The organism is Pseudooceanicola batsensis HTCC2597 (assembly GCF_000152725.1).
Lineage (GTDB): Bacteria > Pseudomonadota > Alphaproteobacteria > Rhodobacterales > Rhodobacteraceae > Pseudooceanicola > Pseudooceanicola batsensis.
The window spans coordinates 3026123-3081762 of sequence record NZ_CH724131.1 but is presented as its reverse complement, the minus strand read 5'-3'; the positions used below and the strand labels follow the sequence as shown (position 1 = coordinate 3081762).

General features: G+C 65.7%; 54 protein-coding genes and 2 riboswitches (1 of these 56 cut by a window edge). Of the genes, 27 read left to right on the top strand and 27 right to left on the bottom strand.

Annotated elements, in window-relative coordinates:
- Positions 1 to 145: 145 nt before the first annotated feature.
- Complete coding sequence (locus tag OB2597_RS18710; protein ID WP_009807183.1) at positions 146 to 790, bottom strand: arylesterase; 645 nt, start codon at positions 788 to 790, stop codon at positions 146 to 148.
- Between the two features lie 67 nt (positions 791 to 857).
- Here OB2597_RS18710 and OB2597_RS18705 point away from each other — a divergent pair, with 67 nt between their 5' ends.
- Together OB2597_RS18705 and OB2597_RS18700 are read left to right on the top strand one after the other, a co-directional pair.
- Positions 858 to 1544 (top strand): ABC transporter ATP-binding protein, encoded by a 687-nt coding sequence (locus tag OB2597_RS18705; protein WP_009807182.1) that lies wholly within the window; start codon positions 858 to 860, stop codon positions 1542 to 1544.
- Entirely contained in the window at positions 1541 to 4084 is a 2544-nt protein-coding gene (locus OB2597_RS18700) for an ABC transporter permease (RefSeq protein WP_009807181.1), read from the top strand. Before OB2597_RS18705 ends, OB2597_RS18700 begins: the two co-directional genes overlap by 4 nt.
- 271 nt (positions 4085 to 4355) lie before the next feature.
- Here OB2597_RS18700 and gcvP read toward each other — a convergent pair whose 3' ends face one another.
- The 4 genes from gcvP to gcvT all read right to left on the bottom strand — a co-directional run bounded on the left by gcvP (position 4356) and on the right by gcvT (position 9369).
- A complete protein-coding gene (gcvP, locus tag OB2597_RS18690; RefSeq protein ID WP_009807180.1) occupies positions 4356 to 7196 on the bottom strand; it encodes an aminomethyl-transferring glycine dehydrogenase in 2841 nt (946 codons plus the stop codon).
- A complete protein-coding gene (locus OB2597_RS18685) occupies positions 7193 to 7657 on the bottom strand; it encodes an SRPBCC family protein (protein ID WP_009807179.1) in 465 nt (154 codons plus the stop codon). Before OB2597_RS18685 ends, gcvP begins: the two co-directional genes overlap by 4 nt.
- Before the next feature lie 222 nt (positions 7658 to 7879).
- Positions 7880 to 8239, bottom strand: a complete 360-nt coding sequence (gcvH, locus tag OB2597_RS18675) for a glycine cleavage system protein GcvH (RefSeq protein WP_009807177.1) — start codon at positions 8237 to 8239, stop codon at positions 7880 to 7882.
- Positions 8240 to 8256: 17 nt separating this feature from the next.
- A complete protein-coding gene (gcvT, locus tag OB2597_RS18670; RefSeq protein WP_009807176.1) occupies positions 8257 to 9369 on the bottom strand; it encodes a glycine cleavage system aminomethyltransferase GcvT in 1113 nt (370 codons plus the stop codon).
- Positions 9370 to 9499: 130 nt separating this feature from the next.
- Positions 9500 to 9589: riboswitch (glycine riboswitch) on the bottom strand.
- 492 nt (positions 9590 to 10081) lie between these two features.
- Here gcvT and OB2597_RS18665 point away from each other — a divergent pair.
- On the top strand, positions 10082 to 10651 hold the full coding sequence (locus OB2597_RS18665) for a gamma-glutamylcyclotransferase family protein (protein ID WP_009807175.1): 570 nt from the start codon (positions 10082 to 10084) through the stop codon (positions 10649 to 10651).
- A 229-nt stretch (positions 10652 to 10880) separates the two neighbouring features.
- Here the strand turns inward: OB2597_RS18665 and gltX are convergent, their stop codons facing one another.
- The 3 genes from gltX to trmB form a co-directional block, all read right to left on the bottom strand.
- Positions 10881 to 12206 carry a glutamate--tRNA ligase gene (gene gltX / locus OB2597_RS18660; protein WP_009807174.1) on the bottom strand — a complete coding sequence of 442 codons (1326 nt, stop codon included), beginning with the start codon at positions 12204 to 12206 and terminating at the stop codon, positions 10881 to 10883.
- 63 nt (positions 12207 to 12269) lie between these two features.
- The gene (locus OB2597_RS18655; RefSeq protein WP_009807173.1) at positions 12270 to 12698 is read right to left on the bottom strand and encodes a DUF1801 domain-containing protein; all 429 of its coding nucleotides are present in this window, start codon (positions 12696 to 12698) and stop codon (positions 12270 to 12272) included.
- Between the two features lie 34 nt (positions 12699 to 12732).
- Positions 12733 to 13443, bottom strand: coding sequence for a tRNA (guanosine(46)-N7)-methyltransferase TrmB (gene trmB, locus OB2597_RS18650; protein ID WP_009807172.1), 711 nt, complete (start codon positions 13441 to 13443; stop codon positions 12733 to 12735).
- Between the two features lie 395 nt (positions 13444 to 13838).
- Here trmB and OB2597_RS18645 point away from each other — a divergent pair, with 395 nt between their 5' ends.
- Positions 13839 to 14255 carry a DoxX family protein gene (locus OB2597_RS18645; protein WP_009807171.1) on the top strand — a complete coding sequence of 139 codons (417 nt, stop codon included), beginning with the start codon at positions 13839 to 13841 and terminating at the stop codon, positions 14253 to 14255.
- Positions 14256 to 14414: 159 nt separating this feature from the next.
- On the opposite strand, the gene metK is transcribed toward OB2597_RS18645, so the two are convergent.
- From metK to OB2597_RS18620, 5 genes are all read right to left on the bottom strand, one after another.
- Complete coding sequence (gene metK, locus OB2597_RS18640) at positions 14415 to 15596, bottom strand: methionine adenosyltransferase (protein ID WP_040609968.1); 1182 nt, start codon at positions 15594 to 15596, stop codon at positions 14415 to 14417.
- A gap of 6 nt (positions 15597 to 15602) precedes the next feature.
- Positions 15603 to 15652, bottom strand: a riboswitch (SAM-SAH riboswitch).
- A 39-nt stretch (positions 15653 to 15691) separates the two neighbouring features.
- Positions 15692 to 17218, bottom strand: a complete 1527-nt coding sequence (gene lnt, locus OB2597_RS18635; RefSeq protein ID WP_009807169.1) for an apolipoprotein N-acyltransferase — start codon at positions 17216 to 17218, stop codon at positions 15692 to 15694.
- Positions 17215 to 18168, bottom strand: a complete 954-nt coding sequence (locus OB2597_RS18630; RefSeq protein WP_040609444.1) for a hemolysin family protein — start codon at positions 18166 to 18168, stop codon at positions 17215 to 17217. The genes lnt and OB2597_RS18630 overlap by 4 nt, the downstream gene beginning before the upstream one ends.
- A 60-nt stretch (positions 18169 to 18228) precedes the next feature.
- The gene (gene ybeY / locus OB2597_RS18625) at positions 18229 to 18723 is read right to left on the bottom strand and encodes an rRNA maturation RNase YbeY (RefSeq protein ID WP_009807167.1); all 495 of its coding nucleotides are present in this window, start codon (positions 18721 to 18723) and stop codon (positions 18229 to 18231) included.
- Positions 18724 to 18769: 46 nt separating this feature from the next.
- Positions 18770 to 19006, bottom strand: coding sequence for a hypothetical protein (locus tag OB2597_RS18620; RefSeq protein ID WP_148234763.1), 237 nt, complete (start codon positions 19004 to 19006; stop codon positions 18770 to 18772).
- Between the two features lie 202 nt (positions 19007 to 19208).
- On the opposite strand from OB2597_RS18620, the gene OB2597_RS18615 reads away from it, so the two are divergent.
- On the top strand, positions 19209 to 19679 hold the full coding sequence (locus OB2597_RS18615; RefSeq protein ID WP_148234762.1) for a hypothetical protein: 471 nt from the start codon (positions 19209 to 19211) through the stop codon (positions 19677 to 19679).
- An 18-nt stretch (positions 19680 to 19697) separates the two neighbouring features.
- On the opposite strand, the gene OB2597_RS18610 is transcribed toward OB2597_RS18615, so the two are convergent.
- From OB2597_RS18610 to miaB, 4 genes are all read right to left on the bottom strand, one after another.
- Positions 19698 to 20714: a PhoH family protein gene (locus tag OB2597_RS18610; protein ID WP_009807164.1), complete on the bottom strand. Its 1017-nt coding sequence runs from the start codon at positions 20712 to 20714 to the stop codon at positions 19698 to 19700.
- Between the two features lie 121 nt (positions 20715 to 20835).
- Complete coding sequence (locus OB2597_RS18605; RefSeq protein WP_009807163.1) at positions 20836 to 21165, bottom strand: hypothetical protein; 330 nt, start codon at positions 21163 to 21165, stop codon at positions 20836 to 20838.
- A gap of 11 nt (positions 21166 to 21176) precedes the next feature.
- On the bottom strand, positions 21177 to 21752 hold the full coding sequence (locus tag OB2597_RS18600; protein WP_009807162.1) for an OmpA family protein: 576 nt from the start codon (positions 21750 to 21752) through the stop codon (positions 21177 to 21179).
- Positions 21753 to 21990: 238 nt separating this feature from the next.
- Positions 21991 to 23313, bottom strand: coding sequence for a tRNA (N6-isopentenyl adenosine(37)-C2)-methylthiotransferase MiaB (miaB, locus tag OB2597_RS18595; RefSeq protein WP_009807161.1), 1323 nt, complete (start codon positions 23311 to 23313; stop codon positions 21991 to 21993).
- A 119-nt stretch (positions 23314 to 23432) separates the two neighbouring features.
- Here miaB and OB2597_RS18590 point away from each other — a divergent pair, with 119 nt between their 5' ends.
- Positions 23433 to 24302: a hypothetical protein gene (locus OB2597_RS18590; protein WP_009807160.1), complete on the top strand. Its 870-nt coding sequence runs from the start codon at positions 23433 to 23435 to the stop codon at positions 24300 to 24302.
- A 1-nt stretch (position 24303) separates the two neighbouring features.
- Here OB2597_RS18590 and OB2597_RS18585 read toward each other — a convergent pair whose 3' ends face one another.
- The 4 genes from OB2597_RS18585 to fabA form a co-directional block, all read right to left on the bottom strand.
- Complete coding sequence (locus OB2597_RS18585; RefSeq protein WP_009807159.1) at positions 24304 to 24984, bottom strand: FAD-binding oxidoreductase; 681 nt, start codon at positions 24982 to 24984, stop codon at positions 24304 to 24306.
- Positions 24985 to 25122: 138 nt separating this feature from the next.
- A complete protein-coding gene (locus OB2597_RS18580) occupies positions 25123 to 25911 on the bottom strand; it encodes an enoyl-ACP reductase FabI (RefSeq protein WP_009807158.1) in 789 nt (262 codons plus the stop codon).
- A gap of 5 nt (positions 25912 to 25916) precedes the next feature.
- Positions 25917 to 27146 (bottom strand): beta-ketoacyl-ACP synthase I, encoded by a 1230-nt coding sequence (gene fabB, locus OB2597_RS18575; RefSeq protein ID WP_009807157.1) that lies wholly within the window; start codon positions 27144 to 27146, stop codon positions 25917 to 25919.
- Positions 27147 to 27171: 25 nt separating this feature from the next.
- Positions 27172 to 27681, bottom strand: a complete 510-nt coding sequence (fabA, locus tag OB2597_RS18570; RefSeq protein ID WP_009807156.1) for a bifunctional 3-hydroxydecanoyl-ACP dehydratase/trans-2-decenoyl-ACP isomerase — start codon at positions 27679 to 27681, stop codon at positions 27172 to 27174.
- Positions 27682 to 27881: 200 nt separating this feature from the next.
- On the opposite strand from fabA, the gene irr reads away from it, so the two are divergent.
- Positions 27882 to 28298, top strand: coding sequence for a Fur family transcriptional regulator Irr (gene irr, locus OB2597_RS18565; protein ID WP_009807155.1), 417 nt, complete (start codon positions 27882 to 27884; stop codon positions 28296 to 28298).
- Here the strand turns inward: irr and OB2597_RS18560 are convergent.
- A complete protein-coding gene (locus tag OB2597_RS18560; protein ID WP_009807154.1) occupies positions 28260 to 28889 on the bottom strand; it encodes a hypothetical protein in 630 nt (209 codons plus the stop codon). The genes irr and OB2597_RS18560 overlap by 39 nt on opposite strands.
- Positions 28890 to 29076: 187 nt before the next feature.
- Between OB2597_RS18560 and OB2597_RS18555 the strand changes: the two genes are divergently transcribed.
- The 13 genes from OB2597_RS18555 (at position 29077) to OB2597_RS18495 (ending at position 39855) form a co-directional block, all read left to right on the top strand.
- A complete protein-coding gene (locus OB2597_RS18555; protein WP_009807153.1) occupies positions 29077 to 29895 on the top strand; it encodes an alpha/beta fold hydrolase in 819 nt (272 codons plus the stop codon).
- A gap of 8 nt (positions 29896 to 29903) precedes the next feature.
- Positions 29904 to 30872, top strand: a complete 969-nt coding sequence (locus tag OB2597_RS18550) for a threonine ammonia-lyase (RefSeq protein WP_084658941.1) — start codon at positions 29904 to 29906, stop codon at positions 30870 to 30872.
- Positions 30872 to 31318 carry a MaoC family dehydratase gene (locus OB2597_RS18545; protein ID WP_009807151.1) on the top strand — a complete coding sequence of 149 codons (447 nt, stop codon included), beginning with the start codon at positions 30872 to 30874 and terminating at the stop codon, positions 31316 to 31318. The genes OB2597_RS18550 and OB2597_RS18545 overlap by 1 nt, the downstream gene beginning before the upstream one ends.
- Before the next feature lie 48 nt (positions 31319 to 31366).
- On the top strand, positions 31367 to 32536 hold the full coding sequence (pobA, locus tag OB2597_RS18540; protein ID WP_009807150.1) for a 4-hydroxybenzoate 3-monooxygenase: 1170 nt from the start codon (positions 31367 to 31369) through the stop codon (positions 32534 to 32536).
- The gene (gene pcaD / locus OB2597_RS18535) at positions 32536 to 33324 is read left to right on the top strand and encodes a 3-oxoadipate enol-lactonase (protein WP_009807149.1); all 789 of its coding nucleotides are present in this window, start codon (positions 32536 to 32538) and stop codon (positions 33322 to 33324) included. The genes pobA and pcaD overlap by 1 nt, the downstream gene beginning before the upstream one ends.
- On the top strand, positions 33317 to 33703 hold the full coding sequence (pcaC, locus tag OB2597_RS18530) for a 4-carboxymuconolactone decarboxylase (protein ID WP_009807148.1): 387 nt from the start codon (positions 33317 to 33319) through the stop codon (positions 33701 to 33703). Before pcaD ends, pcaC begins: the two co-directional genes overlap by 8 nt.
- Complete coding sequence (gene pcaH, locus OB2597_RS18525) at positions 33696 to 34433, top strand: protocatechuate 3,4-dioxygenase subunit beta (protein WP_009807147.1); 738 nt, start codon at positions 33696 to 33698, stop codon at positions 34431 to 34433. Before pcaC ends, pcaH begins: the two co-directional genes overlap by 8 nt.
- A 1-nt stretch (position 34434) precedes the next feature.
- Positions 34435 to 35034, top strand: a complete 600-nt coding sequence (pcaG, locus tag OB2597_RS18520; RefSeq protein WP_009807146.1) for a protocatechuate 3,4-dioxygenase subunit alpha — start codon at positions 34435 to 34437, stop codon at positions 35032 to 35034.
- On the top strand, positions 35035 to 35727 hold the full coding sequence (locus tag OB2597_RS18515; protein WP_009807145.1) for an alpha/beta fold hydrolase: 693 nt from the start codon (positions 35035 to 35037) through the stop codon (positions 35725 to 35727).
- On the top strand, positions 35727 to 37055 hold the full coding sequence (locus OB2597_RS18510; RefSeq protein ID WP_040609964.1) for a lyase family protein: 1329 nt from the start codon (positions 35727 to 35729) through the stop codon (positions 37053 to 37055). Before OB2597_RS18515 ends, OB2597_RS18510 begins: the two co-directional genes overlap by 1 nt.
- A gap of 96 nt (positions 37056 to 37151) precedes the next feature.
- Complete coding sequence (locus OB2597_RS18505) at positions 37152 to 38237, top strand: Zn-dependent alcohol dehydrogenase (RefSeq protein WP_009807143.1); 1086 nt, start codon at positions 37152 to 37154, stop codon at positions 38235 to 38237.
- Between the two features lie 4 nt (positions 38238 to 38241).
- Entirely contained in the window at positions 38242 to 39465 is a 1224-nt protein-coding gene (locus OB2597_RS18500) for a mandelate racemase/muconate lactonizing enzyme family protein (RefSeq protein WP_009807142.1), read from the top strand.
- A gap of 102 nt (positions 39466 to 39567) precedes the next feature.
- Positions 39568 to 39855 carry an ArsR/SmtB family transcription factor gene (locus tag OB2597_RS18495; RefSeq protein ID WP_009807141.1) on the top strand — a complete coding sequence of 96 codons (288 nt, stop codon included), beginning with the start codon at positions 39568 to 39570 and terminating at the stop codon, positions 39853 to 39855.
- A gap of 60 nt (positions 39856 to 39915) precedes the next feature.
- Here the strand turns inward: OB2597_RS18495 and OB2597_RS18490 are convergent, their stop codons facing one another.
- Both OB2597_RS18490 and aroQ read right to left on the bottom strand, forming a co-directional pair.
- Entirely contained in the window at positions 39916 to 40683 is a 768-nt protein-coding gene (locus OB2597_RS18490) for an HpcH/HpaI aldolase family protein (protein ID WP_009807140.1), read from the bottom strand.
- Between the two features lie 3 nt (positions 40684 to 40686).
- On the bottom strand, positions 40687 to 41127 hold the full coding sequence (gene aroQ, locus OB2597_RS18485) for a type II 3-dehydroquinate dehydratase (protein WP_009807139.1): 441 nt from the start codon (positions 41125 to 41127) through the stop codon (positions 40687 to 40689).
- 159 nt (positions 41128 to 41286) lie between these two features.
- On the opposite strand from aroQ, the gene OB2597_RS18480 reads away from it, so the two are divergent.
- Positions 41287 to 42777, top strand: a complete 1491-nt coding sequence (locus tag OB2597_RS18480; RefSeq protein ID WP_009807138.1) for a class I adenylate-forming enzyme family protein — start codon at positions 41287 to 41289, stop codon at positions 42775 to 42777.
- Between the two features lie 9 nt (positions 42778 to 42786).
- Here the strand turns inward: OB2597_RS18480 and OB2597_RS18475 are convergent, their stop codons facing one another.
- The 3 genes from OB2597_RS18475 to OB2597_RS18465 all read right to left on the bottom strand — a co-directional run bounded on the left by OB2597_RS18475 (position 42787) and on the right by OB2597_RS18465 (position 46696).
- Positions 42787 to 43830 (bottom strand): dipeptidase, encoded by a 1044-nt coding sequence (locus OB2597_RS18475; protein WP_009807137.1) that lies wholly within the window; start codon positions 43828 to 43830, stop codon positions 42787 to 42789.
- On the bottom strand, positions 43827 to 45473 hold the full coding sequence (locus tag OB2597_RS18470; RefSeq protein WP_040609443.1) for a thiamine pyrophosphate-binding protein: 1647 nt from the start codon (positions 45471 to 45473) through the stop codon (positions 43827 to 43829). The genes OB2597_RS18475 and OB2597_RS18470 overlap by 4 nt, the downstream gene beginning before the upstream one ends.
- A gap of 128 nt (positions 45474 to 45601) precedes the next feature.
- Entirely contained in the window at positions 45602 to 46696 is a 1095-nt protein-coding gene (locus tag OB2597_RS18465) for a tyrosine-type recombinase/integrase (RefSeq protein ID WP_009807135.1), read from the bottom strand.
- 253 nt (positions 46697 to 46949) lie between these two features.
- Here OB2597_RS18465 and OB2597_RS18460 point away from each other — a divergent pair, with 253 nt between their 5' ends.
- From OB2597_RS18460 to OB2597_RS18435, 6 genes are all read left to right on the top strand, one after another.
- A complete protein-coding gene (locus OB2597_RS18460; protein ID WP_238529734.1) occupies positions 46950 to 47486 on the top strand; it encodes a helix-turn-helix domain-containing protein in 537 nt (178 codons plus the stop codon).
- Positions 47487 to 47490: 4 nt separating this feature from the next.
- Complete coding sequence (locus tag OB2597_RS21980) at positions 47491 to 47787, top strand: hypothetical protein (RefSeq protein WP_126138139.1); 297 nt, start codon at positions 47491 to 47493, stop codon at positions 47785 to 47787.
- Positions 47788 to 47791: 4 nt separating this feature from the next.
- Positions 47792 to 48691 carry an HNH endonuclease gene (locus OB2597_RS18455; RefSeq protein ID WP_009807133.1) on the top strand — a complete coding sequence of 300 codons (900 nt, stop codon included), beginning with the start codon at positions 47792 to 47794 and terminating at the stop codon, positions 48689 to 48691.
- Complete coding sequence (locus OB2597_RS18450; protein ID WP_009807132.1) at positions 48691 to 49473, top strand: DUF3800 domain-containing protein; 783 nt, start codon at positions 48691 to 48693, stop codon at positions 49471 to 49473. The genes OB2597_RS18455 and OB2597_RS18450 overlap by 1 nt, the downstream gene beginning before the upstream one ends.
- Before the next feature lie 141 nt (positions 49474 to 49614).
- Positions 49615 to 55311, top strand: a complete 5697-nt coding sequence (locus tag OB2597_RS21975) for an NACHT domain-containing protein (protein ID WP_040609963.1) — start codon at positions 49615 to 49617, stop codon at positions 55309 to 55311.
- A gap of 64 nt (positions 55312 to 55375) precedes the next feature.
- Positions 55376 to 55640, top strand: a protein-coding gene (locus tag OB2597_RS18435) for an IS3-like element ISOba2 family transposase (protein WP_238529670.1) whose coding sequence is annotated in 2 segments (ribosomal slippage) — positions 55376 to 55625 and positions 55625 to 55640 — 1161 coding nt in all; it runs 895 nt beyond the window's last position. Because the reading frame shifts where the segments join, the coding sequence is not laid out codon by codon here.

Genomic DNA, 55640 nt, shown 5'->3' with positions numbered 1-55640 from the left:
TCCGGCCAAAGAGTGCCGCGGGCCAGGCGCCGCGATGACGCGGGCGCGCTGTCGGCGTTCGACGGGCGGCGCGTGCGATCACGCACCCCACAGGTTCAGGACCGGCCGGAGCGTGCCTCGGTCCCGGCGGGCGCGGGGGGCGGCCTCAGCCCTCGGGGGCGTCGGCGGCGCCGGCCCGGCGGATCAGGTCCTCGACGCGGGGGCCGATGCGGTCGACGATCCGCGCCACGCCCTCGGCATTGGGGTGGATGCCGTCGGCCTGCATGTAGCGCAGGGCCGCGCCGGCGTCGTCGCCCTCTTCCCTCAGCGCGGCGAAGAAACCCGGCTCGTAGAGCGCGCCGGCCTCTTCGGCCAGTTCGGGGTGGATCGCGTCGAAGGCCGTCTTGTAGTCGCTGCCGTAGTTCGAGGCCGCCGCAATTCCGATCACCAGCATCTCGACCCCCTTCGCCCGCCCGGCCTCGAGTATGCCGCGCAGGTTGTGGCGGGTGTCGGCCGGGTCGAGGCCCCGCAGGATGTCGTTGCCGCCGAGGGTGACGATCATGGCGTCGATGTCGGGTGTCAGCGACCAGTCCACGCGGGCGAGGCCGCCGCGCGTCGTGTCGCCCGAGACGCCGCCGTTGACGATCCGCACGTCGTGACCGCGCGCGTCCAGCCAGGCCTGGAGTTGCGGCACGAAGCCCTCGGCCGCCGGCAGGCCGTAGCCCTGGGTCAGGCTGTCGCCCAAGGCGAGGATCTCGGTCGTGTCGGCCCGGGCGGGCGCGGCGAGCGCCAGCAGGCCGGCAAGCACCAAAGCCTTGCTCCAGAGCAGGGAACGCCCATATGACCCAGAGCGCCGCCGCAATGCAGAGACGACCGACATGACAGATGCGATCCTTTCCCTCGACGACGCCCGGCTGACGCTGGACGGCAATGCCGGACCCGTCGAGATCCTGCGGGGCATCACGCTGAACGTGGCGACGGGGGAAACGCTGGGGCTGATCGGTCCTTCGGGGTCGGGCAAGTCGTCGCTCCTCATGCTCATGGGCGGGCTGGAACGTGCCACCGGCGGGTCGATCCGCGCCCTCGGGCAGGATCTGACCGCGATGGACGAAGATGCGCTCGCCCGGTTCCGCAGGGATCATATGGGGGTGGTGTTCCAATCCTTCCACCTCATTCCGACGATGACCGCGCTGGAAAACGTCGCGACGCCGCTGGAACTGGCCGGCGTGGCGGATGCCTTCGATCGGGCGGCGGCCGAGCTCGAGACGGTCGGGCTGGCCGCGCGGGCGGATCACTATCCGGCACAGATGTCGGGCGGCGAGCAGCAGCGGGTGGCGTTGGCGCGGGCCTCGGCGCCGCGGCCCGACATCCTGCTGGCGGACGAGCCGACCGGCAATCTCGACGGGCCGAACGGCACCGCGATCATGGATCTGCTCTTCGGGCTGCGCGACCGCCACGGGGCGACGCTGGTGCTGGTGACCCACGCCCCCGACCTTGCGCGGCGCTGCGACCGGGTGATCCGGCTGCGCGACGGCGAACTCGACCTCGCCGAGGCCGCCGCGTGAGTTTTCGCCGCGACCTCGCCCAGGCGGGCCGTTTCGCCGCGCGCGAACTGCGGGGCGGGCTTTCGGGGTTCCGCATCCTGCTGGCCTGCCTCGCGCTCGGTGTGGCGGCGATCGCCGGGGTCGGCACGATCCGCGCCTCGATCGAGGCGGGGCTGACCGAAGAGGGCGCGGCGCTGCTGGGCGGCGATGCCGAGGTCAGTTTCACCTACCGCTTCGCCACGGAAGAGGAAAAGGGCTGGATGGGATCTGTGGCCTCGGCGGTCTCGGAGATCGCCGATTTCAGGTCGATGGCGACGGTGCCGGATGACGACGGCACGGTGGAGCGGGCGCTGACGCAGATCAAGGCGGTGGACGATGCCTATCCGCTGGTCGGGACGGTCGCGCTGTCGCCCGAGATGCCGCTGCCCGAGGCCCTGGATTGCGACCCCGCGCGGCCCTGCGTGGTGGCCGAGGCGCTGCTGACGGACCGGCTGGGGCTGGAACGGGGCGACATGCTCCGGCTCGGGTCAAAGGAGTTCGTGCTGGGCGCGGTGCTGGAGCGGGAGCCCGACAGCGCCACCGGCGGGTTCGGCTTCGGGCCCCGGATGATCGTGCGGCGGGCCGATCTCGAGGGGACCGGGCTGTTGCAGGCCGGGACGCTCTTCGACAGCCACTACCGGATGCTGCTGCCGGAGGACCGTCCGCTCGACGCGGTGAAGGCGGAGGCGTTGGAGCGGTTCGAGACCTCCGGCCTGCGCTGGCGGGATTCGCGGAACGGTGCGCCGGGGGTCCAGAGCTTCGTCGAGCGGCTGGGGGCCTTCCTCGTGCTCGTCGGGCTGTCGGGGCTGGCGGTCGGAGGCGTCGGCGTCTCGGCGGCGGTGCGCGCGCATCTGGCACGCAAGACCGCCGTGATCGCCACGCTGCGGACCGTGGGGGCGACACGGCGGGTGATCTTCCTGACCTATTTCCTGCAGATCGGCGCGCTGGCGGTGGCGGGGATCGCGGCGGGGCTGCTGCTGGGCGCGCTGGTGCCGCTGGCGCTGGCACCGGTGATCGCCGAACAGCTTCCGGTGCCGGCGCGGTTCGGCCTCTATCCCGCGACGCTGGTCGAGGCGGCGGTCTACGGCGCGCTGACCGCGCTGATCTTCACGCTCTGGCCGCTGGCCCGGACCGAACAGATCCGCGCGGCGACGCTCTTCCGCGATGCCCTTTCGGCGGGCGGCGACCTGCCCCGGCTGCCCTACCTGATCGCGATCATGGCGCTGCTGGGGCTGCTGGTGGGGATTGCGGCGCTCTTCAGCGGGACCTGGGTGCTGACGCTCTGGACCGCGGGCGGGATCGTCTTCGCGCTGGTGCTGCTGGCGCTGGCCGGGATCGGTATCCGCCGGCTCGCACGGCGGGCACAGGCGGGGGCCCGGGGGCGGGCGCCGCTGAGATGGGCGCTGGCCGCGATCGGCGGACCGCGGAGCGAGGCGCTGCCGGTGGTGCTGTCGCTGGGGCTGGGGCTGTCGGTGCTGGCGGCGGTCGGGCAGATCGACGGCAATCTGCGCGGTGCGATCACGCGGGATCTGCCCGAGCGCGCGCCGTCCTATTTCTTCGTCGACATCCAGAAGGACCAGATCGGCGGGTTCCTCGAGCGGGTCGAGGGCGATCCGGCGGTGAGCCGCGTGGACAGCGCGCCGATGCTGCGCGGGATCATCACCCGGATCAACGGGCGCCCGGCGCGCGAGGTGGCGGGCGATCACTGGGTGCTGCGCGGCGACAGGGGCGTGACCTATTCGGGCCCCCTGCCCGAGACCACGCGGATCACCGCCGGCGACTGGTGGGGCGAGGCCTACGACGGGCCGCCGCAGATCTCCTTTGCCGCAGAGGAGGCGGCAGAGATGGGACTGAAGATCGGCGACGAGATGACGATCAACATCCTCGGGCGCGACATGACCGGCACCGTGACCTCGTTCCGCGAGGTGGATTTCTCGACCGCGGGAATGGGCTTCATCACGGCGATGAACCCCTCGGCACTGGAGGGCGCACCGCATTCCTTCATCGCCACGGTCTATGCCGCGCCCGAGGCCGAGGCGGCGATCCTGCGCGACATCGGCCGCATGTATTCCAACGTGACCGCGATCCGGGTGCGGGACGCGATCGACCAGGTGGCGGCGCTGCTGGGTGGCATCGCCTCGGCCACGTCCTGGGGGGCGGGGGCAACCCTGCTGACCGGGTTCCTGGTGCTGATCGGCGCCGCGCTCTCGGGCGAGCGGGAGCGGGTCTACGAGGCGGCGCTGCTGAAGACGCTGGGCGCCTCGCGCGGGCGGATACTGCAGAGCCTCGCGCTGCGGTCGGCGCTGACGGGGGCGGGCGCCGGCACGGTGGCCCTGGTGGCGGGGATCGCCGGGGGCTGGGCGGTGTGCTTCTTCGTGCTGGAGACGCCGTTCGAGGTGATCTGGAGCAATGCCCTGGCCGTCGTGCTGGGCGGGCTGGCCGCGAACCTGCTGGCGGGCCTGGCCTTTGCCTGGCGACCGCTGGCGGCGCGGCCGGCGCGGGTGCTGCGGTCGGCGGACTGACGGGGCCGAGGGGCGTTCGGGAGGGGTGGCCCCCTCTCCTGCGACGCTGACCTGACCCGGGCCCTCTGCGCGGCATGGCGTGGCGACGGAGAGAAGACGGCGGGAGATCCCCGGGTCGAGCGCGAGGAAGTCGGGCACCCGGGGTCCAGGGGGCACCCCGAGATCCGGGGGGCGGCACAGGGGGCTGTCTGCCCCCTTCGCCCGGACCGCCGGGGCGGTCCGGGCTACCCCCGAGGATATTTTTCCGACCAAAGAAGCAGGGGCCGGGCGCCTATTCCGCCGCCACGGCATAGTCGCTCATCGGGGGGCAGGTGCAGGTCAGGTTGCGGTCGCCCCAGACGTTGTCGACGCGGTTGACGGGGGGCCAGTACTTGTCGACGCGGAAGGCGCCCGGGGGGAAGCAGCCCTGTTCGCGGGAATAGGCGCGGTCCCAGTCGCCGACGAGATCCTCGACCGTGTGGGGCGCATGGGCCAGCGGCGAGGCGGCGTGGTCGTGGCGGCCGCTCTCGATGTCCATGATCTCCTCGCGGATGGCGAGCATGGCGTCGCAGAAGCGGTCGAGTTCGGCCTTGGTCTCGGATTCCGTGGGTTCCACCATCAGCGTGCCGGAGATCGGCCAGCTCATCGTGGGGGCGTGGAAGCCGCAGTCCATCAGGCGCTTGGCGATGTCGTCGACGGTCACCCCGACCTCGGCGAAGGGCCGGGTGTCGAGGATGCATTCATGCGCGACATGGCCCAGAGGCCCCTTGTAGAGGATCGGATAGGCCTCTCTCAGCCGCGCGGCGATGTAGTTGGCGTTGAGGATGGCGACCCGGGTGGCCTGGGTCAGCCCCTCGCCGCCCATCATCAGGCAGTAGGCCCAGGAGATCGGCAGGATCGAGGGCGAGCCGAAGGGCGCCGCCGAGACCGCGCCGGTGCCGCCCTGGGCGGTGTGGCCGGGCAGGTGCGGGATCAGGTGCGCCTTGACCCCGATCGGACCCATGCCGGGGCCGCCGCCGCCATGGGGAATGCAGAAGGTCTTGTGCAGGTTGAGGTGGCTGACGTCGCCGCCGAGGTCGCCGGGACGCGAGAGGCCGACCATTGCGTTGAGGTTGGCGCCGTCGATATAGACCTGCCCGCCGTGCTGGTGGACGATCTTGCAGACCTCGGTCACGGTTTCCTCGAAGACGCCGTGGGTCGAGGGATAGGTGATCATGGCGGCGGCGAGCCGGCCGGCATGTTCCTGCGCCTTGGCCTCGAAATCCTGCAGGTCGATGTCGCCGTTGGCGGCGGACTTGATCGGCACGACCTTCCATCCGACCATCTGGGCCGAGGCCGGATTGGTGCCATGCGCGGACATGGGGATCAGGCAGACGTCGCGGTCGCCCTCGCCGTTGGCGATGTGGAAGTTGCGGATCGTCAGCAGCCCCGCGTATTCCCCCTGCGCGCCGGAATTCGGCTGCATGGAAAAGGCGTTGTAGCCGGTGATGGCGCAGAGCTTGGCCGAGAGGTCGGCGATCAGGTGGGTGTAGCCCTCGGCCTGGTCGGCGGGCACGAAGGGGTGGAGCGAGCTGATTTCGTCCCAGCTGACCGGGATCATCTCGGCCGCGGCGTTGAGCTTCATCGTGCAGGAGCCGAGCGGGATCATCGCCCGGTCGAGCGCGAGGTCGCGGTCTGCGAGGCGGCGCATGTAGCGCATCATCTCGGTCTCGGCCCGGTTCATGTGGAAGATCTCGTGGGTGAGATAGGGGGTCTCGCGGACCAGTTTTTCCGGCAGGTCGTAGGTCGTGCTTTCGGGGACCGGGCCCGTGATGCCGAAGGCCCGCCAGACGGCGGCGATGGTGTCGGGGGTGGTCACTTCGTCGAGCGTGATGCCGATACGGGTGGTGCCGACGCGGCGCAGGTTCAGACCCTCTTCGACCGCGGATTTCAGGATCGCGCCCTGGAAGGGGCCGACCTCGACCGTGACGGTGTCGAAGACCTTCTTGGGGAAGACGTCGAAGCCGGCGTCGCGCAGGCCCCGGGCCATGGTGACGGTGCGGGCGTGGATGCCCTGGGCGATGGCCTTGAGCCCGGAGGGACCGTGGAAGACGGCGTACATCGAGGCCATGACCGCCAGCAGGGCCTGGGCGGTGCAGACGTTGGACGTCGCCTTTTCGCGGCGGATGTGCTGTTCGCGGGTCTGGAGCGACAGACGGTAGGCGCGGTTGCCGCGCGCGTCGATCGAGACCCCGACGATCCGGCCGGGCATCGACCGTTTCAGCGCGTCCTTGCAGGCCATGTAGGCGGCATGGGGGCCGCCGTAGCCCAGAGGCACGCCGAAACGCTGCGTGGAGCCGACGGCGATGTCGGCGCCCATGGCCCCCGGCTCCTTGAGCAGGCAGAGCGCCATGGGATCGGCGATGACGATGCCGATGGCCTTGGCGGCGTGCAGCGCCTCCATCTGGGGCGTGAAGTCGCGCAGGACGCCGTTGGTGCCGGGATACTGGAAGATCGCGCCGAAGACCTCGTCGGCCACGAGATCCGAGGGACGGCCCAGCACCACCTCGATCCCGAGAGGTTCGGCGCGGGTGCGGATCACGTCGATGTTCTGGGGGTGGCAGGCCTCGTCCACGAAGAACTTCATGCTCTTCGATTTCGAGGCACGCTGCGCCATGGTCATCGCCTCGGCGGCGGCGGTGGATTCGTCCAGCAGCGAGGCATTGGCGATGTCGAGCCCGGTGAGGTCGCAGACCATGGTCTGGTAATTCAGCAGCGCCTCGAGCCGGCCCTGGCTGATCTCGGGCTGGTAGGGGGTGTAGGCGGTGTACCAGGCGGGGTTTTCGAAGATGTTGCGCTTGATCGCGGGCGGCGTGATCGTGTTGTGATACCCCTGCCCGATCAGCGAGGTGAGGACGGTGTTGCGGCCCGCGACCTCGCGCATGTGCGAGAGCAGTTCGGATTCGGACAGGGGGGCGCCGAAATCGAGCGGCTCGGCCTGGCGGATCGCCCTGGGCACGGTCCGGTCGATCAGTTCGTCGAGGGAGTTGACGCCTATGGTGGCCAGCATTTCCTCCATCTCCTGCGGAGAGGGGCCGATGTGGCGGCGGTTGGCGAAATCATAGGCGTCGTAACCGGTCGGGGTGAAGGTCATGTCGTCTCCTTCGACGTCGGGGCAGCTGCAAAGAGGGCGGAGAGTTTGGCGAGGCCCTGCGAGGGGGCCACTGCGCGGGGGGCGGCGGGGGCGGCGAGTTTGCCCGCCGGCACACCGTGAGAGGCGACCCGGACACGGGTGCCGTGGGAATGAGGGCTGAAGCTCCGGTGCATCCGCAAGGGTCCGGCAAAGGCCGGGTTGGCGGCCGGAACGCGGATCGAGCGGGCGAGGCTTTCGGGCGGCGTTCCTTCGGCAAAGCGCCCCGCGACCTCGTCGCGGGCGGGGCCGGTGTTGCCGTCGCCGCCGGAAAGGAAACGCCGGACCATGCAGACGTCGCCGCCGGTGCGACGGTCGCGGGCGGCGACCTCTGCCCGCGCGCCGTCCGGAGCGCGCCGCCCGGACAGGCGCGCGGGTGCGGCGGGAACGATGCGCTCTGCCCTGTCGGTGCGGGGGCCGGTCATGGTCTCACCGCTCCGGCCGTTCGATCGGGTGCCGCACGGGATGGCGGGGCGTGAACCGGCGGGCGCCCACCCGGTGCGCGCCGGCGGGGCGCGCGCCGCAGTCATCCTCGGGCCTGACCCCAGGATCCCCCGACGGCCCCCGCGCCATGAAGGGTCGCGAGGCGGAGGCCCGGCCCATCGGGCCGGTTCGCGGGAAGGTGCCGATCGCTGTCATGGGTCCGGTCAGGAGATCAGGTCCTGGTATTCCTTCTCGGAGAGGTAGTCGTCCATCTGGGACGGCTCCGAGGGCTTGATCTTGAAGAACCAGGCGTCGCCCATGGGATCCTCGTTCACCTTGCCGGGATCCTCGACCAGCGCCTCGTTCACCTCGGTGATCTCGCCGTCGAGCGGCGCGAGGATGTCCGACGCCGCCTTGACCGATTCGATCACGACGCATTCGTCGTCCTTCGAGACCTCGGTGCCGACCTCGGGCAGTTCGACGAAGACGATGTCGCCCAGCTGTTCGGCGGCGTGTTCGGTGATGCCGACCACGATCTCGTCGCCGTCGGGCCGCAGCCATTCGTGTTCTTCGGTGAATTTCATCGCGGTCTCCCTGATCCTTATCTCTTGAAATTCGCGGGGGTGAAGGGCAGCGGGGCGACCTCGACCGGCGCCCGCCTGCCCCGCAGCTCAGCGGAAATGATCGTGCCCTGCGCCGCCAAGTCAATGGGAAGATAGCCCATGGCGACCGGGGCCTGCACGGTCGGCCCGAAGGCGCCCGAGGTGATGGTGCCGACCGGATCGGTCGCGGCTTCACCGGCGAAGAGCGGCACGCCCTCGCGCATGGGGGCACGACCCTGCGGGCGGAGGCCGACGCGCTTGCGCTCCGCGCCCTCGGCCAGCTGTTTCAGGATGCGGTCGGCACCCGGAAAGCCGCCGGCGCGGTCGCCGCCGGCGCGCCGGACCTTCTGGATGGCCCATTGCAGGCCGGCCTCGACCGGGGTGGTCGTGGTGTCGATGTCGTGACCGTAAAGGCAGAGCCCCGCCTCGAGCCGCAGGCTGTCGCGGGCGCCGAGGCCGATGGGCAGGGTGTCGGGATGGTCGAGCAGGGCGCGGGCGAGGGTTTCGGCGCTGTCCGCGGGCACGGAGATCTCGTAGCCGTCCTCGCCGGTATAGCCGGAGCGCGAGACCCAGCATTCGGCACCGCAGAGGGCGACGGTGCGGACATCCATGAACCTCATGTCCGCCACTTCGGGGGCCAGCGCGGCCAGAACGGCCTGGGCCCGGGGACCCTGCAGGGCCAGCAGGGCGCGGTCGGTGACCTCCTCGACCTCGACGCCGGGCATGGCGGCCCGCATATGGGCGATGTCATCCGCCTTGCAGGCGGCGTTCACCACGGTGAAGAGGTGATCGCCCCGGTTCGAGAACATGAGGTCGTCGAGAATGCCGCCCGTGTCGTCGGTCAGCAGGCCATAGCGCTGGCGGCCCTCCTTCAGTCCGACCACGTCCACGGGCATCAGCGCCTCGAAGGCTCGGGCGGGGTTCTCGCCCCTGAGCAGCACCTGGCCCATGTGGGACACGTCGAACAGCCCCGCGGCCTCGCGGGTGTGGAGGTGTTCCTTCATCACGCCGGCCGTGTACTGCACGGGCATGGAATAGCCGGCGAAGGGCACCATCCTGGCGCCCAGTTCGACGTGCAGGTCGTTCAACGGCAGGCTTTGCAGGTCGTTCATCCCGGTCCTCGTCTGTTCCGGGAAACGCCCGGCACCGCTGGCGCGTCACGCGCCACGATGCCCCCTCTGTCCTTGCGCCTGAGATCGCTATCCCTTCGGCGGGCGCGGGTCCGCGCCACTCTCCAGAGTTCGATACCGGCAGGTCCCTTTTGGCCTGAGAGTTTCCGGGGCGGTTGCTCCTTCGGCACCGGCGCGCGGCCGGTTCTCCCTGTCCGATGTCTCTGGATTAGCCTGCCCGCGCCGGTCACGCAAGAGCCAGAGTGCGCACCGTTCGCGGGACGGGACGCGGGGGCCGCTGGCCGGCAAGAGCATCGGCCTGCTCCGGGCGCCGCCGCGATGCGGCCGGGGTTCGGCCGGCGCGGCGCAGATGTCGCGCGGGCGGCAGGCCCGAACAGCGGGCAGTTCCGCGCCGGCGCCTCGGCGCGCTGCAGCTGCCGGTCGGACGGCGCGCCAGCGCAGCGATGCCGGACAGACGCGCGCCCGGGCCGGTCGATCTCTCCGACGGCGCAGGCCCTGCCGTGACGATCGGGCCCGGCCTCCGCGACGCCTCCGCGACGCCTCCGGGAACCGGCCCGCACCGAGATGTTGGATCTCCCCTGCGGACCCGTGGTACTCGGCTCTCCGGGGCTCCGTCCGGCCGATCACCGGCCTGACGGGGTCAGCGTAGAGGCTTGGCCAGCGCGATGCGGCTCAGAACGGAACGAGGCACGGCATGCAAAGGGACCCTTACTTCTTCGGATATGGCAGCCTGGTGAACACCGCCACGCATGTCTACGGACGGTCGCATCCGGCCCGGCTGTCGGGATGGCGGCGGGTCTGGCGGCACACGCCGATCCGCGACATGGCCTTTCTGACGGCCGAGCGCTGCGACGGCGTCGCCATCGACGGACTGATCGCGGCGGTACCGGGCGCCGACTGGACCGCGCTCGACGCGCGCGAACTCGGCTACGACCGTGTCGCGCTTCTGGACGGGATCAGTCACGCGGCCGAGGATGCGGGCGAGATCGCCGTCTACCACATCCCCCGGGACAAGCACGGTCCGGCAGAAGGACACCGGCCGGTGCTGCTCAGCTATCTCGACGTGGTGGTGCAGGGATATCTGAGGGTCTTCGGCGAGGAGGGCGGCCGCCACTTCTTCGAGACGACGGCCGGTTGGGACGGGCCGATCCTGAACGACCGCGCGGCGCCCCGATATCCCCGGGCGCAGACGCTGAGCGCGAAGGAGACGGGCCTGGTCGACCGGCACCTGCGGGAGCTGGGGGTGGAGATCCTCGACGAATAGGCCGGGCGCGCGCACCGGGCGGCATGCCAATCTAGGCCCCGGAGGTGTCCGGTCTGAAGCCCAGCCTACCGCGCCGGTCGGGCGTGCCCGGGGGAGAACCCCGCTCGAGCCCGGGGTTAACGGTCGGACAAGGCCCGGCGGGAAGTGCGGAGCGGCGCCGCGGGCGGTGCGTGCGAGCAGGCACCCTACGGGTTGGGTAGGGTGCGCGCTTAGACGCACCGCGACGCGATCAGAAATTCCGCGCCCGGATCACCTGCAGCAGGGGCAGCAGCTGGGCCATCTCGGGCCCGCGTTCCATCCCCGTCACGGCCTTGCGCAGCGGCATGAAGAGGCTCTTACCCTTGCGCCCCGTCTTGTCCTTCACCGCGCCGGTCCACTGGCTCCAGGTGCTTTGGTCGATGGTCTCGGGCAGGAGCGGCATGGCCTCGCGGATGAAATCCTCGTCCTCGGGGGCGACCAGCGGATCCGCCCCGTCGCGCATCATGATCCACCAGGCGTCCACCTCGTCGAGCACGGTGATGTTGTCGCGGACCACGGACCAGAAGGCCTCGGCCCGGTCTTCCGGCACGCCGGCGGCAGCGAGGCGGTCCCTCACGGCCGACAGCGGGGTCGACTGAAGGACCCGGGCCGTCAGGGGAAAGAGGTCGTTCTCGTCGAACTTGGTCGGGGCGGAGCCGAATTGCGACAGATCGAACCCCTCGACCAGTTCGTCGACCGAGGCGCGCAGCTCGACCGGCCGGGACGAGCCGAGCCGCGCCATCAGCGACAGCAAGGCCATCGGCGCCACGCCCCGCGCGCGGAGGTCGCGGATCGACAGGGTGCCGAGACGCTTCGACAGCGCCTCGCCCTGCGGGCCGGTCAGCAGGGAATGGTGCGCGAAGGCCGGGGCCGCGCCGCCGAGCGCGTCGATCATCTGGATCTGGGTCGCCGTGTTGGTCACGTGGTCCGAGCCGCGCACCACATGGGTCACGCCCATCTCGGTGTCGTCGACCACCGAGGCCAGCGTATAGAGCACCTGCCCGTCCTGCCGGATCAGCACCGGGTCCGAGACCGAGGCCGCGTCGATCGAGATCGGGCCGAGGATGCCGTCGGTCCATTCGATCCGCTCGTGATCCAGCTTGAAGCGCCAGACCCCCTGCCCGCGTTCGGCGCGCAGGCGGTCCCTCTCGGCATCCGACAGCGCGAGGGCGGCGCGGTCGTAGACCGGCGGGCGGCCCATGTTGAGCTGCTTCTTGCGCTTGAGGTCAAGCTCGGTCGGCGTCTCGAACGCTTCGTAGAAGCGGCCCATCTCGCGGTAGCGGTCGGCCGCCTCGGCATAGCGGTCAAGCCGTTCGGACTGCCGCTCCACCCGGTCCCAGTGCAGGCCGAGCCAGTCGAGATCCTGCTTGATCGCGTCGACATATTCCTCTTTCGAGCGCTCCGGATCGGTGTCGTCGATCCGCAGGATGAAGGTGCCGCCCTGCTTGCGGGCGATCAGGAAATTGAACAGCGCGGTGCGCAGGTTGCCGACATGGATATAGCCGGTCGGCGAGGGGGCGAAACGGGTGACGGTCATGGGCAGGCTCCTGATGCCCGCGCGCTTTGTCACAAAGGCGCGGGAATGTCCATCAGCGGCGGGTCATTCCGGCCGGACGGGCCATCGGCGCGCAAGATCGTCGAGGCCGGTGCGGATCAGTTCGGCCAGCACGTCATGGTCCACGGCGTCGAGGCGGGTGAGGTAGAGGCAGGACTTGCCCTTCCGGTGCGGGCCGAGGCGGTCGAGGATCGGGCCGTAGTCCTGATAGCCCGGCATGATGTAGACCGAGAGCGCGGCCTTGCGGGGCGAGAAGCCCGTCGCCAGCCATGTGCCGGTGCGGCCGCTGGCATAGGTGTAGTCGTAGGCGCCGTAACCGACGATGGACGGGCCCCACATGCGCGGCTGCCAGCCGGTGACGCGGTCGAAGAGGTCGCGCAGGACGACCCCCTGCGCGCGGCGGCGGGCGGGCTGGACCGAGGCGAGGAAGTCCTCGGGCGTGACGGTGGTGGGTCTGGTCTTCTGTCCGGCCATGCAGATCCTCTCCTGCGCCCGGTCCGCCACGGTTTCAGCGGCGGCGGAATGTCAGATAGTGCGGGGTGCGGCCCTCGCGCAGGGCCTTCTGCTCGTACCGGGTCGAAATCCAGTCGTCCCACGGCTCGCGCCAGTCGGCGGGCTTTTCGGCCAGCCAGTCAAACCCGTGGCGCGGCACCTGCTCCAGCGTCTGGCGGACATAGTCGGGGATGTCCGTGGCGACGCGGAAGATCGCGCCGGGTTTCAGGACCTCGGCCAGCGGCTCGAGGTGTTCGGGCGTCACGAAGCGGCGGCGGTGGTGGCGCTTCTTGGGCCAGGGGTCGGGATAGAGCAGGAAGGCCCGCGAGATGCTGGCGGCTGGCAGCACGTCGAAGAGATCGCGGGCGTCGCCTGGATGAACCCGCAGGTTGTCGACCCCGGCCTGCCGGATCTTGCCCAGCAGCATGGCGACCCCGTTGATGTAGGGTTCGGCCCCGATGATGCCGGCCTGCGGGTTGCGCTCGGCCTGGTGCACAAGGTGTTCGCCGCCGCCGAAGCCGATCTCGACCCAGACCTCGCGCCCGCCGAAAAGCGCCCCGAGATCGAGCGGCCGGCGGTCGGGGTTCTCCTCCCATCCGACCGGGCCGGGAGAGAGCGCGGCGAGATCCTCGTCGAGGTAGGCCTCCTGCGAGGGGCGCAGGGCCTTGCCCTTGAACCGGCCGTAGAAGTTGCGCCACGGGGCGCCGGAGGGATGCTGATTGCTCATGCGCGGTGCCTTAGCGTCCGGGTCGCGCGGGATCAACCTGGGCGTTTCGCGACCCGACCAGGACGGCCCCGGCGGCGCGCGGGCGGCGGGACGGTCCGGCGCTGCAGCGCAAGGCCATCCCCTTCGTCTGGCCCCGGCTGCACGCGGGCGGCCGCGCTTCCCGGACGCGGCGTAGCCTCCCGCGTGACACCTTCGGCTTCGGCGGAATTGCCCGGCAGGCGGACGGCACCGTCACGGATGGTCGGCGCCAGGCGGAGCGTCGGGATGCGCGCGACCCCGGAAACTCCGTCTGCGCGGTGACGCACATGATATGTCGAAATTCTCCGAGTGGTGCGAGGCGGCGATATGCGGCATGCGGACACCGAACTCATCATATCACCTACAAGGACACCACAATGACCAATATCCTTCCCTATGCCGCGCCGCTCGGGCGCGTTCTTCTGTCACTCATGTTCATCACCTCGGGTCTGCAGAAGATCACCGGCTATGCCGGCACGCAGGGCTACATGGAGATGATGGGCGTGCCCGGCGGCCTCCTGCCGATCGTCATCCTGGTCGAGCTGGTCGGCGGCATCGCCCTGCTGATCGGCTGGCAGGCGCGGATCGCGGCCTTCCTGCTGGCGGGCTTCTCGCTGGTGTCGGGGATCATCTTCCACCTCGTGCCGTCCTTCGGCATGGAAGGGATGGACGCCCAGATGCAGATGATCAGCTTCATGAAGAACGTGACGATCACCGGCGGCATGCTGATGGTGGTGGCCTTCGGTGCAGGCGCCCTGTCGGTGGAACGCCGCGCTGCCGCCCCGGCGGAATAAGGCAATGTGCCCCGGCGCTGCGCCGGGGCCTCCCGGTCGAAATACTTGGGTCACATCATGGCCCGTGGTTCGGGCGAGGCCCCGCGGTGCGTTCGTGGCGCGAAGTTCGAGCGAGGCCCCGGCGCGAGGCCGGGGCGCGATCGTGTAGGGGAGGCCGGCTCAGACGGCCTTCTTGAGCGCGTCGACGAGGTCGGTGCGTTCCCAGGAGAAACCGCCATCCGCTTCGGGTTTGCGGCCGAAATGGCCGTAGGCCGCGGTGCGCTGGTAGATCGGGCGGTTCAGTTGCAGGTGCTCGCGGATGCCGCGCGGGGTCAGGTCCATGACCCGGGCGACCGCCTCTTCGATGACGGATTCGTCGACATGGCCGGTGCCGTAGGTGTCGGCGTAGATCGACAGCGGTTTCGAGATGCCGATCGCGTAGGACAGCTGGATCGTGCATTTCTCGGCCATGCCGGCGGCGACCACGTTCTTGGCGAGGTAGCGGGCGGCATAGGCAGCCGAGCGGTCGACCTTGGTCGGGTCCTTGCCCGAGAAGGCCCCGCCGCCATGCGGAGCCGCGCCGCCATAGGTGTCGACGATGATCTTGCGGCCGGTCAGGCCCGCGTCGCCGTCCGGACCGCCGATGACGAACTTGCCGGTCGGATTGATCCACCATTCGGTGTTCGCCGTCAGCCAGTCGCCGGGAATGACCTCGCGGATGTAGGGTTCGACCAGCCGGCGGATGTCTTCCGAGGACTGGGTCTCGTCATGGTGCTGGGTCGACAGGACGAGCTGCGTGACCTCGACCGGCTGGCCGTTCTCGTAACGGAGCGACACCTGCGACTTGGCGTCGGGGCCGAGCGTCGGTTCCGTTCCGTCCTTGCGCACCTCGGCGAGACGGCGGAGAATCCTGTGCGCGAACTGGATCGGCGCGGGCATCAGGTCGTCGGTCTCGGTCGTGGCATAGCCGAACATGATCCCCTGGTCGCCGGCCCCCTCGTCCTTGTTGTCGCGTGCGTCGACGCCCTGGGCGATATGGGCGGACTGTTCGTGCAGGAGGTTCGTCACCTCGACCGTCTGATAGTGGAACTTGTCCTGCTCATAGCCGATGTCCTTGATGCAGGCGCGGGCGATGTCCTCGATCCGGTCCATGTAGTCATGCAGCTTCTCCTGGTCGGCGAGGCCGACCTCGCCGCCGATCACCACCCGGTTGGTGGTCGCGAAGGTCTCGCAGGCGACCCGCGCCTGCGGTTCCTCGGCCAGGAGGGCGTCGAGGACGGCGTCGGAAATCCGGTCACAGACCTTGTCCGGGTGGCCCTCGGAAACGGATTCCGAGGTGAAGATGTAATTCTTGCGGGTCATGAAAAGCGCTCCGATGGATGTCATACCGTCCCGTCAGGAAGCCGTTGGGACAGCGGTCAATATCGCCTATACCCCGTCTTGCGGAGCGTCAACGTCTAAACGCGGCGGGCGAACCGGCGCAGGAGCCGGAGCACCGAAAGGGCGACAAGCAGGGCGATCGCGATCGGGGTGTCGCCCGTGCGGGCATAGATCGTGGGTTCCTCGGCCAGCGGCAGCGGCACGTCCCGCACCCCGCCCGTGCCGAGCGCCATGACGCCGCTGAGACGCCCCGCCGGGTCGATCACGGCCGAAATGCCGGTATTGGCCACACGGATCATGGGGAGCCCCTGTTCCACCGCGCGCAGCCGCGCCTGCGCCAGATGCTGGTAGGGACCCGAGACGGTTCCGAACCAGGCGTCGTTGGTGATCAGGAGCAGGACCTCGGGCCGCTCGGCCGCGGCGACATGACGCGGAAAGATCCCCTCGTAGCAGATCAGCGGCAGGGTGCTCCCGATGCCGGGCACCTGCATCAGGCGCGCCCCGGTTCCCCGAGAGAACCCGCCGCCCTCTCGCTGCGCGAGACCGCGCAGCCCGAGCCGGCCAAGGATGTCGCCGAAGGGGATGTATTCACCGAAGGGGACAAGATGATGCTTGTCGTAGACGTCGTCGATGGCGCCCCCGCCGTCGAGCAGCACCATGGCGTTGTAGATCCGCGCCCCCTCGCTCCGGTTGATGCCGAAGGCCAGCGGGCTGCCCCCGGCGGCCTCGGAGAGCATGGGCAGCAGATGGGGGATGGACTCCAGCCAGGCGGGGATGGCCGTCTCCGGCCAGACGACAAGGTCGGGATCGCCGGGGTCCGCCGTCATCGCCAGCATGCGATCGAAATTGGCCGTGGCCTTGGCCGGGTCCCATTTGTCGCGCTGCGGGATGTTCGGCTGCACGAGGCGCACCACGGGCCTGCCCTCGGCCGGTGCCTGGGGCGGCAGGAGCGCCATGCCCAGCACCGGCAGCGGCACCATGAGGACGAGCCAGATCGCGAGGCGCGGCCGGGGCCGGGCCAGGGCCCGGGGCAGTGCCAGGGCAAAGCCGACGACGATCAGCGACAGGAACATGGCGCCGCCCCATTGCGCAAGCTGCAGCAGGGGCGTGCCGATCAGGACATGGCCCGGAAGGGCCCAGGGAAACCCGGTAAAGAGAAGGCCCCGCAGATAGCCGGAGAGGACGAGCGACAGGGTCATGGCCGCGGCGAAGGCCCCGCCCTGCCCCGGCACGACCAGCCGGGCCAATGCGCCGGCAGCGCCCCAGAACAGCCCCAGACCGCCGGCCAGCAGCACCAGGGCGAAGGGCGCCATCCAGCCGTGACGGTCGATGTCGACCAGGAAGGGTTCGACGATCCAGCTAAGCGCGAGGGCGAAATAACCCGCGCCCCCCGCCCACCAGACAGCCGCCACCCGGCGCGGGGCACCCTCGGTCATCGCGAGCGCGTGCACCGCGGCCAGCCCGAGAAGCGTCAGTGGCCAGAGCCCGAACGGGGCCTGCCCCGATCCGGCGAGCGCGCCGGCCAGGGCGGCCAGCAGCATCCGCCGGCGCAGGGGCCATGCGGCGATGCGGCCCGGCCAGGACGCCGCGCGATCACGGGTCATTGCGCCGCGAGATCGGCCGTCTCCGGCTCCTCCGAGGTCTGCCTGGGCCCGGCGCCCTCGGGCCGGAGGCGGACACGCAGTCGCTTGATCCGCCGGGGGTCTGCATCCACGACCTCGAATTCGTGACCGGCCGGATGCTCGACCACCTCGCCGCGGGCCGGCACGCGGCCGGAAAGCATGAAGACCAGCCCGCCCAGCGTGTCGATCTCTTCCTCGTCGACGCTGTCGTGCGACGTGAGGTCGATCCCGGTCTCGGCGGCGAATTCGTCGAGCGGGGTCCGGGCGACGGCGAGATAGGTCGCGCCATCCTCGCGCGTCCAGAACTTGTCCTCTTCGACGTCGTGTTCATCCTCGATCTGGCCGATCACCTGCTCGATCAGGTCCTCGATGGTCACGAGACCGTCGACACCGCCGTATTCGTCGATCACCAGCGCCATGTGCCGCCGTTCGGTCTGCATCTTCTGCAGCAGCACGCCGATCGGCATCGACGGCGGCACGAAGAGCAGCGGGCGCAGCATGGTCTTGAGGGTAAAGCGCCCCGACTTGCCGTTGAAGCCGTAGCGCAGCGCGAAATCCTTGAGGTGGATCATCCCCACGGGGGTGTCGAGCGTGTCCTGGAACACCGGCAGGCGGGTCATGCCGCTGTCGCTGAAGGTCTTGACCAGCTGATCGCGCGTCGCGTTCAGCGGGACGGCCACGATCTCCGCCTTGGGGATCGCCACGTCCTCGACCCGCATGCGGCGCAGGTTGATCATGCCGTGCGCCTGGCGCGGCGCCGCTCCGGACGGTGCGGAAGCGCCCATGGCGGGCTGGCTGGAGACGGACGGACCGCCGAAAAGTCGAGACCAGAGACCCCGCCTGCGCGGTCGGTCAGCGTCGGTAGTGCTGTTCTGGCCCTCGGGCAGCGCGCCCTGCGCCGCGTTAGAAGATCCGTCGTTCGTGTCGCCCATCGTTCCTTACCGTTCGTCGCCGCTGCGAATCAGCCGGCGGGGGGAAAGTCTTCCCCGATGTCATCCATATGGGTTCGGCAAACCCATTTTGCCAAGTATTTCGACCTCCGATCCCTCCATGAGAGTGGCATCGAGGTCACTTTCGTGATCGTAGCCCAGAAGGTGCAACGTCGCGTGAACGATCAGGTGGGTCACATGATCGGCCATCGGGCGGCCCGCCTCGCGCGCTTCCCGGTCACAGGTCTCGAAGGCGATCGCGATGTCGCCGAGTTCCGGGTCGCCGTCGGGATCGGGCGGCGTCGGGACCTGGCCGGGGGCCTCGGCGGCACGCTCTTCCGAGGGCCAGGACAGAACGTTGGTCGGCGCCCGCCTGCCGCGGAAATCGCCGTTCAGGGCCGCGATGCGGGCATCGTCGCAGGCCAGCAGCGAGATCTCCCAATCGCCGGGATCGAGGCCGAGATGCGCAAGGGTCGCTGTCGCCGCGGCCTCGGCCAGCGGGCCGAGGTCGGTGGCGGTCCACCTTTCGTCCTCGATTATGATGTCGATCAGGGCCATCCGCCCCACTTAGCCCCTGCGCCCCGCCGCCGCCAGTGCGGCAGCGTCATCGGTCCCTGGCGGGTCCGTCCTTGCGATCGGGGTCGGTCAGCACACCGTAGTCCGAGGACGATGAGGCCCCGTCGGCCTGCGCGAAATAGCCCTCGGCGGCGAGGCCACGGCGCATCAGCTCGCGCGCGGCGGCCGAACGGCTGGGCATGCGCTGTTCGAAACGCCAGTTGTCCAGCGCTTCCAGCTCCTCCTGGGTGAGCATGATCTGCAGACGTTCCAGTCTCTTGGACATGCCATCGGTCATAACAGTCTCGGTTACGGCGGAAACTACACTCATTATGCCATAATAGTAAAGTTGGTGGAAAGCGGTCTTTGAGGTTATTGATATTGCCCTTAAGAACCCATTCCACTCACTCTGAGGATTAACAGGGCAATAGTACGCTAAATATCTGGTTTTACATTGAAATTCTCACCTCATCTGCCATCATGCAATCATGAGCGAATTGCATGAGCAGAATCCCACCTTGATCGACCGGGCTCGGCCCAGCATTCTCGTCATGAGCGACGACAGCGTCTTTTCCCTCGACCTGGAGTTGTCGCTGAGGGCCGGGCGCTTCCAACCCGTGCTCAAGTCCCCCGTCAGCCGGGAGGCGGCGCCCGGCGTCCTCGCGCCCTTCGTGGCCGCCATCGTCGATTTCGCATCCCCGAAGCCGAGGGTGCACGAGCTGATCGACCACCTCGCCATTCACGAGCTTCCGGTCATCGCGGTGACCACGTCGGATTCCCGCCCGCTGCGGAGCAATCCCGCCATCCTGGCGTGCTTCGAGAAACCGCTCGATGTCGAAGCCATGACAGGGACAGTCTCCGCGCTGCTCAGAGGCCGGCGCCGCCCGAAACACGGCATCGTGACGGGCGGTGCGGACCGGTCAGGCTGCGGCGAAGACCACGCCGCCCGGCCGCGCTGAACCGCCGCGGGCCGCCCCTCAGCCCGGCGTGTCGGCCTCGTAGGCTTCGATGATCGCCGCGACCAGCGGGTGACGCACCACATCCCGGGCGGTGAAATAGTTGAAGCTGATCTTGTCGATACGGCCCAGCAGGCGTTCGGCATCCTGAAGACCCGAGGGCATCCCGCGCGGCAGGTCGACCTGACTGCGGTCGCCGGTGATGACCATGCGCGACCCCTCGCCGAGACGGGTCAGGAACATCTTCATCTGCATGGTGGTGGCGTTCTGCGCTTCGTCCAGCACGACAAAGGCGTTCGAGAGGGTGCGGCCGCGCATGAAGGCCAGAGGCGCGATCTCGATCACCTTCTCCTCCATCATCTTGGCCAGCTGCTTGCCGGGCAGGAAGTCGTTCAGCGCGTCGTAGAGCGGCTGCATGTAGGGATCGACCTTGTCCTTCATGTCGCCGGGCAGATAGCCGAGCTTTTCGCCCGCCTCGACCGCCGGGCGGGACAGGATGATCTTGTCGACCGCGCCCTCGATGAACATCGACACGCCGACCGCGACGGCGAGATAGGTCTTGCCGGTCCCGGCGGGGCCGATTCCGAAGGCCATCTCGTGTTCGAAGAGGTTGCGGACATAGGCCTTCTGCGCCTCGGTCCGGGGTTCGACCATCTTCTTGCGGGTCTTGATCTCGACCGGGCCGCCCTTGAACATCTCGAACTGGTTGCCGTCGCGGCTGGCCCGCTCCGGCTCGGCCCCCGGCATGCGCAATTCACGGTCGATGTCCGCGCTGGCCACCGGCCGCCCCGCCTCGAGCCGCGCGTAAAGCGCGCGCAGAACCTGCACGGCTTCCTCGGCGGCGGGCTTTTCGCCCATGGCAACCAGATGGTTGCCGCGCCGGAGAATCTGGACCGAAAGCTTCTGCTCGATCTCGGCGAGGTTGCGGTCGAACTCTCCGCACAGCTCGATCAGCAGGAAATTGTCGGGAAATTCGACCGCGACTTCTGCGAGCGTGTCGTCTGAGGCGTCTCGGGGGGGCAGCAATGTGGCGGCCAATCAGGTCTCCTCGTGTTTATGGTCCAAGTTTAGGTCAGCGCGTGCGGCGCGGGAAACCAAAAATGCCGCAGGCGGTAACCTGCGGCATTGGATGAGCGGATATCCGGCATTCACGATCATGTCAGCCTTGCGGATTTGTCGGGGTCCTCGGGTCGAAGATATGCCCGCCGCGCTTGAACCCGCCGGTCGCCGTGTTCGGCGGGGCGGTGCCCGAGCAGACGGGCTTGCCATAGGGATCGAGTCGCTGCGACAGGTAGCCCTCGGCGCCGTCGTCGACGATCCAGTGGTCGCAGCCGTTCGGATCTATCCAGATCCCGGCCTGAAGCTGGCTGAGATGCTTGGCTCCGAAGCCGCGGTCGCGCCCCTTGAAGTCGGGGGTCGGGCTGGGGTGGCCGCAGGCGGCGAGACCGGCGACCAGTCCGCATCCCAGGGCGATCCTGATGAGTTTCATGGCGGCGCCCCCTACTGGATACAGATGATTTCGACGCGGCGGTTCTTGGCCATCCCCGCACGCGTGTTGTTCGTGGCGGCCGGCATCCGTTCGCCGTAGCCGCGGACATCGGCGATCCGCGCGCCGGTCGCCGCGGCGACCCGGGCCACCGCGTTGGCACGGTTGTAGGACAGGCGCATGTTGTACTCGTCCGAGGCGCGGCTGTCGGTATGGCCGGCGATGATGAAGGCGGTCGCGGTCGAGCTCTTGAAGAACTCGGCGAGGCGCTGCCTGTTCGCCGGGCTGATATAGTACTTGTCGGTGGCGAAGAACTGGTCGGTCTCCATCACGCCGCAGACGTTGCCGCGATTGCAGACGGGAATGCCCTGTCGGTTGACGTGCGGGCTCATGTAGCCTTCCAGCCCGTCGTCCATGACCCAGTGCTCGCACCCGTCCGGGTCGACCCAGATCGTCGGAACGTATCTTTCGTTGTACCCAAGCCGGCTGTCCTGGGCCGTCGCCGGCCCGGATACGGACACGGCGCAAAGGGCGGCGGCAGCAAGCCCCTTGATCCATCTGCCGACGGTTTCGAAGTCGATCTTCGCCACTGTCTAGTCCTCTGCTTCCCCCGATGAACGGCCCGCGCGCCACGCGCGCGCAGGGGCCGTTCACAGCGCTGTTCTGTGGCTTCACTTTAACGCTTTGCAAACACTTGTGAAGATTCAATCCGGGCTGCAGGGCCGAAATATGGGATATTGCGGTGCGAGCGCCACCACCTGTAGGTTCGGGCGGCCGAATGTCCGCGCGCATTCGGCCTCCGCGCCGACAGGGCGCGGCGCGGCAGAATCACCCTCGGGCCAGAACGCCGCCGAGCGAATTGGGCCCGCTCTCGGTGATGCGCACGCGGACGAGGTCGCCCGGCGCCAGATCGGCGGTCAGGTGCACCGCGTGCAGGTGATCGGACTTGCCGACCATCTGCCCCGGCATCCGGCCCGCCCGCTCGATCAGCACGCCGACCGTCTGGCCGACCATGGCGTCCTGGACAGCGCGCTGCTGACGGGTGATCAGGGCCTGCAGTTCCTGCAGGCGGGCGGACTTCACCTCTTCGGCGACCTGCTCACGCTCGGCCGCGGGGGTGCCGGGGCGCGTCGAATACTTGAACGAGAAGGCCTGCCCATAGCGGACCTCTTCGATCAGGCGCATCGTGTCGCGGAAATCGGCGTCGGTCTCTTCGGGGAAGCCGACGATGAAATCGCCCGAGATCAGGATGTCGGGCCGGGCGGCGCGGATGCGGTCGATGAGCCGGAGATAGCTGTCGCGATCGTGGCTGCGGTTCATCCGCTTGAGGATCCGGTCCGACCCGGACTGCACGGGCAGGTGCAGGTAGGGCATGAGCTTGCCGACCTCGCCATGGGCGGCGATCAGGTCGTCGCTCATGTCGTTGGGGTGCGAGGTGGTGAAGCGGATGCGTTCCAGCCCCTCGATCTCGGCCAATTCGCGGATCAGCCCGGCCAGGGACCAGTCGCGCCCGTCGGGCCCTTCGCCGTGATAGGCATTGACGTTCTGCCCCAGCAGCGTGATCTCGCGCACGCCCCTCTCGACCAGATCGCGCGCCTCGGTCAGGACGCGCGCCACCGGGCGCGAGACCTCGGCCCCGCGCGTGTAGGGCACGACGCAGAAGGCGCAGAACTTGTCACACCCCTCCTGCACGGTCAGGAAGGCGGTCGGCCCGCGCTTCGCCTTGGGCCGCGCCTTGAGCCGCTCGAACTTGTCCTCTTCGGGAAAATCGGTGTCGACCACCTTCTCGGTGCCGGCCTTCGCCTCCATCTCGGGCAGGCGGTGATAGCTCTGCGGTCCGACCACGAGATCGACCATCGGCTGGCGGCGGATGATCTCCTCTCCCTCGGCCTGGGCGACACAGCCCGCCACCCCGATCTTGAGGTCGGGTTTCGCCGCCTTGAGGTCCTTGTAGCGGCCCAGTTCCGAATAGACCTTCTCGGCCGCCTTTTCGCGGATGTGGCAGGTGTTGAGAAGGATCATGTCCGCCTCTTCGGGCGAGCCGACCTCGGTATAGCCGCTGCCGCCCAGGGCCTCGGCCATGCGTTCGCTGTCGTAGACGTTCATCTGACAGCCATAGGTCTTGATAAAGAGCTTGCGGGGCGTGGACATGGGCAACGGGCCTTGCGGGGATCAGGGCGACTGCCTAACGGAAAGCGGCCGCTCTTGCAATGCGGGGGAAAACGCGGAACCCTGCGGCCGACCAGAACAGCGGACGACCGGAAAGAGCGATGCGTTTCGACACTCTCGCAGCCTTCTTGCAGGCGCCGCCGGCGGATTTCGCGCAGGGACCCTCGGCCATGATCTTCGCCGAGGACGAGGTCGAGATCGACGGCACCCTGCGCCACCACAGGGCGGCGGGGTTCGCGGCGGTCGCGCTCTTTGCGCCGCCCGATTTCCGGCTGGCACGCGACCTGGAGCCCGTGGTGCATCGCGTGGACTACGACCTCGCGCGGGGCGGGTCCCTGCCCGAGGCCGTGACCGCCGTCGCCGCGGCCGTGCCGGGGGCCTGGCTCTACTACTGCTACAACACCGAATACCTGTTCCATCCCTTCTGCGAGACCCGCACCGTCGGCGAGATGCTGACCTTCCACACCGGGGAACGGCGCGACGCGATGCTGACCTACGTGGTCGATCTCTATGCCGGCGACCTCGAGGCACATCCCGATGCGGTGGCGCCGGAGGCGGCCTGGCTGGACCGGTCGGGCTATTATGCCCTCGCGCGGCCGGACCCGGCGCATCACAACCATCCCAAGGAGCGGCAGCTCGATTTCTTCGGCGGGTTGCGCTGGCGATACGAGGAGCACGTGCCGCCCGAACGGCGCCGGATCGACCGCATCTCGCTATTTCGGGCGCGGCCGGGGCTGGTGCTGCGGCCGGACCACACGTTCAACGTCGAGGAATACAACACCTACGCCTGCAAGTGGCACAACAACCTGACGGCGGCGGTCTGTTCCTTCCGCGTGGCGAAGGCGCTCAAGCGGAACCCCGGCTCCACCTACGAGATCGAGACGTTCCGCTGGCACAATTCCGAGCCGTTCGAATGGCAGTCGCGGCAATTGCTCGATCTCGGGCTGATGGAGCCGGGGCAGTGGTTCTGACCTAGCCGAGGTCTTCCGTCACGATCCGGTCCTCTGGCACGCCAAGGTCGCGCAGCGCCGTCTCGATATCGTCGATCATCGGCTCGGGGCCGCAGATGTAGTATGTGCCGCGCGCGGGATCGATCCGTTCGGACAGGAACTGCCGGTCGATCCTGCGGGTCTCGACCCCATCCCCGGGATCGCTGTCGCCGGTCACGGTAAAGACCGTGGTGAGACCGTTCATGCGCTCGAAATCGCGGCGCAGGATGATGTCCCGCTCGGTCTCGTTCGAAAAGATCAGCGTGCAGTCCTCCAGGTGCCCGTTCTCGGCCAGCCGTTTGCGCAGCACCGCGACGAAGGGCGTGATCCCGGCGCCGCCGGCGATGAAATACCCCGGCCCCTCGTCCGTGATCGCCCCCCAGGGCTCGTCGATGATCACCCGGTCGCCGGGGGTCAGCCGTCCGATCCGCTCGGTCACGCCGTCATGATCGGGATAGGACTTGATGACGAACTCCAGGTCCTCCTCGTCAGGCAGCGACACGAAGGTGAAGGGGCGCTTCTCGTCGCGCCAGCCATCGGCGTCGAGGGCCAGCTCGACCGCCTGCCCGGGCCGGAACTCGAACCCCTCGGGCCGATCGAACCACAGGTGGTTGGTGTCGTGGGTGACGGGCTCGATCCGCTTGAGCGTGAGAGTATGGGTCATGACAAATCTCCTTTGTCCGACCAACCCCGCCCCCGGAGGCCGGTTCCTCCGGCGGGGCACGGCGCCAAGCCGAGCGGGCTTGCCGGGGCAAGACCGCGAGTGGAAGATGCGCGCCGCCCGCGGCGGCGCTCTGCCGGGTTACAGGTTCTCGGGCTGGGGCATGCCGAGGACGTGATAGCCGCCATCGACGCGGATGATCTCGCCGCTGGTGAAGGCGCCCGCCCCGGATGCCAGGTAGACCGCCGTTCCGCCGACCGCCTCGAGCGTGGCGTTGGACCGCATCGGCGCATTGTATTCGGTCTGGCGGAAGGTCTTGCGCGCGCCCGAGATCGCCGCGCCGGCCAGGGTCTTCATCGGCCCGGGCGAGATCGCGTTGACCCGGATCCCGTCCGGCCCGAGGTCGTTGGCCAGGTATCGCACCGCCGATTCCAGCGCCGCCTTGGCCACGCCCATGACGTTGTAATAGGGCGTGACCCGGGTCGAGCCCTGGTAGGTCAGGGTCAGGATCGTTCCGCCGTCCTTCATCATCGGCGCCGCCCGGCGAGAGACATCGATCAGGGAATAGCACGAGATGTCGAGCGACAGCTTGAAGTTCTCGCGGCTGGTGTTGATGAACCGGCCCGCCAGTTCGTCCTTGCTGGAAAAGGCGATGGCGTGGACGAGAAAGTCGATCGTCGGCCATTTCTCCCTGAGTTCCGCGAACCCTCGGTCGAGCGAGGCGTCGTCGGTCACGTCCATGTCGACGATGAAATCGCTGCCGAGGCTCTGCGCCAGGGGCATGACGCGCTTGCCGAAGGCCTCGCCCTGATAGCTGAACGCCAGTTCGGCGCCGGCTTCGGCCATGGCCCTGGCGATGCCCCAGGCGATGGAGCGGTCGTTGGCCACGCCCATGATCAGGCCACGCTTGCCGGTCAGTTGTCCTGTCATGTCGCTTATCCGTGATAACGGCTCAGCAGCATGGACCCGTTCGTCCCGCCGAACCCGAAACTGTTGGTCATCACCGTGTCGAGGCCCGCGTTCTCGACCAGTGCGGTCGCGATCTCCTCGGGCTTGAGCGCCGGGTCGAGGGTCTCGACATTGATCGAGGGGGTGATGAAATCGTCCTTGAGCATGAGCAGGCAGAAGATCGCCTCGAGCGCGCCCGCGGCGCCCTGCGCATGTCCGGTCATCGACTTGGTGGAACTGATCGGCGGGGTCGTGCCCTCGCCAAAGACCCGGCGGACGGCCTCGACCTCGCCCACGTCTCCGACGGGGGTCGATGTGCCGTGCGCGTTGATGTAGCCGACCTTGCGATCCTCGGGCAGCGTCGAGAGCGCGAGGCTCATGGCACGTTCGCCGCCCTCGCCCGAGGGGGCCACCATGTCGTGCCCGTCCGAGGTGGCGGCGTAGCCCGTGACCTCGGCGTAGATCTTCGCGCCACGCGCCCTGGCATGCTCCAGATCCTCGAGAACGACCATGCCGCCGCCGCCCGAGATGACGAAGCCGTCGCGCGCCTCGTCGAAGGCGCGAGAGGCCCTGGCGGGCGTGTCATTGAACTTCGACGACATGGCGCCCATGGCGTCGAACAGGCACGAAAGCGTCCAGTCCAGTTCCTCGCCGCCGCCGGCGAACATGATGTCCTGCTTGCCCAGCATGATCTGTTCGGCCGCATTGCCGATGCAGTGCAGCGAGGTCGAGCAGGCCGAGGTGATGGAATAGTTGATGCCCTTGATCTTGAACGCCGTGGCAAGGTTAGCCGACACGGTCGAGGACATGCACTTGGGCACGGCGAAGGGGCCGATCCGCTTGGTCCCGCCGGTCTTCAGGACGGTCTGGTGCGCCGCCAGCATGGCCGAGGTCGACGGGCCGCCCGATCCGGCCACAAGGCCGGTGCGCGGATCGGTGATGTGCGACTCGTCCAGGCCGGCGTCGGCGATGGCCTGCTGCATGGCGATGTATGCATAGGCCGCGCCGGGCCCCATGAAGCGCAGCGTCCGCTTGTCGATATGCTCGGCCGGATCGATCTTGAGGGTCCCGGCGATCTGGCTGCGGAAGCCGTGTTCGGCCATTTCCGCCGAGGCCTCGATTCCGGACCGGCCCGCCCTGAGCGCGGCGGTGACCTCTTCGGCAGTGTTGCCGATGCTGGAGACGATCCCCAGACCGGTGACGACGACTCGGCGCATGGCGCCCTCCCCTAACCGTTGCGGGTCAGCTCTCGGAGAGAGCGACCCTCATGTCCTTCACCACGTAGATTTCCTCGCCATCCGCTTCAACCCTGCCATCGGCCACGCCCATGGTCAGCCGGCGGGTCTGGATCGCCTTGGTGAAATCCACGTAATACGTCAGCATCTTGCGGTCGGGCCGGACCATCCCCGTCAGCTTGACCTCGCCCACGCCCAGAGCGTAACCACGGCCCTGCCAGCCGCGCCAGCCGAGATTGAACCCGGTCAGTTGCCACAGCCCGTCGAGGCCCAGGCAGCCCGGCATGATCGGGTTTCCCGGAAAGTGGCATTCGAAGAACCAGAGGTCGGGGCTGATGTCGAATTCCGCCCTGACGTGGCCCTTGCCATGCGCGCCGCCGTCGGCGCTGATGTCCGTGATCCGGTCCATCATCAGCATCGGAGGTTCGGGAAGCTGGGCGTTGCCGGGGCCGAACAGCTCGCCGCGCGCGCATTTCAGCAGATCGTCCCTGTCGAAGCTGGTCGGATACTCGGCCATGCAGGCGACCCCTTTTCCTTGTCGAAACTGAGCCTCGTCTATCACCGCGCTTGCGCGCCTTGCAAGGGCGGCGGATTGCGTGGCGTCGCGATGGCACCGGGCGGTCGATTTGATCGTTTCCCGCCAATGCCGTTGAATTCCGGGCGATCCTGACCTTATATTGACCGGCAACCCGACGGATCGAGACAATTCCGGATACCATGACCGACACCGCACGAACAGACGCGATCTCCTGGCTGAACCGGGGGGGCCTGCGGCCGACGCGCCAGCGCGCCCTTCTGGCCGAGCTGCTGATCGGCGACGGGCAGCACCGGCATGTGACGGCGGAAAGCCTGTTCGCCGCGGTGCAGGACAGCGGCCAGTCCGTGTCGCTGGCGACCGTCTACAACACGCTGCGGGCCTTCTGCGACGCGGGCCTCATGCAGGAGATCACGGTGGACGGCTCGAAGAGCTACTTCGACACCAACATGCACGATCACCCGCATTTCTTCTGGGAAGACACGGGGCATCTGACCGATGCGCCGGCCGAACAGCTCAAGATCACCAGCCTTCCGGATCTGCCGGAGGGGGCCGAGCTGTCAAAGGTCGATGTCGTCATCCGCCTTCGCCGCAGCTGAGCGGCCGGCCGTCGGGCCCGACAGTCTCCGCCGGCGTCGTTCGAGCCGCGGCCAGAAGGCGTCGCCGTCGCCGTACTCCATGAACCCCTCGTAGTGCCGATGCCGCCCCGCCACGCGGGCCGCGTGCTTGATCGGGCACCAGTAGGCCTCGGTCCGGCCGGCGACCTCGCCGACATAGGCGATGAGGCCGTTGACGTAGCCGCAATAGAGGCAGTTCATCTTCTGCGTCAGGTTCAGGTAACCCAGCTTGTACCTGTCGAGGCGGATGTAGTCCGAGCGTTTCACCCGGGCAATGCCGTAGGCCGGGAAGCAGATCGCCTGATAGGCGCTCACGAACAGGTCGAGCAGGACAAACGGGATGATCAGCAGATAGATCACCGGCGCCGTCACCACGTGCGCCAGCCGGATCGGCGGCCCATCCGGCCCGGACCGTCGCGTCGCCCGGCCGCCCCGGAAAGGTAGAGGGGCGGGGATGAGGCGGAGCCGGGACCCTGCGGGACCTGCGCCGCCCTCGCCCCGAAGCGGGCGGATCGGCAACCGTTCCTGCAGGCGCCCGACCAGGTCGAACAGGCGTTGAACCGATCTCGGCATGACAGCCTCCGAGAAGACACGTGCAATATGGTACCACTTTACCAGCCCCATGCGAAAGTCACGCGAAGCAGGAGCGAAGGGAAGGCGCCGCAACCGCGGCCATTCGGCGGCGAGGGAACTTTGGCTTTCCCCCCGGACCGCAGGTGATAGGGTCATCGCCGGACAGCCGACGACCGCAGGAGACCCCATGCCGCATTTCACTGCCCCGGACGGAACCCGGCTCTATTACGAGGACGCGGGCGCGGGCGTGCCGGTCCTCTGCCTCTCGGGCCTGACGCGGAACGCGCGGGACTTCGATTTCGTCGCGCCGCATCTTCCCGACGCGCGCCTGATCCGGATGGACTATCGTGGCCGGGGCCTCTCGGACCACACCGGCCCCGAGGACTACGCCGTGCCGGTCGAGGCGCGCGATGCGCTGGCCCTGCTGGATCACCTCGGGGTGGACCGGGCCGGCGTTCTCGGAACCTCGCGCGGCGGGATGGTGGCGATGGTGATGGGCGCCACCGCGAAGGACCGGCTGCTGGGCGTGGCGTTCAACGACGTCGGACCCGCCGTCGAACCCGGCGGGCTGGACGCGATCATGGATTACCTCGGACGGGTGCCGCCCGAGCCGACGCTCGACGCCGCGGCCGAGGCCCGCGTCGGCGCGCCGGGCTTCGACGGCGTCGGCAGGGAGCGGTGGCGCCAGTTCCTGTCCCACATCCTCGACGAGACGGATACGGGGCTGGCACTGAAATACGACCCCCGCCTGAGAGAGGCGGTCGCCGCGGTGATGGAGAAGCCGGCGCCAGACCTCTGGCCGCTCTTCGACCTGCTGACCGGCCTGCCCTGCGCGGTGATACGGGGGGCCAACTCGGACCTGCTGAGCGCCGCGACGGTGCGCGAAATGGCCCGCCGCCATCCCGGCCTGATCGAGGCCGAGGTTCCGGACCGCGGCCACATCCCGTTTCTCGACGAGCCCGAGGCCGTCGACGCCCTGACCCGCTGGCTGGAGGCACTGCGTTGAATATCGACATGATCCGCGATGCGGCCCGACGGGCGGCCGGGCATATCCGGCGGACACCGCTGCTGACATCGCCCTTCCTGGACGAGATCGCGGGGCGGCGCGTCTACGTGAAACCCGAGTGCCTCCAGCACACCGGCAGTTTCAAGGCGCGCGGGGCGTGGTCGGCGCTGTCGGCGATGGACCCCGATCTGCGCAGCGCGGGCGTGATGGCCTATTCCTCGGGGAACCATGCCCAGGGTGTGGCCTGGGCGGCCGCATGTCACGGCGCGCCCGCCGTGATCCTGATGCCCTCGGACGCGCCGGCGCTGAAACGCGCGAACACGGCGGCGCTCGGGGCCGAGGTGGTGCTCTACGACCGCGCGACCGAGAGCCGCGAGGAGATCGGAGAGCGCATCGCGACCGAGCGCGGGCTGACGCTGGTCCGCCCCTACGACGAGCCGCAGGTGATCGCGGGCCAGGGCACCGTGGGGCTGGAAATCGCCGCGCAGGCGGCAGAGGCGGGGATCGACGCCGCCGAGGTGCTGGTCTGCTGCGGGGGCGGCGGCCTGACCTCGGGAATCGCGCTGGCCTGCGAGGCCGAGGCACCGGGCCTGCGCGTGCGCCCTGTCGAGCCGGAGGGATTCGACGACGTGCGCCGGTCTCTGCTGGCGGGCGGGATCGAGCGCAACGACAGCCTGTCGGGGTCGATCTGCGATGCGATCGTCACGCCGCAGCCGGGCGACCTGACGTTCCCGATCATCCGGCGGCTCTGCGGGCCGGGGCTGGCCGTCTCGGACGACGAGGCGCTGCATGGCATGGCGCAGGCGTTTCTGCGGCTCAAGGTCGTGGCGGAGCCCGGCGGCGCCGTCGCGCTGGCCGCGGCGCTGCTGCGCCCGACCGAAATCACGGGCGACGCGGTGGTGGTCGTGATCTCCGGCGGGAATGTCGATCCCGAGGTGCATTCCGGGGCCCTCGCCCGCCACGGGAGGACCTCGTGATGTTCTTCGACGACATGTACGAGGGCTTCACCTTCGAGACGCCGGGCCACGTCTTCACCGAGGAAGAGATCATCGACTACGCCCGGGTCTACGATCCCCAGCCCTTCCACCTCGACCGCGAGGCCGCCGCCGCGTCGATCTATGGCGGGCTGATCGCCAGCGGGCTGCAGACCTGCGCCATCTCCTTCGCGCTGACGCTGCGCGCGAACATCATCAACGAATCCTCGATGGGATCGCCGGGAATGGACCGAATCCGCTGGCTGAAACCGGTGCGCCCGGGCGACGAGATCCGGGTGACAGGCACCGTTCGCTCGGCCACGCCATCGGCATCCCGCCCCGACCGCGGGCGTGTCGAAACGGATTATGTGGTGCGCAATCAGAGGGATGAGCCCGTTCTCACCTATTCGATCACGCATCTTCAGCGTCGACGGGCCGCATCTATCTAATTGACACAGACAACTACTTTGCGTGATAGTCTCCGGCGGGAGGCGAACATGCGAACACAAGTCGTCATCATCGGGGGCGGGCCGTCGGGCCTGCTTCTGTCTCAGCTGCTGCTGAAAGCCGGGATCGACGCCGTCGTCCTGGAACGGAGGACGCAGGATTATGTCCTGTCGCGGATCCGGGCCGGAATCCTGGAACAGGGTTTCGTCAACCTGATGCGCGAGGCGGGTATCGCCGGACGCCTGGAGAGCGAGGGGTTCGTCCATGACGGCACGCTGATCGCCGCCGGGAACGAAACCTTTCGCATCGATTTCGTCGAACGCACCGGGACGCCGGTGGTGGTCTATGGCCAGACCGAGGTGACCCGGGATCTCTACGCCGCGCGCGAGGCGGCGGGCGGCAGGATCATCTACGAGACCGACGGCGTCACGATCCACGACGCCAGGACCGACCGGCCCTACGTGACCTTCACCGCAGGCGGAACCGAACAGCGTATCGACTGCGACTACATCGCCGGCTGCGACGGGTTCCACGGCGTCAGCCGCCAAACGATCCCCGACACGGTGCGCAAGGAATACGAGAAGGTCTATCCCTTCGGCTGGCTGGGCATCCTGTCCGAGACGCCTCCGGTCGACGACGAACTCATCTACGCCAATTCGGCGCGCGGATTCGCTCTGTGCTCGATGCGGAACGAGAACCTCTCGCGGTACTATGTCCAGTGCCCGCTGAGCGACAGGGCCGAAGACTGGTCCGACGATGCCTTCTGGGACGAGCTGAAACGCCGCATCCCGGAAGAGGCCGCCGACAAGCTGGTCACCGGCCCGTCGATCGAGAAGAGCATCGCGCCGCTGCGATCCTTCGTGACCGAGCCGATGCAATGGGGGCGGCTGTTCCTGTGCGGGGACGCGGCCCATATCGTGCCGCCGACCGGGGCCAAGGGCCTGAACACGGCTGCATCCGACATCCATTACCTGTATCATGCGCTCAAGGACCACTATCTCGAAGGGTCCGACGCGGGGATCGAGGGCTATTCCGCCAAGGCGCTGCTGCGCATCTGGAAGGCCGAACGGTTCAGCTGGTGGATGACCAACCTGCTGCATCGCTTTCCGGACCAGACGGCGTTCGATCTCAAGATGCAGCAGGCCGAGATCGCCTTTCTGCGCGACAGTGACGCGGCGCAGACGGTCATGGCCGAGAATTACGTGGGACTTCCTTACTGATGCATATCGCTGACCTCGAAGGGCTGGCCATTCACTACCGCGACGATGGCGACCCCGATGGCGCGCCCATCGTCTTCGCCAATTCTCTGGGCACGGACCTGCGGCTCTGGGACAAGGTGCTGCCGCTGCTGCCGCAGGGGTTCCGGTACATCCGCTATGACAAGCGGGGGCACGGGCTGACGCAGACCACCCGGCCGCCCTATTCCATGGGCACGCTGGTCCGGGACGCCGAGATCCTGCTGGATCACCTCGGCGTCAGGGACGCGCTCTTCGTCGGGCTGTCGATCGGCGGGATGATCGGGCAGGGACTTGCGGTCAAGCGCATGGATCTGGTGCGGGCGCTGGTGATCTCGAACTCCGCCGCCAAGATCGGCGTGCCCTCGATGTGGCAGGAGCGGATCGACGCGGTGAACCGCGACGGGATCGAGAGCCTTGCCGATGCGGTGATGGAACGCTGGTTCGGCAGGGCCTTCCGCGCGACCGAGGAGCTGGCCGCCTGGCGCAACATGCTGGTCCGGCAACCGGCCGAGGGCTACGCCGGCTGTTCGGCCGCCATATCGGGGACGGATTTCTACACGCCGACCTCGGGCCTGCGCCTGCCGGTGCTGGGCATCGCCGGCAGCGAGGACGGGGCGACGCCGCCGGATCTCGTCCGGGAAACCGTGGATCTGGTGCCCGGCTCGAAATTCGAGCTGATCCGCGGTGCGGGCCACCTGCCCTGCGTCGAGAAACCCGAGGACTACGCCCGCATCCTCACCGACTTCATCAAGGAGACCGGCCATGGCTGACCGCCGCCCCGCGGGGGAAGAGATCCGCCGCGCCGTACTGGGCGAGGCCCATGTGAACCGCTCGCAGGGCACCGCGACCGAGTTCGACCGGGGCTTCGTCGACCTGATCACCGAAAGCGCCTGGGGCACCGTCTGGGCCTCGGACGCGATCCCGCGGCGCGAACGGTCGATGATCACGCTCGCCCTGCTGGCGGGGCTGGGGAATTTCGAGGAATTCGAGCTGCATCTGCGGGCCACGGTGAACACCGGCGCCACCCGCGAGGACATCCGCGAGGTGCTGCACCACGTGGCGATCTATGCCGGCGTGCCCCGCGCGAACCACGCCTTCAAGCTTGCCCGATCCATCTATGCCGAACTGGAGGACACCGGGGATGACTGAGACTTCCGACCAGGGGCCGCTGATTCCGCGCAACCGTGCGGTGCATCCGCCCGCCTACGCGATCGACTACAAGACAAGCGTGCCGCGCAGCCCGCGCTGGTCGCTCCTGTCGATGGACTCCACCCCCTCCGAGGAAACCGGCCCGACCTTCGGGCACGGGATCCTCGGCGAATGGGACAACAACCTGATCATGAACCGGACGCGCGGCAAGGCGCCCGCCGTCGGCGAGCGGATCCTCGTGCATGGCCGCGTCATGGACGAAAACGCCCGGCCCGTGCCGAACACGCTGGTCGAGATCTGGCAGGCCAATGCGGGCGGCCGGTACCGGCACGTCAAGGACACCTATTTCGCCCCGCTCGACCCGAACTTCGGCGGCTGCGGCCGGACGATCACCGACGGGAACGGCTATTACGAGTTCCTGACGATCCGTCCCGGCGCCTACCCCTGGCCGAACCGGGCGAACGACTGGCGGCCGATGCATATCCACTTCTCGATCTTCGGGCATTCGTTCGGGCAGCGCCTGATCAGCCAGATGTATTTCGAGGGCGATCCTCTGATCGATCACTGTCCGATCGCCGCGACCGTGCAGGACCGGTCGCAGCTCGACCGGCTGGTCGCGCCGCTCGATTTCTCGAAATCGCGGCCGCTGGATTTCCTAGCCTACAAGTTCGACATCGTGCTGCGCGGCCGCCGCCAGACCATGTTCGAGAACAAGATCGAGGGAATGTGAGATGGTGCAGAAACTCGACACGCTGCTCGAAACGCCGTCGCAGACCGCCGGCCCCTACGTCCACATCGGCTGCATGCCGACCTACGCGGGGAACGCCGGCGCCTATGACACCGAGATCGGCGCAAGCCCGATCCGGGAGGGCGCCAGGGGCGAGATCATCGAGATCACCGGCGCGGTGATCGACGGCACCGGCTGGGCCCTGCGCGACGCGATGCTCGAGAGCTGGCAGCCAGATGCGGCCGGCGTATTTCCGGGGCAGGCGGGCGCGGATCCGAAGGTCTCGGGCTACTGCCGGTTCGCCGCGGATGCGGAAAGCGGCAAGTTCACGCTGCGCACGGTAAAGCCCGGCCCCGTGCCGATGCGCGGCGGCGGACGCCAGGCCCCGCATATCTCGGTCTGGCTCGTGGCGCGCGGGATCAACGTGGGCCTTCAGACCCGGATCTACTTCGAGGACGAGGACAACACCGGCGATCCTCTGCTGAACCGGATCGAACAGCGGCCCCGCGCCGAGACCCTGATTGCAAAGAAGACCGGGGACGGCCAGTATACGTTCAACGTCGTCCTGCAGGGCGACAGCGAGACGGTGTTTCTGGATATCTGAATGGCGCAATTCATTCTCGTGCATGGCGCCTGCCACGGCGCATGGTGCTGGCGTGACGTGATCCCCGCGCTCGAATCGCGGGGCCATGCGGTGCGCGCCGTCGACATGCCCGGACGCGGCGGCGGCGTCGCCGGGCTGACGCTGAAGGACCAGGCCGAGGCGATCCTGTCGGCCTACGAGGGCCAGGCGGTTCTCGTCGGACATTCGGCCGGCGGTTTCTCGATCTCGGCCGCGGCCGAACAGGCGCCGGAGCGGGTGTCGCGCCTGATCTACGTGGCCGCGCTGCGGCCGGCGAACGGAGACAGGCTGGGCCAGCGGATGCAGGCCCTGACGGGAGAGCGGGCCGACCTGCCGCTTGTGGTGGCCAAGGACCGGCTGTCCTATTGCTTCGACACCGAAGGGGCCGGCCCGGTGCTCTACAACGGCGCCAGCCAGGCCGACATGGACTGGGCCCTGCCGCAGATCCGCCACGAGCCCTCGGGCCCCCATCGCGAGGCGATCAGCCTCGGGGACAATCACGCCGGAGTTCCCGCCTCGTTCGTCATCTGCACCGAGGACCGGATGATCCCGGCGGTCGATCAGGAAAGGATGGCCGCGGACCTGACCGACGTCGTGCGGATGGAGACCGGGCATTCGCCGTTCCTGTCGGACCCCGACAGGCTGGCCGGTCATCTGGCGCGGATGGCATGCTGATGGCGGGATCGGTTCACGACAGCCAGATCTATCACAAGCTCTTCGATGCCGGCGAGGCGTCGAAACTCTTTACCGACAGCGCCGAGGTGCGGGCGATGCTGATCGTCGAGGGCGCCCTGGCCAAGGCGCAGGGAGAGCTGGGGATCATTCCGGAACTGAGCGCCAAGGCGATCCATCGCGCCACGCTCGAGATCCCGCTCGATCCCGGCGCGCTCGGCCAGGCGGCGGCGGTGAACGGCGTGCCGGTGCCCGGCCTTGTCTCGGCCTTCCGCGACGCGATGCAGGCGCCGGAACATGCGCAGTATTTCCACTGGGGGGCCACGTCGCAGGACATCATCGACACCGGGCTGATGCTGCGCCTCCGGCAGTTGCTCGGGCTGGTCGAGGGCGCGGTGCGCGAGACGCTCTCGGCCCTGGCCGGGCTGGCCGAGGCCCATGCCGAGCTGCCGATGGCGGGACGGACCTATGGCCAGTACGCGACGCCCGTCAGCTTCGGGTCGGTCGCGGCACAATGGGGGCAGCCACTTCTTTCATGCCTGAAGGAACTGGACGACCTGAAACGGACCTCCCTGCTGATCTCGCTTTCCGGCGCGGCGGGAACGGGCAGCATCTGGGGCGCGCAGACCCCGGCGCTGCGGGCCGCCGTGGCGGCGGGGCTCGGTCTGTCCGATCCGGGCCGCAGCTGGCATGCGGACCGCGGGCCGCTTTTGAAAGTCGCGGACTGGCTGACCCGGTTGGCCACCGCCCTGGGGAAGATCGGCGAGGACGTCACCCTGATGGTCCAGTCGGGCGTGGGCGAGGTCCGGCTGGGGACCGCCGGCGGGTCATCGACCATGCCGCAGAAGCAGAACCCGGTGCAGCCCTCGGTTCTCGTCGCCGCCGCGCGGCAGTCCATCGCGGCGCAGTCGGCCCTTCAGGGCGCCGGCCTTGCCCGGCAGCAGCGGGACGGCGCCGCATGGTTCACGGAATGGATGGTGCTGCCCCAACTCTGCCTGGCCGCCGCCTGTGCCGCCGAAACGGCGCGGCGCATGGTCCCCGGCCTCGAGCCGCAGCCCGATGCCATGCAGGCGGCCTTCGACCAGAGCCAGGGGCTGATGCAGGCCGAAACGCTGAGCTTTCACCTCTCGGCGCACATGCCCCGCCCCGAGGCGCAGGCTGCGGTCAAGCGCCTCTGCCGAACCGTGATCGAACGGGGCGGTCACCTCCGGGATGCCGCCGCCACCGCCTATCCCGATATCGACCTCGCCCCGGTCTTCGGCGCCTCCGGGCAACTGGGCGACGGGCCGGAGCAGGCGCGGGCCTTCGCGGCCGCGGCACGTGCCGTGTGACGTTGCGAAATTTCATTCCGAAATGTGGAATTCCCAAAACCGGTTGCCTAAGGTGCCCCAGAGAATTCACGGTCTGCAGGACCACGGGAGGACAAGATGGAAAAGATTCGCGCGGCGGTCTGCCGGGAATACAACGCGCCGCTTCAGATCGAAGAGGTGATGCTGCGGGAGCCCGGAATGGGCGAGGTCGCCGTCGATATCGAGGCGGTGGCGATCTGCCATTCCGACATCTCCTTCTGGCAGGGCGGCTTCGGCGGTGCGCTTCCGGCGGTCTACGGCCATGAAGCCGCCGGGAAAGTCATCGCCGTCGGCGAGGCCGTGGTCGGCATCAAGCCCGGCGACAGCGTCTGCGTCACCCTGATCCACGCCTGCGGCCACTGCACGACATGCCAGAGCGGCAAGCCGACGATCTGCGAAACCCCCGTGGACAACCTGACCGGAAGCCCGATCGAGACCCCGGAAGGTGAGCCGGTGTTCAAGGCCATGGCCTCGGGCGCCTTCGCGGAAAAGGTCGTGGTGGACCAGAGCCAGATCTGCGTGATCCCGGACGACATCGGCAAGGATGTCGCCTCGCTCATTTCCTGCGGCGTGATCACCGGCGTGGGCGCGGCGGTCTTCGCGGCGGATATCGAGGTGGGCCAGGACGTGGTGGTGATCGGCGCGGGCGGCGTCGGTCTGAACGCGATCCAGGGCGCGAGGATTGCGGGCGCGCGGCGGATCGTTGCGGTCGACATGCTGCCCGAAAAGCTCGAGGTCGCGAAGGAATTCGGCGCGACGGATACCGTGCTGGCCGAGGGCAAGCCCTGGGCCGAGGTCAAGAAGATCCTCGGGCGCGGGGCGGATGCGGTGCTGGTGACGGTCGGCGTGGCCCAGGTCTACGACCAGGCGCCGCGCTACCTTGGCTGGGGCGGCAGGATCGTCATGGTCGGCATGCCGCATGGCGACAAGACCTCGACCTACTCGCCGCTGATCATGGCGAACCAGGGCCAGGGCATCGTCGGCTCCAAGATGGGCGACATGGTCATCAAGCGGGACATCCCCTGGATCGTCGACATGTACAAGCAGGGACGCCTCAAGCTGGACGAGCTGATCTCGGGCCGCTGGACGCTGGAGCAGATCAACGAGGCGATCGAGGACACCAAGTCGGGCGCCGCCCGGCGCAACGTCATCATGATGAAGTGACGCCTTGAAGCTCGACACGCTCGATATCATCGTGACCTCCCCGCCCGCGCCGGGCTGGGGCGGTCACTACTGGATCCTCGTCAAGCTCACGACCGACACGGGCATCACCGGCTGGGGCGAATGCTACGGCGCCTCGGTCGGACCCGAGGCGATGCAGGCGGTGATCGCCGACGTGTTCGAACGGCACATGGCCGGCGAGAATCCCGAAAACATCGAGCTGATGTTCCGCCGCGCCTATTCCAGCGGGTTCACGCAGCGGCCGGACCTGACGGTCATGGGTGCGTTCTCGGGGCTGGAGATCGCCTGCTGGGACATTCTCGGCAAGGATCGCGACCGGCCGGTCTGGGCGCTCTTGGGCGGAAAGGTCAACGATCGGCTGCGCGCCTATTCCTACCTCTATCCGCTGGCGCATCACGATATGGCGGCCTACTGGACCTCGCCCGAGATGGCGGCCGAAAGCGCCCTCGATCTCGCGGACCGGGGCTATACGGCGGTCAAGTTCGACCCCGCGGGCCCCTACACGATCCGCGGCGGCCACATGCCGGCGATGACCGATATCGACATGTCAGCCCGGTTCTGCGCCGCCGTCCGCGACGCGGTCGGGACGCGGGCCGACCTGCTGTTCGGGACGCACGGCCAGTTCACGCCGGCCGGGGCGATCCGGCTGGCGCAGGCCATCGCCCCGCACGACCCGCTGTGGTTTGAAGAGCCGGTGCCCCCCGACGACGTCGCGGGCATGGCGGCGGTTCAGGCGGCGACGCCGGTGCCGGTCTCGGCGGGCGAACGGCTGACCACCAAGGCCGAGTTCGCCGCCCTGCTGCGCGCGGGCGTGCGTATCCTGCAACCGGCCCTGGGCCGGGCCGGCGGCATCTGGGAGGGCAAGAAGATCGCCGCGCTGGCCGAGACTTTCGGCGCGCAGATCGCTCCGCATCTCTATGCCGGACCGGTGGAATGGGCGGCGAACATCCATCTTGCCGCCACCTGCCCCAACCTGCTGATGATCGAGACGATCGAGACCGACTTCCACGCCCGGATGATCCGGGGCGCCCTCTCTGTCGAGCGGGGCTTTGTCCGTCCGCCGGACGGCCCCGGCCTCGGGATCGAGGTCGACGAGGAACTGGCCCGGGCGCATCCTTACGAGGGCCGGGCGTTGCACCTGCAGATGCAGGAGGCGCCCTGCGATTACGCGAACGGCAACAGTTTTCCGGGCGGCGCCCCGCGTGAGTGACCGGCTTCTCGCCAAGCCCGCAAGGACATGATACGTCACCGGAAACGTATCGCAGGACCCGACGCCGTGGCCGAATTACATCCCCCCGTTCCGCCGCAGGAAATGGAGCAGAACGCCGAACGCGCGGCCGCCTTTCTCAAGACGCTGGCGCATGAGGGGCGGCTGATGATCCTGTGCCACCTCGGCGGCGGCGAAAGATCCGTGGGCGAGCTGGAAGAACTTCTCGGGATGCGCCAGGCCGCCGTCAGCCAGATGCTGGCCCGGCTGCGCGAGGAGGGCTTCGTCAGCACCCGGCGCGAGGGAAAGACCGTGTATTACCGGCTGGCCAACCACCAGACCTCCGAGGTGATCGGACTGCTCTACCGCCTGTTCTGCGAGGGGCCCGCCTGAGCGGCGCGCCCCCGCGGCCGGGCCGCGCGGATCGGCGGATCGGGGCCCGCCCGACCGATCTCAGGCTCCGAACCGCCCCTTGAGCGCGCGGACATCCCGCACGAGCGATGAGATGTCGGTGCCGATGGCGGTGAACCCCGCGCCAAGGGTGGCGAGACGCTTCGCCAGATCCTCGTCCAGCGTCAGGATACCCGAAGGGACGCCGATGGCCCTGAGGCGGGTGAAGGCGTCCTCGATGGCGGCGACGACCTCGGGATGCGACTGGTTGCCGGGATGTCCCATCGACCCCGACAGGTCGGCCGGCCCGATGAAGACCGCATCGACACCGTCGACGGTCGCGATCTCCTCGATCCGGGCGAGCGCGTCGATCGTCTCGACCTGCACGATCAGGCAGAGCTCTTCCTCGGCGCGGGTCATGTAATCCCTGACCATGCCGAAGCGCGAGGCCCGGGTGCCGCCGGCCATGCCGCGAATGCCGTTCGGCGGATACCTCATGGCGGTCACCGCGGCCCGCGCCTCGTCCGGCGTCTGCACATAGGGGATCATCAGGGTCTGCGCGCCCATGTCGAGATACCGCTTGATGTAGGCGGCGTCGTTCGACACGGGGCGGACCACGGCCGAGACCTCGGGATAGGCGGCAATGGCCTGGAGCGAGGCATGGACCTGGAAGGCTTCGGTCGTCGTGTGTTCGGTGTCCACGACGATCCAGTCAAAGCCGATGGCGGCCAGCGCCTCGGGGACGATGGGGCCGCTGATCGTGTTCCAGAACCCCAACTGGTGTTTCCCCTCTTTCAGAGCGGCCTTGAATCGGTTGCGGGGCAGGTCCATGGATCAGTCCTCGAGCAGCGTGGCGATACGGTGAAGCGCAAGCGTGTATCCCTGCGTCCCGCAGCCGGCGATCACGGCATCCGCGCGGGCCGAGACATAGGAATGATGGCGAAAGTCCTCGCGCTTGTGCACGTTCGATATATGCACCTCGACCACCGGCCCGTCGAAGGCATTGAGCGCGTCGAGAATCGCGACCGAGGTATGCGTGTAGGCGGCAGGATTAATGACGATGGCCGCCGCCTCGTCGCGGGCGCGGTGGATCGCCTCGACGATCTCGCCCTCGTGGTTGGACTGGAAGAAGCACGTTTCCAGGCCGAGGCCGGCAGCGGTGTCGCTGCACCGGGTCTCGACGTCCGTGAGCGTCTCGGCGCCGTAGATCTCGGGCTGGCGCCGGCCGAGCAGGTTCAGGTTGGGGCCGTTCAGGATGGCGACGGTCTTGGTCACGGTGGTCTCCGGTGGCGCTTGGTCCCGCCGGTGATAGCATGTTTGCACGGGCGCGCCACGGTTTTGACCGCGCGCGGCCTCGGCGGCGGGCGATGTGGCTTGCACGGCGGCGCGGGGCTGCGCAGGATCGCGGGCAACCGACGCAAGGGGGAGGCTGCGATGAATCCTGCGAACTGGCTGTCCCGGGCGGCGCGGCTCTGGCCCGGGGCCCCTGCCCTGCTGCGGGGCGAGACGGTGGTGGCCGACTACGCCACCTTCCAAGCCCGGGCCGCCCGGTTCGGTGGTTGGCTGCGCGAGGCCGGGGTGCGCCCGGGGGACCGGGTCGCGCTTTTCGCGCCCAACCGGGCGGACTATCTCGTCGTGCTCTACGGCACGTGGATGCTGGGCGCGGCGGCAGTGCCGATCAACGCCAAGCTGCACCCCAGGGAAGTCGCCTGGATGCTGGAGCATTCCGGCGCGGGTGTCGTCGTGACGGACCGCAACGGCGCCGAGGGACTGGCGCAGGCGGGGGTCCGGATCGTCGATCTGGACGCCGGGCTGCCCGCGGGCGAACCGCTGGAGGGCTGCCGGGAGATGGCCGGCGACAGCCTGGCATGGCTCTTCTACACCTCTGGCACGACGGGGCGGCCCAAGGGCGTCCAGATCACCTGCGGCAACATCATGGCGATGGTCGCCGGATACCTGGCGGATGTGGATGCGGTGCAGCGCGCGGATGTCTCGCTCTATGCCGCCCCCATGTCGCACGGCGCCGGGCTCTACAACTTCATGTACGTCATCCGCGGCGCCCGGCACCTGGTGCCCGAGAGCGGCGGGTTCGACCCGCGCGAGATCTTCGAGCTCGGAGAGAGGGTGGGGAACCTCTGCCTCTTCGCCGCGCCGACGATGGTCCGGCGGATGACCGATCTCGCCCGCGCGGCAGGGCTCACCGGGGAGGGAATCCGGACGGTCATTTATGGCGGCGGACCGATGTACGTGGCCGATATCATCGAGGCGGTGGACCTGATGGGGCCGCGCTTCGTGCAGATATACGGTCAGGGGGAATGCCCGATGTGCATCACCGCCCTCCCCCGTGAGATGGTGGCCGACCGCGATCACCCCGACTGGCGCGCGCGGCTGGGGTCGGTCGGCTTCGCCCAGGCCAATTGCGAGGTGCGGGTGGTGAACCGCGAGGGCGAACCGGTGCCCACGGGCGAGAGCGGCGAGATCTGCGCGCGCGGCGCCGGCGTCATGTCGGGCTACTGGCAAAACCCCGAGGCGACGGCAGAGACCCTGAAGGACGGGTGGCTCTGGACGGGGGACATGGGGGCGCTGTCCGAGGACGGATTTCTGACACTTCAGGACAGATCGAAAGACCTGATCATCTCGGGCGGGACGAACATCTATCCGCGCGAGGTCGAGGAATGCCTGCTGACCCATCCGGCGGTCGCCGAAGCCTCGGTGATCGGCCGGCCCGACCCGGAATGGGGCGAGGTGGTGGTGGCCTGCGTGGTGCGGGCGGGCACCTGCAGCGAGGCGGAACTCGACAGTCATTGTCTGGACCGCATCGCCAGGTTCAAGCGACCCAAGGTCTACGCCTTCGTCGACGCGCTGCCCAAGAACGCCTATGGCAAGGTTCTCAAGACCGAGTTGCGCAGCGAATACGGATCCTGAGCGGGCCTTTCACGCGCCCCAGGTCGCGCGCTGGACCCGCAGCCAGTTGCGGAAGAGCAGCTTTTCCATCAGCGCCTCGCCCAGCCCATGCTGTACCAAGGCCTCGCGCAGGGGGGCCAGGCCGGCGACGTCCGCCATCCAGTCGGGCAGGATCGCCCCGTCGAAATCCGATCCGAAGGCGACCCCGTCCTCGCCCAGGATGCCCAGCAGGTGATCCAGGTGGCGCAGGATGAACTCGACCGGACAATCGGGGATGAACCGGCCGTCCGGGCGCAGGAAACAGGTGCCGTAGTTGATGCCGACCAGACCGTTCGTCCCGGCGATGATGCGCAACTCGTCATCCGTGAGGTTGCGGGCCGAGGGCGTCACCGCATGGGCGTTGGAATGCGTGGCCACCAGCGGCCGGGTCGACAGCTCGGCCACGTCGTGCAGCCCGGCCATGTTCAGGTGGCTGAGATCGACCATGATGCCCCGGTCGTTGCAGGCCCGGACCAGATCCTTGCCGGCCTCGGTCAGGCCGGGCCCGATGTCCGCCGTGGCGGGCAGCCGGAAGGGCACGCCGTGGCCGAAGATCGTCTCGCGGCTCCAGACCGGACCGATTGACCGCAGGCCCGCGTCATAGAGCTCATCCAGTTCGGCAAGATCCGGGCCGATCGCCTCGGCGCCCTCCATGTGCAGCACGGCGGCGAGGGTCGGCCCGTGCAGGGCGGCCTCGACCTCGGTGGCGGTGGTGCAGGGCGTGATCACCCCAAGCTCGGCCAGCCGGTTGAAATGCCCGATCCCCTCGCGGACCTGGTCCAGCGCGATGTCGTGGTCCAGCGGCTCGGGCAGCGGGAGATCGTAGCGTTCCTCGCGCATGGCGGCCATGTTGATCCCCGGTCCGCCCGGCGTGGGCACGAAGAGCGCGAAGAACCCGCCGCCCAACCCCCCCGCCTTCGCACGGGGCAGATCGATATGCCCGTTCCCGTGGCCGTCCCGGACCTCCTCGGCCGTCATCCGGCCAAGCGTCATCTTGAGAAGAAGGTCGTTATGGCCGTCGAAGAAGGGGATCATGTTGCGTCTCGCAGATCTGAGAGTGTCTTGGCGATGGTCAGCGCCTCGGGATCGAGGAAGCAGTGGATCAGAGCCGGTCGGCCGCTGGCCCGCGCCCGGTCGAAGGCAGCCGCAAAGTCGCCGCTGTCGCGGACCGTTTCGGCGTGGCAGCCGAAACTGGCCGCCATGGCCGCGAAGTCGGGGTTCCTGAGATCGGTGGCCGAGACGCGCCCTGGATAGTGCTTTTCCTGGTGCATGCGGATCGTGCCGAACATGCCGTTGTCGATCACGAGGACGATGACGGGGATCTCGTGCTGGACCGCCGTGGCAAGCTCCTGCACCGTCATCATGATGTCGCCGTCCCCCGCCACGCAGACGACGTCGCGCTCCGGCTGCTGGCGCTTGGCCATAACAGCCGCAGGAAGACCGTAGCCCATAGAGCCGGAGGTCGGCGCCAGCTGGGATCCGTGGTCCCGGAACCGGTAGTGGCGGTTGATCCAGGTCGCGAAATTGCCCGCCCCGTTGGTGATCGCCGCATCCGGGCCGAGCGTGTCGCGCAGCCAGCAGACCACCTCTCCCATCTGGAAGCTGCCCGGCAGCGGGAGCGGCTCGGTCGACCAGTCGAGATAGGTCCGGCGCAGGTCCTCGACCCAGCCCGACTGCCGGTTTGGACCGGGCAGCCCCTCGACCGCCGAGACGAAGCCGCCCGCCGTTCCGACAAGCCCGAGGCCCGGCTGGTAGACCCGCCCCACCTCTTCGGGGTCGGGGTGCAGGTGCACGATCCGGTCATCGCCCGGACCGATGTCGAACAGCGTGTAGTTCTGCGAGGGGCTTTCCGACATGCGCCCGCCGAGCATCAGGATCATATCCGCCCGTTCGATCGCTTCGACCAGACCGGGACTGGCGCCGATCGAGAGGTCGCCGACGTAGTTCGGATGATCGGCCGGAAAGCTGCCGCCGCGGCGGAACTCGACCGCGACGGGCAGCGCGTGCCGTTCGGCGAAGGCGATCATGCCGTCGCGCGCCGCCCCTCGCCAGCCGCCACCGCCCAGGATTGCGACAGGGCGTTCGGCCCGGGCCAGCCGCTCGGTCAGCTCGGCGATGCCGTCCGCTGCGGGGGCCATCTCGATCGGGCGGATCGGGGGCGCGTCAGGCACGTCGGCCGTGTCGACGAGCATGTCCTCGGGCAGCGCGATGACCACCGGGCCGGGCCGCCCCTGCGTGGCGACGCGAAAGGCACGGGCGAGCAGTTCGGGGATGCGCGCCGGGTCGTCGATCTCGACCGCCCATTTGGCGATGGTGCCGAAGACGGCCGGATAGTCGAGTTCCTGGAACGCCTCGCGATGCCGCATGTTCCGCGCCACCTGTCCGACGAAAAGGATCATCGGCGTGCTGTCCTGGGCGGCCACGTGCACGCCCGCCGCCGCGTTCGTCGCCCCGGGTCCGCGGGTGACGAAGCAGATGCCGGGGCGTCCGGTGATCTTGCCGTAGGTCTCGGCCATCATCGCCGCCCCGCCCTCCTGCCGGCAGGTAAGCAGATCGACCCCCGACCCGATCAGCGCGTCGAGCACGGCAAGGTAACTTTCCCCCGGTACGCAGGTGGCGCGATCCACGCCCTGAGCTACGAGTTGGTCCACCAGTATCCGCGCACCCGTGCGTTCCATCGTCCCCTCCGGTTTCGGTATCCGCGGCACCTTGGCCAATTTGTGAGACATTGACCAGAGCGTGTGGTGGTGACCCCGGCAGGATTCGAACCTGCAACCTGCCCCTTAGGAGGGATGCGTTCATAGCGCTATTCCTTTTGTGATTTCTTGCTGTTGGGTGTTTGTACAGGGTCTTCCTGTACATGGTTTGTACGAAAACGGGCTCGGATGTCAGCCTCGTCGGTCTCTGCGTGGGCATAGATGCGCATGGGCAAATTGGGGTCAGCCCACCGGCCAGCCTTGGCTGCAGTGACCGGATCGACGCCTTGACGGACAACAAGCTCCGTGAAGAAGCCGTGCCGTCCTGCTGGATGGGCTGACAGGTACGGAATACCCGCGCGCTTGCAGATTGTCTTCCAGCGCGTGTTGTAGCCGGTGGAACTGCCATAGCCGAAAACGCGCGCCTTCATGAGCTTGCCAGTCTTGCGGTTTTTGGGCCGTTTGGCTGGCAGTGCGAGAAGCTCGTCCATCATCTGCGGCGAAACGGTGATCCAACTTTCTGGATGTCCTTTCTGCGCTTTCACGCGGACTTTGTTTTCGTGCGGTCGAAGGTCATCAGGCTCCAAAGATACAGCCTGATCAATCCGTGCTGCCGTCTCAAACATGAAACGGACTAGCGCGGCGTTGTACGGATCAGCAGCACGGCAAAAGGCTTCGATCCATTCCTTGTCAGCTGGCGTGCGCTCGACGCGGCTAAGCTTCCCGCGCCGTTTGTCCTGTGCGATCCGCTCAAACTTGTCGTAGGGTTTTACACGGATCAGCGGCGTGCCTTCCAGCTCGTGGGCGTTGTTAATCACAGCACTCGCGGGCGTCACGATTTCACGCCACCAGGTATCGGTCGACGCTTTGGGTTTCAGCTTCGGCCCAAGGCTTTTCAATAGCGCGCCAGAAATCGCGCCGAGCGATAGGTCACCGATTGCTTCGACAATCGGGATCAACTGCTTAGCTGCTTTTGGGGACGCGTTGTAGAGCATGATTGCATCGGAGAACGTTTTGCTCTGTTCGTCGCCCACAACATAGCGACGGATCTGACGCTCGGTCTCATGGTTTATCCAGTCCCGTGCGCCCTCTTCTGTAGATGCCTTAGTGCTTCGCCGGTATGGGCCGGCGATTGGCCTGCCGTTGTATTCAATCCACCCCTTGGCCCAGTAGACACGGCCCCTCTTGTAAATTTGGAGCGGCATGACTGGCCTCCTTCAAAAATCGTATCAATCTGCGCGGGCGTGATGAGCATGGTCCGCCCAAGGCGATAGAATGCGCCCGTCTCATTGGCGCGTTCGCGCAAGGTGCGTTCCGAAATATCGATCCCCATACCGGCCATGACTTCGACCCATTGCGCGGGTGTTTTCCCAAGCCCCAGGATCTGACAGCTGTCTGAATAGTTGGTCTCTGCCATTTCAGTCGTCCTTGTCCGCTTAAGTTGAATCGGCGACACGCATGGAATCGCTTGTTCTGCACCTTCTGACGTGGTCAGATGTGATTAACTGTAAATGTTCGTCATTTTTTGCAAAGTTCGCTAATTTCGGCGAAGTAGTCAATTGGAAAATTCAGATGCCGCAGAAACCTGCTGATCTTTTTGCTGCAATGGGTGCTCGTCTCACCATTGCTCGCAATGAAATCGGCTTCTCACAAGCGGCCATGGCCGAAGCTATCGGTGTCTCACCGCGCGCGTATCACAGCTACGAAAAGGGCGAGCGAGGAATGCCTGTAGAAGCCTTGGTCGCGATGGGTGAACGGTTCGAGGTGGACGTGCCCTGGCTGTTACTCGGCACCAAATCCATTCGGGCGGGGCATGATTTCGATGCCCTCAAACACATCGAAAGCTCGCTGGATAAGCACCTCACCGATGAGGGCATAAAAATCAAAAGCGAAAAGCGCGGGGCCATTGTCGCGCGCTGGTATCAATCGCATGTCGAAGGCCGTGAAGTGACTGATGACGACGTGCACACATGGATCGAGTTGGTAAGGGAGTAATCTGGTGAACAAGGCAAGCAAACGCTGGAACATGTTGAGACACTCAGTCTTGGAACGCACCCGTCGTGAGGTGATTGAACCCCTTGACCCGCTTTACCCAATCCTCCTGGGAACCAGTGTGTTCTACCTTATCGGCTTGGGGCGACTATCATTGGCACAACAGACCGCCGAATACTCGGTTTTGGCCGCCACCATGATTTTTGCCATCGCTGCGGCTGGCTTCGCACTTCCATTTTTGACAGGTGCGGTATTGACCCTTCGCGCAGCCGATCGAAAACTGGAACGCCTTCAACGCGGGTGATCCGATGGCCTTCGGTATCTTCATCCATCGCAGCGACTCGATCTACGACGACATTCCCTCGGAGCGGTATCAATTTCCCAAGCAATACCTTTCACGCGCCCAACAGTGCGAGGGGGATTGGATCGTCTACCTGGAGCCAAGCAAAGTCAAAGAGACCAAAGGGTACTTTGCAGTCGCTAAGGTCCAGGAGATCATTCCGGATCCTAGGAAGCAGGACATGTTCTTGGCGGTCATAGAGCCCGGAACGTATCTTGATTTCGGCGACCCTGTTTCATTCCGGGACGAGAATTCGATCATCGAAAGAGGATTGCTGAACGACCAAGGCAAGATATCCGGACGCGCGCAAGCCGCGGTAAGAACCCTTTCAGCTGAAGACTTCGCCCGAATAGTTGAACGTGGTCTTGGACGAGATGAGGACATCCTGCCTCGCGTGGGCGACACGATGCAGATGCCAGGGTTTCATGACGCGCAAACACTTTTCCAACACATGCCCGCTCGAGAACGCGTCAACCAACTGACCAATCGCGCGGTTCGCGACCGCAATTTCAGAAAGAATGTCCTGCGCGCCTACGGCGAACGCTGCGCCATCACTGGCTTGCGCCTGATCAATGGTGGTGGTCGCGCTGAGGTGGAAGCCGCTCATATCAGACCGGTAGAGCATGACGGCCCCGACATCGTTAGCAACGGGCTCGCCCTGTCCGGAACTGCGCATTGGATGTTTGATCGCGGCCTCGTTGGGTTGGCTGACGACCTGACAATTCTGGTTTCCCGTCAGAGCAACGACATCGAAGCCGTGACGTCGATGATTAACTCGTCCGGCAAGATCCTGGTGCCGGACCGCCTCGCCAACCGGCCAAGGACTGAGTTTGTAACCTGGCACAGAGAGAATTGTTTTAAGCAGTAATGGCCTATCTATTTTTAGACGACAGCAAGCACCATAGATCCGGCTTTTCACTTGCCGCATTCGCCATTTGCGATGTGGATCCCACAGAAGAAATGGGCGCGCTCTTTCGCGAGTATGGCTTCGATCCAGGCACGTTCGAGTTCAAGTCTTCAGCGACCATGAAAGATGACAATGATCTTCAAGCGCTGCGTGATAGCTTGAAACACTTTATCGCACGCAACTGCAAAATGGCCCTATGCGTCGTAGATAGCGCAGAAGACACTAGGAAATTAGGCCCAGCTTCGTTGACGCTTTTGCGTAGCGCACTGAAGCATCCCTTGCTCGAGGGGCGGCAGCATGAGGTCTTCTTTGATGAAGGCCTCTTCAAACACAAAAGTGCGGCCGAGGCTTTAGTTGCAGGCGATCCGGAGCTCGCAGGCTGCATCTTCCACTTTGAACAGGATTCCAAGGCGGTCATGGGTATCCAACTTGCGGACATTATGGCCCATACGTGCAGCATTATGCTGTTGGAAGCACTCGGTGACATTACCAAAAAGGTGATCGTTAACGCCCCTGGCGACAGCATATATGATGGTCTCGAGGTCGAGCTCGGCTTCGAGATGTGGGCCGGGATCCGCTACGCATTTCTCAGCCAAAACAAGCCCAACCCAAAAGACGATTTCGAGCTCGCCAATGTCGACGTTTACCCTTGGGGCCTATTCATTGATGAGAGCGTCAATGAGCGAGTTGCGCGCGTAGCAATGGACCGTTTTGGAGAAAACTATTTAGGTTGTATTCATTGACGATCAGCAGGTGACGGTAACGATTAACAAGTTCACTCACATTGCGAATTGCCAGATTATGGGAAGCTCAAAGTCGCCAATTCTATACCGCAATATTTTTTCGGCCTTACAAATAGCTAAACACTCGGAGCAGTTTTGAAAATGACAAGAAAAAAAGTCGAAAAAGTCAGAGTCTCAAGGGCTGGGCATACCTTCCACGAAAGGTGGGCTGCACGACGTGCGCTTCAACTTGTTTTCCCCAAAGATGATCTTTTTGCAGTCGTTGTTGAGGGCCTATCCCCAAATGAGAATCTGAAGTGGGGGCAAGAGGCCGAGGACATTGCCGATCTCACTCTTTTCTATGGGTCTGGCGATACTTTTGAGACCTGCAGCTCCCAGCAAATTTTGCAGTTCAAATACAAAGAGGCTGAAAAGCCGGTCACCTCTTCCTATCTAAAAAAGACGATCAAGAAGTTTTCTGCGTCGCTTCGCGAGATCAGAAAAAGTGTTTCGAGCGCAGACATCGCGAACAAGCTATCATTCGGGTTCGTAACAAATGCCAAATTCTCTAGCGACCTATGGGATGCTATCGAATGTTTGAAGTCAGGTGGCGTAGCGAAGACCCAGAGCGGTAAGTCACAACTTAGATATCTCGAGGCATGGTGTAAGGAGGAGAAGATCGAAGCAGGGGAAATCTTCCCGCTAATCGAGTTTCGCGCTGCAACAAGTGATCTTCCTGCTCAGAACCGATCCCTTCGACGAACGGTTAGCGATTGGTCTGCCGGATCCACCGGACAGGCCGCAAAAAGGTTGTACGCTCTGGTTGAGCTTGTGCGAGAGAAGGCCCAAATCGAAGGGCAGGGAAACAACTCGATCACACGTGAAGATGTCCTCGATGCCTTGGAGTGTGACGAGGATCAGCTATTTCCTGCGGATACCCGCTTCGTTGATGTTGGTGAAGTTGTCGAGCGCTCTGCCCTTCACGTTGTCAAAGACGAGATCGAAGCGAGCAGTATACCCTTATTTCTCTACGCTGATGGAGGCGTCGGAAAGACGGTTTTCATCCAAAGCCTCGCTTCACATCTGAGGGAGTCGTTTGAGGTTGTAATTTTCGATTGCTTCGGTGGTGGGGCATATCGCTCCGAGGCTCAGGCGCGTCATATGCCGAAAGTGGGTTTGCTACAGATCATTAACGAACTAGCAACACGCGGGCTCTGTGATCCGCTTCTTCCTTCTGACAGCGATCAATATGGATTGATTGATGTCGCTCGCAAGCGTCTCAGACAAGCGAGCGAAACTGTCCAGAACCAGTCCGCATTGCAGGGTGTACTGATTGTGTTGGACGCTGCAGACAATGCGCAGTTGGAAGCCAATGCGCGCAATGAAGATGCGTTCCCAAGGCTTTTGCTCGCATCGCTAAGTGCAGCCCCCATTGACGGTGTGAAGCTGTTGCTCACTGCGCGCCCCCACAGAATGGATAGTGTGATCGGAAAGAGCCGGTCAACGCGTCTTGAGCTAAAGCCGTTTACAGAAGAGGAAACGCGGGAGTTCCTTGCGACACGGCGCGATGAAATAACGGATGTCGAATTCTCAACAGTGATGGCGCGTTCTCAAGGTAACGCAAGAGTCCTCGATTACTTAGTTGAGAGCTGGGATTCGAACGTGTCCGGCAACGCTCCGAAAACCAAGATTTCAGTCGAAGAACTTATCGCTGAGAAATGCCAGGAAATATTCGATGACCTATACACAGCAGGTTGGAGCGAGATTGAAGTTCGTGAATTCTTTGCCGCCTTGTCGCTCCTTCCGCCACCGATTCCACTGACTGAATTAGCCAGGGCATTGGGTTGGTCGGCCTCACAGGTCAACAGCGCTGCATCCGATCTTGCGCCGATGCTTGAACTGGTCAGGCATGGGGCGATCTTTCGTGACGAACCCACTGAAACCTACATCAAAGACCAATATGCCAGCGAGATTTCTGCGCAGCAATCCATTGCGCAGCGACTCCAAGTGCATCAGAAGGACTCAGTCTACGCCGCTGAAGCGCTCCCACATTTCCTCGTAGTCATCGGCGATAGCAACAGAGCTTTTCAACTCGCAAGTTCGGATGAGTTCCCGACAGAAATCGAATCCGAGTATGAGCGTCGCCGATTGAAGCTTAATAGGCTCTATGCAGCATTTTCGCTGGCGACGCGTGAACAAGACCTAGACCGCGCTTTGAGTCTATCGATGCACCTCTCGCAAGTGGCTTCAGCCAATGCGAAGGGCGATCAATTCATACGGCAGGCTCCTGCACTGGCAACAATTCTCGGAGGCTCGGATACTTCTCGCCGCTTGTTCAATGATCGATCCGGTTGGCGTGGGGCACGTGACACGAGGCTAATCGTCGCTCATTGCTTTTCGAATGAACTTGATGAAGCGCGCATTCATCAAAATAGGGCGATTGGTTGGATTAATTGGTATATTCACAGAGATGATGAGAGCAAAGGTTTTGATCGCTCGGGACCGGAGGCCGGTGATCTCGCTGCAGTAATGTTTTTGAGCGTGTTGAAGGACGAGTTCTTTTCGTTCAATCGGAATATCCAGCTATGGCATTTCAAGTTTGCCCTCTCGGTCGTAGAAGAGCTCATTGCCCTTTGCACACAACACGAAGCGTCGAATGACAGTAAGGCCCTGCAGAACCTAGTGAAGTTTGCAGCATCGAAAAGGTGCCTGTCTCTTACCTTGCAAATCGGTCTCCTCGCCAACGAACATGGTCTGACAAGAAGCCAGCTCAGGGCAATTTCGCGGGCAGCTAGTTCGCTTTCACTTCGATACAAAAAGAAGGTTCCAAAGCGTTCCTCCGATTACGAGATGGAACTGCAGGGTGCTATTACTAGTGCCGCGATGGGCTCACTCATCGTAAACTCCAAGCAGTCGGCAACGCGTCTACTGCGGCTATACCTCCATCGCAGGCCATCGAGCTACGACTATGGAGAGCGGCATGGCATCAACAGGGTGTGGATCCCTGTTCAATCGGCCTGCATCAAAGCATGGTCAGCGGGCGAAGAGCTATCGCTACAACACCTTTTGCCGCAAGATGTCAAAACAAGCCGAAAGACAAAATCTATTGTCAGCGAAGCTGATCTCAGCACATTCCTTGATAGTCTCATCGTAACGAGAAGTCAGAATGCGGGAAGAAAGCGGAAGAACTCAGAGAAACGTAAACAATTCTCAACGCACGAGCGAGATGACATTGTCAAGGGCACGGCTTGTGTCCTCAAATTAGTTACGCCAATTCAAGCAGCTATTCTATCCAAAACAGTACTTTCAAATGATGTGCTGGCGGCATTCCTAGCCATATGGAAATCCACCTTGAGGCCCGATGTTCATTGGCGAGCTGAGAGCGGAAGAGACAACGTGGCGCGACATGTTGGAGTTGGTCTTGCCAAACTTTTGCTTCGTCACTCCGAAACCGTCGAGAAGGGTGAGGCGAAAGAACTCATAGAAATCGTTGAAGCTAACCGGTTTTCGCTGGGTGATAAACTTGGCGTGTTAGCACTCATTGCTAAGCGCTCAAATCTTTCCGATGTCGCAGGAGAATATGCAGCAAAGATTTCCACCGAAATTGTGAAATATGACTACATTGAGCAACGCGGCGATTCCTATCGGAGCTTGGCTGCGTCGCTAATCCCAATGAGTATTGGTGAGGCAAAAGCTTACTACGCTCAAGGACTGGTGCAACTAGATCAGATGGGCGGTAACGATTTTGACCTGATCTACTCGGTTTTACACTTCGCGGCAGAGCAGCCTGGAGGGTTTGTAAAACCGGCACTTTCACACAGGCTCATGAATCTATGTCAAACGATATTCCAACATGAGCCGTCGAAATTTGGATGGTATCTATTTGGACGCGCCGCTGCTTCCTCAATCGGCTTTCCGGCTGCGTACAAACTGATACGCTGGAGCGATCAGGATGTTGTGGAATATTCATACGGGATGCCTCAGCTCGCCTGTTGTCTTGCCAAAGCAGGCAATCTCGATGCGCGCCGCGCGGCAGTGCTTCTTACTATCTCCGAGGATCATGGTTGGCACGAGTGGCAGGTTGGTAAAGGTCTGCACGATGTGCTCTCCGTCGCTGATCTGCAGGACAGAGCGGCGATTTTCACTCTTGTGTCCGGGAAGCTTGATCAAGAACACAGTTTCGGCGGATGGGAAGGGTTGTGGGAGAGCTTGCTGGATTGTTTGGATGAATATGAAGAGATCAACGAAGATGGCGTGCGACGCCACCTCCAAGAGCAACGCGAAGCAGCGCGGCACCGGCGCGAAACCGAAAATTCTAAGAACAACTACACTGGCGCAAGCGCTGAGTACAGCGCCCAGCGAGCGAGTAAGACGACCGATGAGCAGGATTTCACCAACGCCTTGATGTCCATTGTTGCCAACTGTGATCCAACATCAGCATCGTCGCTGGACACAGCAATTCAGGACGCTAAGGCCAGTGATGGACTGCCTTTCGAAAACACCAATCGTCTGTTTGAAGAGCTACGAAAGATTTGCCCGTATGACAAACGGGTCAATTTCCTTGAGGCGCTTTGCGAGGCTGCCGAGCTCGAATTTGACCGCGCGCTCGATTTCATAATCGAATGCATTGAAGACTGGGGGACTAGCTCGGCGCATGTAAAGAACAGCGGCGCTGGCTTGATCAAAAAACTCTTTGCGTTCAAAGGCTCCGAGCTGTTCGAGCTCCGATATTCGGGCATCCCCAGACAAATCAATCGCTTGTCCAAGCTGTCCGGTGATCAAAAGTTTGTACTCCAGACAGTCCTAGAGACGATAGCTAAGGAGCGCCTTGAACTCGAGGGGGATGAATGGCTCCAACTGGCGACGAGCCTATCGAGGCACGCCGATCCCTCCACCGCTTTGACGGCATTCGAAGACTTTCTAGCCGGGCCTTCCGCGAAAGTTGGTGATGAGATCGGTGAAGGAGCATATCGTGCTGATTTCGCAGGTAAGAGCGACGAAGGCGATGTTTTTGCGGATATCATTTGGCATTTGCTCGGGGATAGTGATGCCTTTGTCAGGTGGAATGCAGCTCGAAGCCTGAAGGGCATGCTTGACGTTGGCTTGATCCAAGACGTAGGGCGTTTGCTCGATCGGTTTGATACGGAGAAAAACCCGTCGCTGGCTTCCGAGGAGCATCATTTTTCCTTCCTGAACGCCCAGCAATGGCTATTGATGGGGTTGTCGCGCGCCGCCCTTCACCACAGCGAAGCACTCAACCCTCTGAAGACAAGGATTGCAGCGTTAGCGAAGCAGCCCAATTCGCACGTTCTCAACAAACTTCATATCGCCCGATGCCTGAAGAACATTGAGAGCGGTGAACCGATGAGTCCTGAACTCGCCCAATTGTGGGAGGAAGTTCTAACGCCTCCGCATGGCATCGTTGAACGCGACGGATGGCCGGAGAACAAGGTTCGGCGGTTTGATTTTGGGTTTGAGCATGACTTCAAGGAGTACAAGATATCAAGCCTAGCGGAGCTCTTTTGGATATCCAATAACGAAGCCAGTGATCTAGTCGCTGAAGAGGTGAAAAAGCGCTGGCCAGGTACAAATAGTATGTCCGATTTTCCTGGTCGTTTTCGTTACCGAGGCGATGAAAGGTTTGAAACTTATCGAGAACACATTCAACGCCATGCACGCCTTCACGCCGCAACCACGCTCGTGAAGACCAAGCCCGTTGTGAGGCGGAGCTACGATTGGGAGGGCCTGGACCCTTGGCAAAGTTTTATCGAGAGTGGGGATGTATCTTTCAAAGATGGTTCATGGCTGTCGGATCACAAGGACTGTGTTCCGGCGCAGGCGAGAGAGCATCTCCTGTGACCTGCCCCCCGCGAAATCCCTCACCATGATGTAGAGTCTGCGCCAACTCTGAAGGAGCAGACGAATGCGAAAGAGCCGTTTCACCGAGGCGCAGATAATCGGGATGATCAAGGAGCAGGAAGCCGGTATGCCGACAGCCGAGGTGTGCCGCAGGCATGGGCTGAGCACGGCGACCTTCTACAAGCTGAAGTCCAAGTATGGCGGCATGGAAGTGTCCGAGGCGGCCAGGCTGAAAGCCCTCGAGGACGAGAACGCCAAGCTCAAGCGCCTGCTGGCGGATACGATGCTGGACAACGTTGTCTTGAAAGACCTGCTGGGAAAGAGCTGAC

What these genes read in the sequence shown, in the direction of transcription:
- OB2597_RS18705 (WP_009807182.1), top strand. Translation starts at nt 858, where the DNA reads ATGACAGATGCGATCCTTTCCCTCGACGACGCCCGGCTGACGCTGGAC.
- gcvP (WP_009807180.1), bottom strand. Translation starts at nt 7,196, where the DNA reads ATGACCTTCACCCCGACCGGTTACGACGCCTATGATTTCGCCAACCGC.
- OB2597_RS18685 (WP_009807179.1), bottom strand. Translation starts at nt 7,657, where the DNA reads ATGACCGGCCCCCGCACCGACAGGGCAGAGCGCATCGTTCCCGCCGCA.
- gcvH (WP_009807177.1), bottom strand. Translation starts at nt 8,239, where the DNA reads ATGAAATTCACCGAAGAACACGAATGGCTGCGGCCCGACGGCGACGAG.
- gcvT (WP_009807176.1), bottom strand. Translation starts at nt 9,369, where the DNA reads ATGAACGACCTGCAAAGCCTGCCGTTGAACGACCTGCACGTCGAACTG.
- OB2597_RS18665 (WP_009807175.1), top strand. Translation starts at nt 10,082, where the DNA reads ATGCAAAGGGACCCTTACTTCTTCGGATATGGCAGCCTGGTGAACACC.
- gltX (WP_009807174.1), bottom strand. Translation starts at nt 12,206, where the DNA reads ATGACCGTCACCCGTTTCGCCCCCTCGCCGACCGGCTATATCCATGTC.
- OB2597_RS18655 (WP_009807173.1), bottom strand. Translation starts at nt 12,698, where the DNA reads ATGGCCGGACAGAAGACCAGACCCACCACCGTCACGCCCGAGGACTTC.
- trmB (WP_009807172.1), bottom strand. Translation starts at nt 13,443, where the DNA reads ATGAGCAATCAGCATCCCTCCGGCGCCCCGTGGCGCAACTTCTACGGC.
- OB2597_RS18645 (WP_009807171.1), top strand. Translation starts at nt 13,839, where the DNA reads ATGACCAATATCCTTCCCTATGCCGCGCCGCTCGGGCGCGTTCTTCTG.
- metK (WP_040609968.1), bottom strand. Translation starts at nt 15,596, where the DNA reads ATGACCCGCAAGAATTACATCTTCACCTCGGAATCCGTTTCCGAGGGC.
- lnt (WP_009807169.1), bottom strand. Translation starts at nt 17,218, where the DNA reads ATGACCCGTGATCGCGCGGCGTCCTGGCCGGGCCGCATCGCCGCATGG.
- OB2597_RS18630 (WP_040609444.1), bottom strand. Translation starts at nt 18,168, where the DNA reads ATGGGCGACACGAACGACGGATCTTCTAACGCGGCGCAGGGCGCGCTG.
- ybeY (WP_009807167.1), bottom strand. Translation starts at nt 18,723, where the DNA reads ATGGCCCTGATCGACATCATAATCGAGGACGAAAGGTGGACCGCCACC.
- OB2597_RS18620 (WP_148234763.1), bottom strand. Translation starts at nt 19,006, where the DNA reads ATGTCCAAGAGACTGGAACGTCTGCAGATCATGCTCACCCAGGAGGAG.
- OB2597_RS18615 (WP_148234762.1), top strand. Translation starts at nt 19,209, where the DNA reads ATGAGCGAATTGCATGAGCAGAATCCCACCTTGATCGACCGGGCTCGG.
- OB2597_RS18605 (WP_009807163.1), bottom strand. Translation starts at nt 21,165, where the DNA reads ATGAAACTCATCAGGATCGCCCTGGGATGCGGACTGGTCGCCGGTCTC.
- miaB (WP_009807161.1), bottom strand. Translation starts at nt 23,313, where the DNA reads ATGTCCACGCCCCGCAAGCTCTTTATCAAGACCTATGGCTGTCAGATG.
- OB2597_RS18590 (WP_009807160.1), top strand. Translation starts at nt 23,433, where the DNA reads ATGCGTTTCGACACTCTCGCAGCCTTCTTGCAGGCGCCGCCGGCGGAT.
- OB2597_RS18585 (WP_009807159.1), bottom strand. Translation starts at nt 24,984, where the DNA reads ATGACCCATACTCTCACGCTCAAGCGGATCGAGCCCGTCACCCACGAC.
- OB2597_RS18580 (WP_009807158.1), bottom strand. Translation starts at nt 25,911, where the DNA reads ATGACAGGACAACTGACCGGCAAGCGTGGCCTGATCATGGGCGTGGCC.
- fabB (WP_009807157.1), bottom strand. Translation starts at nt 27,146, where the DNA reads ATGCGCCGAGTCGTCGTCACCGGTCTGGGGATCGTCTCCAGCATCGGC.
- fabA (WP_009807156.1), bottom strand. Translation starts at nt 27,681, where the DNA reads ATGGCCGAGTATCCGACCAGCTTCGACAGGGACGATCTGCTGAAATGC.
- irr (WP_009807155.1), top strand. Translation starts at nt 27,882, where the DNA reads ATGACCGACACCGCACGAACAGACGCGATCTCCTGGCTGAACCGGGGG.
- OB2597_RS18560 (WP_009807154.1), bottom strand. Translation starts at nt 28,889, where the DNA reads ATGCCGAGATCGGTTCAACGCCTGTTCGACCTGGTCGGGCGCCTGCAG.
- OB2597_RS18555 (WP_009807153.1), top strand. Translation starts at nt 29,077, where the DNA reads ATGCCGCATTTCACTGCCCCGGACGGAACCCGGCTCTATTACGAGGAC.
- OB2597_RS18550 (WP_084658941.1), top strand. Translation starts at nt 29,904, where the DNA reads ATGATCCGCGATGCGGCCCGACGGGCGGCCGGGCATATCCGGCGGACA.
- OB2597_RS18545 (WP_009807151.1), top strand. Translation starts at nt 30,872, where the DNA reads ATGTTCTTCGACGACATGTACGAGGGCTTCACCTTCGAGACGCCGGGC.
- pobA (WP_009807150.1), top strand. Translation starts at nt 31,367, where the DNA reads ATGCGAACACAAGTCGTCATCATCGGGGGCGGGCCGTCGGGCCTGCTT.
- pcaD (WP_009807149.1), top strand. Translation starts at nt 32,536, where the DNA reads ATGCATATCGCTGACCTCGAAGGGCTGGCCATTCACTACCGCGACGAT.
- pcaC (WP_009807148.1), top strand. Translation starts at nt 33,317, where the DNA reads ATGGCTGACCGCCGCCCCGCGGGGGAAGAGATCCGCCGCGCCGTACTG.
- pcaH (WP_009807147.1), top strand. Translation starts at nt 33,696, where the DNA reads ATGACTGAGACTTCCGACCAGGGGCCGCTGATTCCGCGCAACCGTGCG.
- pcaG (WP_009807146.1), top strand. Translation starts at nt 34,435, where the DNA reads ATGGTGCAGAAACTCGACACGCTGCTCGAAACGCCGTCGCAGACCGCC.
- OB2597_RS18515 (WP_009807145.1), top strand. Translation starts at nt 35,035, where the DNA reads ATGGCGCAATTCATTCTCGTGCATGGCGCCTGCCACGGCGCATGGTGC.
- OB2597_RS18510 (WP_040609964.1), top strand. Translation starts at nt 35,727, where the DNA reads ATGGCGGGATCGGTTCACGACAGCCAGATCTATCACAAGCTCTTCGAT.
- OB2597_RS18505 (WP_009807143.1), top strand. Translation starts at nt 37,152, where the DNA reads ATGGAAAAGATTCGCGCGGCGGTCTGCCGGGAATACAACGCGCCGCTT.
- OB2597_RS18495 (WP_009807141.1), top strand. Translation starts at nt 39,568, where the DNA reads ATGGAGCAGAACGCCGAACGCGCGGCCGCCTTTCTCAAGACGCTGGCG.
- OB2597_RS18490 (WP_009807140.1), bottom strand. Translation starts at nt 40,683, where the DNA reads ATGGACCTGCCCCGCAACCGATTCAAGGCCGCTCTGAAAGAGGGGAAA.
- OB2597_RS18480 (WP_009807138.1), top strand. Translation starts at nt 41,287, where the DNA reads ATGAATCCTGCGAACTGGCTGTCCCGGGCGGCGCGGCTCTGGCCCGGG.
- OB2597_RS18475 (WP_009807137.1), bottom strand. Translation starts at nt 43,830, where the DNA reads ATGATCCCCTTCTTCGACGGCCATAACGACCTTCTTCTCAAGATGACG.
- OB2597_RS18470 (WP_040609443.1), bottom strand. Translation starts at nt 45,473, where the DNA reads ATGGAACGCACGGGTGCGCGGATACTGGTGGACCAACTCGTAGCTCAG.
- OB2597_RS18465 (WP_009807135.1), bottom strand. Translation starts at nt 46,696, where the DNA reads ATGCCGCTCCAAATTTACAAGAGGGGCCGTGTCTACTGGGCCAAGGGG.
- OB2597_RS18460 (WP_238529734.1), top strand. Translation starts at nt 46,950, where the DNA reads ATGGAATCGCTTGTTCTGCACCTTCTGACGTGGTCAGATGTGATTAAC.
- OB2597_RS18455 (WP_009807133.1), top strand. Translation starts at nt 47,792, where the DNA reads ATGGCCTTCGGTATCTTCATCCATCGCAGCGACTCGATCTACGACGAC.
- OB2597_RS18450 (WP_009807132.1), top strand. Translation starts at nt 48,691, where the DNA reads ATGGCCTATCTATTTTTAGACGACAGCAAGCACCATAGATCCGGCTTT.
- OB2597_RS21975 (WP_040609963.1), top strand. Translation starts at nt 49,615, where the DNA reads ATGACAAGAAAAAAAGTCGAAAAAGTCAGAGTCTCAAGGGCTGGGCAT.